The sequence below is a fragment of the Paenibacillus sp. EB106-06-01-XG199 genome (assembly GCF_058791575.1).
On sequence record NZ_JBYTDQ010000013.1, the window covers coordinates 1 to 57,671 of the forward strand.

Below are 57,671 nucleotides of genomic sequence, written 5' to 3' on the forward strand. Positions count from 1 at the left end.
AACCCGTCGACAAACCCATCATACCGAGGCGCTCCTTTTTTGACAAAGACCAAATCTTAAGCCTTACAGGAATGTTTAGCTTAATGAAGCGCCCGCCAGTCTAATACTTTATTTTCTCAGTCTACAACTTTATTTTCCGAGTCTAACAATTTATTTTTCATTAATTAGACTATTATAAATAGTGGATACTTTGTTCAATTTATGAGCATATATCCACTATATTTATATATGATAGATTCATTATTTAGACATCGAAGTATGCAACATATGATTCTATTTGTGGAGGGCGTAGCCCATAGCGGGAGGCGTAGAGTGGTTAAAAACCGAGCGTAATCAATTAATGTTGGAAGGTGAAAGTCGATGCGAGTACAAGAAGTTATTCTAATGGATAACAACAAACGTTACATGTTGATAGATGGAAATGGTTTACCTGTGATCCCTGTTTTGAAATACCTAAAATACTTAGACAATACGGGAAAAAGTAGAAATACGCAGAAAACGTATTGTTATGCGTTAAAGCAGTATTTTGCGTACTAAAAAGAGACGAATAAAGATCAAAATAATATTCGATTAGAAGACTTGGTGGAATTTGTTGGTTGGTTGCGTAGCCCTTTTGAAAGCAACAAGATAACTCCACTTAAACCGATTCAAACAAAGAGGACAGAAAAGACCATTAATCTAACAGTAACAGCTGTTACAAACTTTTATGATTACTTGTATCGAAATGAAGAGCTTCCCGATGATATGTCCGAGAAGTTTATGCGGGTATTTACTGGAGGAAGATCACGATATAAAAGCTTTCTGCATCACGTCCATAAGGACAAGCCGTCTATAAGAAATATATTAAAAATTAAAGAGCCACGCAAAAATGTTGAGACACTTTCAAAAGAACAAGTGCAGCAAGTGCTAAACGCAACAACAAACATCAGAGATCAGTTTCTCATCCAAGTGTTATTTGAAACAGGTTTGCGAATTGGTGAAGTCCTCTCACTCTATTTGGAAGATTTTAAGTTTGATTATAGAGGCCATCGGATTTTTCTAAAAGATCGAGGGGAATTACAAAACGGAGCCATGCTCAAAACAGGTGAGCGCGGAATATATGTGTCCCAAGCGTTAATGGACTTGTTTGATGACTACTTATATGAAGTCCTTGATGAGTTGGACTTTCGCTCCAATTTCGTTTTTGTAATTCTTCGAGGTGAAAATAAAGGTAAGCCCCTGACACTTACCGCTGTAGAAGCTCTTTTTAAGCGTTTAAGGGAGAAAACGGGAATTCGCAAACTTCACCCCCACCTTTTTAGACACACACACGCTACGATGTATTACCAAGAAACCAAAGACATAAAGCAAGTGCAGGAACGTTTAGGACATTCGCAGATTCAGACCACGATGAATCTATACGTACATCTTTCAGAAGATGACATTCGTAAGGATTGGGAGAAAGCACAGACAGCATTTCAGATCAATATAAAGGATTCAAGGTGATTGAATATGAAAAAAACTATTCTACGTACATACCGTGAGGAATTGAGCTTTCATGAGAGATTAGAGCAAGAGCTTTCTGCTTATCCTGAGAAGACCATTCATACTGATGGATCTATAAACGTGAAGCATGTAAATAATCCTTATTTCCTGGTCAATGATAATGGAATGTTGATTTTATCGGAGATATCAAACAGTTTAAAAAGCTGGCGGAGAATTATAATCACTCAACTCAAAATATCCATTTTAAAATCAAAAGCTCTACGGTTAATTTGGAAGTAAAATAGTATCACGAGCTATTTTATGCTGAGAAAGCTCTCGTCACTATTTTTGTGGGACAATGCTGGAGCGTATTTTCAAAATTCCTAAATGAATAGTACCCTACTCTGTTTTCCCTGCTTGACTTAGGTATTGATAAAGTAGAGCGTGAATGGCTATTTTGGTTGCATGAACAGAAATATAAGACACAAGAGATTCAAAACATGCATTTCGTGCCGAAGTTACACGAAAAACACATTTGGCGGGCTATTTGTGATTGTTTCTTTCAAAGTTCTTACAATTAACAGACACCCGTGAAGAATGGGAAAAAGATCGCTGGGATGTAAGGATACTGCATGATAAATATGGGATCCACTATAACAAGAGTAATTCTGCTCACTATCTTGATTTCACGAAGATCGAAAGTCGGTGATGTGCAAGAAATTAAAGTGGGAGAAGACATTCCTGCAGAGATCTTAAATGCGTTATGGCAAGACCATAAGTTGAATGCAATGGATAACCCTTATGGGACATGCCACGCTCGTTTAAAAGGTGAATGCCCTCACATGGAAGCACCACCTTGCTTAACGTGTAATGGAGGAAGCCCATGTAAAGATTTAGCCATAGGCTTCTCTGAATTGGATGTACTGAAATATGAACTGCATATTAAAACCACATCAAAGGCTATTGTGGCAGCAAAACAACATGGTCGTGAAGATATGGCTGAGAAGAACGAGAAAAATCTACTACGTTATCAGGGGATTCTAACTAACCTTCAAGAAGGCAATATCATTTTCGGTAGACAAGACCGTATAAAAAGAAAGGTGAGTGCTGGAAATGGCTAATTACGACCGTACAGCTTATCTGAAGAGAATCCATGCCCAACGGGAAGGCGAGTACCTTAGAGAAGGTAGATCAGGCGATTAAACGCCTCTTACGAGCCAACAAGAGTATTAATTTCAATAGCGTATCAGAAGAATCGGGTGTATCGAAAGCGAGTTTATATAACCATTCAGATATCCGCGAGAGAATCGAATCCTTACGCCGTCAACAATCACAAGCACCTACTCCAAAGCAAATCAAGCGTGAGATGAATGATGCGAATAAGGATATACTCATCGAAACGTTAAAACGCAAAATCAAAGCACTGGAGAACGAGAACAAAGAATTACGAGAAGAAATGAAAAAGGCTTATGCTCAGATTTACGAAAAATATTCCGCAAAAAATATCAAAACCGAGCGTTTCATCTATCGTACAGTGATAATATCTCTATGGAGGCATTAATGTGAACTATAAGGATTCGGTAATCAAGGCCATTTCCTATATTGAAAATCATCTGACCGATGAGAGTTTAAGCGCCAAGGTTTCGGAAGCTGCCGGCTATTCGCCTTACCATTTTCACAGGATCTTCCTATCAGTTACTCGATGCTCCGTCTCAGAGTACATACGCAAGCGGAGATTGACGCACGCGGCATACGATTTATTTCATACCAATCAAAGGATCATAGATATTGCCATCCAGTACCGATTCGAGTCCCAGGAATCCTTCGCCCGAGCCTTTCGGAAATTGTTCTCCATCTCGCCAGGACAATTTCGCAAGCAAAGGGACATGAAGGACACGTTGTTCCGGGCCATGGAGAAGCTTCCTTTGGATGAAGTGGGGCTGCAACATTTGCATAAGGGCTTTTCCCTCGTGCCAGCTTTTGTCTGCCTGGACAATCTGCATTTGGTCGGCATGTCGATACCGGGTGTCAATTCGGACGAGGTCGGAATGCTATGGCGGAGCTTTAGGCAGCGTGTGTTTGAAATTAAGCGAAAGCCGGATACGGAAGACATATTTTATGCGGTCATTGAACTTACGGGCGAGCAATGGGAAGTCACTTATACCGCTTGTGTCGAGGCGACCAGCGAGGAGAGTACGGTTCTCTTGGGAATGGTCGCTAAGCTGCTACCAGCGGCAACTTATGCGGTTTTTACTCATAAGGGGACATTAGCGAGACTCAACGATACGTTCCAATACATTTACGAAACGTGGTTACCCCAGTCAGGCAGCGTTCGTACGAATGCCCCGGAGTTCGCGCGTTACGACCAACGATATCTAGGACCGACGAACGAGGATTCGGTATTGGACATATATATTCCCGTTAGCTCGCCATCTTAGGAGCGTATCGCTTAAGGAGAGGAAGAAATCAAGATGAACAAAAAAGCAGACATTAATGAAGGATACGCAGGATGCTGCGAGGTACAAATTACAGAAAACTCATTGAGGGTGACCTTTCCTATGATCGTGATGTATCCGACAGACTCACCGGAACAGGCTGATCGTCTAGGGCCGTACTCGTTGGAAGTGGCCAGAGACGCTACGCCGAGGGAGGGAAAGTTTAGGTTGGTCCTCATTTCACACGGTACAGGTGGTTCGCCGCTTGTGTACTGGTCGCTTGCTCGGCATTTGGCACGCAGCGGCTTTATCGTTGGCCTGCCCGAACATCCGCACAATAACCGCAACGATAATAGTTTGGAAGGTACGGTCCAAAACCTCACCTATCGACCCCAGCACCTTCGCATGGCAGCCGACTGGTTTTTTGAAGATGAGAGGTTTAAGGGGCTTATCCAGCCGGGAAGCCTCTCGGTCATCGGGCATTCCATGGGCGGCTACACCGCGCTGGCAGCAGCTGGCGGCGTCCCGACCTCCTTCCCTAATGAGAGCCCAAATGGGAAGCCGCAGCAAATCGATGTCCTTCGCGATTCGCGAATCCAGTCCCTGATTTTGCTGGCCCCGGCGTCCGTTTGGTTCCAGAATGAGGGGGCATTAAGCGACGTTCGTCTCCCCATTCTCATGCTGGACGCGGAGCGAGACCCGTACACACCTCCATTTCACGCACAGATCATCTTGAATGGTGTTGCTGAACCACGGATGATTCGCTATCGGACTGTGGAGAATGCCGGACACTTTTCCTTCCTGAGTCCTTTCCCAGCTGCGATGATTTCACCCGCCTTTCCCCCCTCACAGGACCCACCTGGCTTTGATCGCGTGCAATTTCACGAAACGCTGAAGACTGAGGTAGTAAAGTTTCTGTTGACTTATGATTAGGAAACGAAATGTATCGCAGGCGTATAAGTGTGCGCTACCCATCGGGAGGGAAATATGATTTTTAATAAAAACGGGGGTTTTTTTGACAGTACTGGCAAGTGGGGCTACATATTTCATTGAAAGCCGTTCGACAAATGAACATGACCATTCTGTCTACGGGAGTCAATTACGGATTCAAGCGCTCTATCCCGTTGGTGTCCGGCGCAACCGTCCACAAAATAATGGTATTCCGTCCACAGATCGAATTCAAGGAGGAGCGGCAAATAGCATGGCTTCAACTTTTAACACTTCAGCCCTCATATAGAGCTCTTTAGCTTGTTAAGAGAATTATACTGCGAGTAGTCAAATCCAGTAATTGACATGAATTTTACATAATAAGGTTGTCTTTCTCTTAAATCCTTCTCCCAATCTAGTTGATTTTGAGCGCTTCCATGTAATAGAATGGACTAATTAAAAGGAAAAGGATGCGCATAACCGATGCGGTTGAAGAAACCACGTACACTCAGTAAAAGATCCATATTATTTTTCTCACTGATCATGCTTGCCAAAAGCTATTTTGCTTGGTATTACTTGTTCGAAGACGGGCCAACCTGGACTACATGGTTCAAAGAAATTCCTTTTGTGCTATTGATCTTCTGCTTGATCGAATGGTTCGCTACAAAACGTAAAATAGCCATCTACATGTTTGTGAATTTGCTCATTACTGTTTTGTTCTTCTCTTTGATTGTATATCATAATCATTTTGGTATTATTGCTACTTCTCAGGTCATCGGTCAGGCGAAACAGGTCGGAGCTGTGAAGAAAAGTATTTTTTCGGTCATGCACCCTCAATATATGCTTATTTTTCTGGATATCATTATCATTAGTTTGGTTATGTTTAGCCGAAAGAAAGCAGTCGCCTGGAAAAAAGCCATGTCACGCCGAAGTAACCGCAAAGTGGTGGCTGCCTTGTTCTGTGTTTCTTTTGCGATCTGTGTAATGAATATTTTTCCGAACCAGGCCAGTATGAATGAAACCATCCAGGCTGAGCAAATGGGAATTCTCAACTATGAAGCCTACGCCCTGCTTGCAGAGCGTGAAGAAGAGCTTATTGAGCTTTCCAAAATTAATCAATCCGTCATTGATCAAACTAAAGGCATTGAGGCTCAATCTAATCCGCTCTTGTTCGGAGCCGCCAAAGGAAAGAACCTGATTATTATTCAAATGGAGTCTTTTCAGAACTTCCTGATTAACTTGTCGATTGACGGGGAGGAAATCACTCCGAATCTGAACAAGCTTGCCGCCGGGAATTTCTATTTCCCCCGTTTCTACCAGCAGGTTGGACAAGGCAACACTTCCGATGCTGAATTTATCGTGAACACTTCCTTTTATGTGCCACCGAATGGTCCAGCTACTGATATCTATGCTCCCAAAGAGCTTCCAAGCTTACCTAAGCTGCTGCAGGCGCAGGGTTATGATACGGCAACCTTCCATACGAATGAAGTTGACTTTTGGAACCGCGGGGAGCTTTATGAGGCATTAGGATTCGACCGCTTTTATGACAAATCTTACTTCGGTGAAGATGACACCGTCTTCTACGGGGCGTCCGATGAAGTTCTTTACAAGAAGACATCGCAAGAGCTGGCCCGAATGGACCAAAGTGCCCAACCTTTCTATTCACATGTAATCTCCATGTCCTCTCATAATCCGTTCTCGATTCCGGAAAGCAAATACAAAATGACATTACCGGAGCGATTTGAAGGAACGCTCGTTGGCGATTATATTCGTGCTCAGAATTACGCGGATTACGCGCTTGGACAGTTTATCGACGAACTAAAGCAGAACGGCGTATGGGATAACAGCTTAATCGCATTATATGGTGATCATCGGGGGCTTCCTATTTTCTCACTTAAGGATGAGGATAAAGTCTTACTTGAGGAAATTCTGAATCATGAATATACGGAACGCGATTTGATCAATATTCCGTTAATCATAGCTTCTAAGGGGATTACGACTCCAACTGTAAAGGATCAATTAGGCGGACAGGTTGACATTTTACCTACGGTATCCAATTTATTAGGGGTAACGCTAGATAACCATATTCATTTTGGACAGGATCTGTTAAATGAATCCGCCTATAACCTGCTGCCTCAACGCTATTATTTACCTACCGGATCTTTCGTGAATAACGAAGAGCTTTTCTTGTCCGGCAGCGGTTTTGAAGATGGCCAACATTATACTTTATCCGGAGATGGCGCTAAACCGCTTCAATCCACAGAAGATGAGTTCAATCGTGCCCTGGCGCTCCTTCAGCTGTCAGACAGTTATGTGACACAATTACCTGATAGAGAGGTTGCCGAAGTAGAATAGTAGGCACAGCCCTCGCGGCAAGGACAGCCCTACATAGCCCATTCAACCCCACCGTTATTAAACGGTGGGGTTTTTTGTAGGCACTTAACCCAATCAGCTGAATAATATGGTTTGAAAAGACAAATTAACGGATGAATGAGGGAAGCCTAATGGAACATTGGATTAGAGTAGAACCGCAGGTGAATGTATATGTAAATGATATCAACCCGCTAGGCAGGAAAACGATATTGTTCATCCATGGCTGGCCTGCGAACCACAAGATGTTCGAATATCAGTACAATCGTCTGGTGCCCATGGGATATCGTTGTATCGGAATGGATATGCGGGGATTCGGCAATTCGGATAAACCTTTGAGCGGATACGACTACAATCGGTTAGCGGACGATATCCGGTGTGTTATCGGGGCTTTAGGGCTTCGGGACATTACACTCGCGGGACACTCCACCGGAGGAGCTGTAACTATACGTTATATGGCCCGCCACAACGGGTATGGGGTGTCCAAACTTGCGCTTTTCGCCTCGGCTGCTCCCAGCCTGATTCAGCGGCCCGGTTTTCCTTATGGCACCACAAAAGAAGCTATAGATCAGATCATTCAAGCGACCTATCAGGATCGGCCCAAGATGCTGCGTGACTTCGGAGAACAATTCTTCTATCAAAAAGTATCGGAGCCGTTCTCGGACTGGTTCTTCCAACTAGGACTGCAGGCAGCAAGCTGGTCCACTATAGCCGTCTCCAACGCCTGGCTCGCCGAAGTATTATTTCAGGATCTCCCAAAAATACAGGTCCCTACTTTGATTCTTCATGGTATCCATGATCAAGTTTGTTACTACCCTTTGGCTGTGGTGCAGCATCAAGGGATAAAGAATTCTGTGCTTGTGCCATTCGAGAATAGCGGCCACGGATTGTTCTATGACGAATGCGAAAAATTCAACCGGGAACTATCCAGGTTTGTCGGGTAGCCTAAATAAGAAAGAAGGGCGGGATGCAGATGGGCAGCAATAAGGGTTATGAGCAATGGGCGATTTTTCTGGCTGCTGTCTGCGGACAGACCTATGCGCAATTTTCGAATACGGATGGTTCGTTCGCCGTGCCGGCGAATTATTCGGTCAATCATGTAATTAAGGCGAAATCCTTGGGCCATGTATGGGAAAACTTCGGGTTTATTATGGAATCTCCACAGGAGATAATTATTGCTTTTCGGGGGACCAGCTCGACAACCAATTGGATCTCGGACATCATCGCCTCACAGAGAAAATTCAAATATATTAAGGAAGATTGCCTTACCCATCGCGGCTTCACAGACATCTATTCTTCGGCCCGTGAAGGAATTCTCTCAGCACTGTCCAAGATCGAATCCGGCAAGACCTTATACATTACAGGCCACAGCCTCGGTGCAGCACTTGCAACCATGTGTGCAGTCGATCTGAGTGCCAATACGGATTACCGCTCACCTTATCTATTCACTTATGGGTCCCCCCGTGTAGGCGATCCGGCCTTTGCAAAAGTAAGTACAAGGTATGTTCCGAACAGCTACCGCATTGCCAATCCTTTTGACGTTGTGACCTACACTCCACCCTCTATCTACAAGCTGCCTAAGCGGGAGAAAAGGTACTATTACAGTCATGTCCAGACCCTCAACCCGCAGTCTTTCCAGAATGGTGCTGTTGGTCTTAATCATATTATCGGAAGTTATTTCACAGCGCTCTCCAAGCTTCAGCCGGAGTTTACCGAACAATTATGCCAGGCGAATCCCGGTTTCTGCCCGCTCATTGAAGTGAAAGTGCCAAACTAATTCAGGCCGCTATCCAGGAATTAGCGCCTTATTGTATCCATTCCATCAAGTACAACCGTTGCTTATCCACGTTAAGGATGACGATGCAGTAACTGCCGTCCTCTTTCTTTTTGTAATAATAATAATCACCTGCGTCATACTCCGTCGGGTAGTTCTTATAAAGCTTACCGTATTTAGCAATCTCTTTCTGGGACACCAGTATAATAGATTGTGTGAACCGCGATACTTCTCCTTCCAGGGAATGCCTTGATTCTTCAGTTATTGGCTGCCAGAGTGCCTGGTCTTGAACCTTTGCCAGTTGTTCTTCGTTATAATTCAGAACATAGTATCCTTCTCCATCCCCATGAAAACTCGGTTCACTTTCAAAAACAACTACTAGCTCTGCTGGTTTGGGGATCGTTATTCCCCACCTGCTGCTCCACATATCATAGGTTGCGGTATCGTTGTCATATATTTTATAACCCACACCTATACCGATAACGATTAAAAAAATGACGCCACTCCATATGGCTACTGTTTTCCTTCGCATTGTTGCTTCCTCCTGACCACTCTTTAGTATTGGCCGTTCCTTTCTCTCTTCACCCTTCCACTAATCCATAAAATCTCAAATCTCCGTCTTCAGTTTCCGCGATGTATATATCGCTCCGTTCCTTGACGCTGTAGATCTTTGTCCCAATGGATAATTGATTGGCCGTGCCATTCTTAAATTCCTTGCCATCTCCAGACTGTTCAATAATTTCCGTTACATACTGATCTTTATGAAGTTCTAATTCATCCACCCATGGAATTCCAGAGTTATAAATGATATCCGAGAACATAAAGATGTTCGCATTGGAATTGTCAGACAGAACATCTTCCGCAGTTGGATTGGATGTGCTCCATTCCCGGCTGACTGAACTTTTGTTGGAATTACAACCAGCTATAACAAACATGAGAATGATAGTGACCCATAGGATTGCAATCCGTTTGTTCATTTTGTCCTCCCCTGAGCTGCCAAAGTAGTCTATATATAAGTTTATTATACAATGAAATGGAAGAATATGACGATTGGCGTTCCCTATTTAAAATCAAGCAAAACACTCTAACCTGACATTATGTTGTAAGGTAAAAAACGGCAAAATCACTGAACTGTTGGTCACGCTTATCTAACAGAATTATAGTTTAGTTTATGACAGAAAGGGAGCCGCACTGGGTGCGGCTCCCTTTCTGTCATTCTCCAAACGTAAGAACCAATTGAAACTCCCCATCCGCAAGTGCGGCGCCAAGGCTCCCCCCCTGCTTCTCTACCAGTTGTTTCACGATGGATAAGCCGAGGCCCAGTTGGCCGCTTGCTCTGGAGTGATCACTGGTATAGGTTCGCTCGAACAGCTTGGGAAGATCCCATTCGTGGATATGATCGGTGTCATTCGCGAAAATAATCATTACTTTGTGATCCTCTGTAAATAAAGAAATTGTAAGCCGGTTTTTGGCATACCTAAGCACGTTCTGCAGCACATTGGAGAAAATTCGGATCATGGCTTTCTCATCCAGCCAGATACTCCGCACCGCTTCATCCAAGTTCAGCTGAACTTCAATGTTCTTCTGTACTAGGTCCGTGTGGAACGCGAGAATAACTTCGCTCAACATGCTGTACAGATAGAGGGGCTGCATATCCATAGGATAGTCCCCGGACTCCAGACTGGACAATTCATAGAACGACTCCACAATGTTGTTCATCACCGTCATTTTATGCAGAATAATGTCCAGGTACTCCTGACGCTCCGCTATGGGGATTGCCGGGTCCTTCAGCAGATTGGCGTAGCCTTGCATTGAAGTAAGAGGTGTCCGCAAATCGTGAGAAATGTTGGCGATTTCCCGCTTAATTGCAAGCTCTCTCGATTGATGGGTCACTTGTTCTTTCCTGCGCTGATCGAGCTGCCGGTTAATGGCAACCACCAGCTGCTCCATTTCACGCCCCGGCAAAGGCAGCTTAACGTTCAGGTGCTGCGTGGGAGGATGGTCTACTTCTGCCAGTTGTTTTCGTACTTGCATAATGCTCCGCCGCTGCAGCATATAGGGAATAAGAAACAAAGCAGCCGTTAAGGCCGCAGTTATGACGAGAGCTAGATGCATGTTCCTTATCCCCTCCTGGACTTATAGTCAGAACTCTTCTTTCTTGAACAGATATAGCCCTAGCGTATAAAAGACCAGCGTATAGACCGCCCCCACTGCCCACGGTTCCCAGGCTGCATAGCCCATATCTTCATAGGCATTAAGCAAATAATAAGCTGGTCCATGACTATGCAGCCACTCTGCCCATGTAAATCTGCCTTGGAGGTAACCCAGAATATAATGTGGCAGGAAATAGATGAGCAGGTAGGCGATGAGCAGCTGTGCATTTTTCTTCATGCTGGCAGCAAGACAGTAGTAGGTTGTGATTCCTGCAATCATGAGGGGCAGCATGTTAACCAGCATCCTCGTATATTCCGTGAGTGCATGATCCACATTGCGAACCATCAGGGTAGTTCCCAAAAGCAAGGACACTCCCACCAGTACAAGAGCGAATAAGAAGAATCCGGCCATTGTAATCAGCAGTTTGGCTGTATAGATGGCTTGCCTGCTGTAGCCATAGGCTACCGTATTCTTAAGCACATTCTTATTGTCGCCCATAACGATCAGCGGAAAGATGAAGAGCAATACGAACACAACCGGCATCATGCTTAGGACATTGCGGTAGAAGAAACGTTCATTCCCGTAAGGAAAATTAAGCTCTGACTGATTAAAAGCATAAAGGGCCACAGCAGCGCCAACCATTAGCAGAATATAGAGCAAGCCAGATAAATAATAGTTTCGGGTCCGGACGAAACGATACTGCTCGCTTTTCATCAGATTAAGCATCACGTTCACCTCCCAGCAGACTCAGGTAGTATTCTTCCAGGTCTCCTCCCGTGACATTTATCGAAAATACACCGATACCCTGACTATAGAGTACCCCGTTAATATGATCGGTCTTGTCCATACCGCCGAACAGCTGAATGTGATGATCCGGCAGGATTCGATAAGGGATGCCCGGGAAGTGCTTTTCCAGAATCGTGGCGGCTTTGCCGCTGTCATTCACAACCAGCTCAACGGTTTTTCTGGTTTTGTTCAGCAGTTCCTCTGCCGTCAGCTGCTCAACAATCCGTCCCTGATCCATGAAAACATACCGGGTAGCCACGCTTTGTAATTCAGATAACACATGACTTGAGATTAAGATCGTCACTTTTTTTTCCTCATTCAAGGTCTGAATAAGCTGACGGATCTCCACCTTCCCTTCCAGATCCAAACCGTTAGTCGGTTCATCCAGAAGCAGGAATGTCGGATGAGTCATCAGGGCAAGCGCCAGTCCCAGCCGCTGCTTCATCCCGAGGGAAAACGCCCTGAATTTCTTCTTCCCGGTAGTAAGAAGCCTCACTTCCTTAAGGGCTTGATCGATAGAGGTTTTGCCTGCGATGCCCCGTTGCTGGCGGTAATATTCCAGGTTCTGCCTAGCCGTAAAGTCCGGAAAAAATGCGGGTTCTTCAATGAGTGCACCTATTTTCCTGCGTTCCTGCCTAACCTCGGCAGCTTCACTTTTTCCATACAAAGTGATTTTGCCTGCCGTCGGAAAGACCTGTTCGGTAATACATTTGAATAATGTAGTTTTACCTGCGCCATTTTTACCAATTACTGCACAAATATCACCTGCAGCAATGTTCAGGTGGATATTCTGGAGTGCGTGTGATTCCCGGTAGGTTTTACTTAGTCCCTCAATCTCCAGTATACAATGCATCATCGTAATGACTCCCTTGCAATTTGATAATTCAATTGTATCCAGGTCACCCTTAATAAGCTTTAAGCAAAACCTTAAGAAACCTTAAAGAAGTTAAAGCTACACCACTTTGAACCCGATACCCCAAACCGTACGGATATATTCCTCTTCGGTAACCGCGGCGATTTTGGCCCGCAAGTTGCTGATATGTACATTAATGGTGTTGTCGTCTCCAAGATACGTCCCCTGCCAGATATTCCGGTAGATCTCACTTTTCGAGAAAATCTTATCAGGCTTGGACAGGAGCAGCGCCAGAATTTCGAATTCATATTTGGTTAAAGTCAGCAATTCGCTGTTCAAGGTGACTTCACGCCGCTGCTTGTCCATGATCAGTTCACGTACACGGATAATTTCTTCGTCAGGATTCACCGCATGCAGATACTGTAGACGCCGAAGCTGTGCCTCCACTCTAGCCATAACTTCTTCCTGATCAAAGGGCTTGGTAATATAATCATCCGCACCTAAACGCAGCAGCCCCACCTTGTCCTCCAGCGTACTTTTTGCAGAAATGACAATGATCGGAACCGTGGATTGTTCCCGGATTTGCGGAATCAACGTTTCTCCAGGCATTCCCGGAAGCATTAGGTCCATCAGCACCAGCTGGTAAGCTTCAAGCGACAGCCGAAGCGATGCTTCACTTCCTGAAAATGCAGAGACGGCAGTAAGTCCTTCGCCCGTAAGCATACGGCACAGCAGGCGATTGATATCGGCATCATCTTCTATTACGAGTACTTTGATGTTTGAGTCATCCACTTAGGTTACCTCCAGCTACAATTATGTCCAATTCCCGCTCCTTCTCTGGAAACGTAATTTGCATTGGCTCTACTACTCTATTAATCTTAACGTATTGTGACATCATCCGGTAGACCGGACAAGGGGGAATCGTTCATGGAATGGGACAACGTATTCGGAATCAGTTATCAGAAGCAGCCTGGCCTAACGGAAACAGAGCTGGAGCAATTTATGCAGAGCTGGCACAAACCGCTAACGGCGCCGGAAATCGACGAAATCATCAGCCGGCAGCGCAATCCCTTCCCGGTTGCCCATCCGCTGCATGCGCAGTACGCTCCGTTTGACCCCGGCTTATGGTCCATCCCGCACAAAGCGCTGCCTGCAAGTTATCTGGACTTTCTGCGTTATTCTAATGGCGGGGAGTTTGTGAACGGGGAACGCTACTTTCAGTTTTTTAGCGCGGCTGAATTAAGACCCATGCTTCTGGCCTATGAGTTTCCGGAGTATATGCCGGGAGCGGTGCCCTTTGCGATGGACGGGAGCGGTAATCATTACATTTGGGATATGCGCATGGAAAGGGACGCCCTGGAATATCCGATTCTTGTATCCCATTCCGGCAACCTCGGCTACGAGGATTCCATTGTTATTGCGCGATCATTCCCGGAGTTATGCCACGGAACTACTTCAGTGGACGATGAACTGCACGGGTAGGACTGCTGGAGCAAGAAATAAAAAGCCTGAAATCGTCCCAGCGCTATGCTAAGACGACTTCAGGCTATACTTACAGCTGTTTAATTCCGACCACGGGCTTGAAATACCCTTTAATATACACAGCTTTGGTTTTCTCGGCTTCAATGGTCAAATCTTTTAAGATGATTGCACCAGGTTTCAGCTCGATATTCATAATCTGCCTGGCTGTGAAAACACGTTGCAGCAAAACCCCTATGATGGTAAGACTGAAGATGCTCCAAACATACGCGAAATAAAGTAAAAAGCTCCCTTCTTCCGATAAATAGAGCATTGAAAAGATCGCAATTCCTATCGACACACATAGCGATATAGTCATCATAAGCTCCGCAGGACGTCTGCCTTTGTATACCTCTACCGGGTCCATACCTTCACCTCATTCTTTTAATATCCTTGTTAAACCAATGAATATAACCACAACGGTGACAAGTTAAGGTGTTCGCGGAACGGTTGGCAAAATCAAGGTTCAAAAAACTTAAGAAAGCTGTATTCAGCTGCGCGTATCCATGCTCGAATTTATCATATTGGCAATGAACACAAGTGACATAAATTCCATTGGCCTGATAATAACCGGGACCTGTTGATTCCTTAATATTCTTGGCAAACAGCTTAAAGAACCTTTTCGCCTCATTTGGCATAGCAGTTATCCTCCATTTAAATATAGCTTTATATATACATACGCTTCCGTTATTTGGGAAGTTTCGATTACTTGCTTCATACAAAAAAACAGCCTGCCGGAAAGGCAGACTGCTGTAATTCCTATAACGATTCACGGATCACTCTCTTGTAAAAGAGTACCGACAGGAAGCCGAAGACCGAATACAGTACTGTATAGAACAGCATGACCAGGATCATCGGTGTAAGCATCTCAGTACCGAAGAAGAACCAGCCGGATTTGACAGCAAAGTAGCTATGACTCAGGCCGAAGACCAGCGGAATGCCGAAATTGAACAACTGCTTGAATTGGATGCCGCGTAGAAGGTCGCTCTGGGTAAAGCCCAGCTTGCGCAGGATCGTATAGCCGCCTTTTTCCTCCTCGCCTTCATCCATCTGCTTGAAGTAAAGAATACAGCCTGAGGTAATGAGGAAGGTCAGGCCCAGAAACCCGACGATGAACATAATCATCCCCATATTACTCCGCTGGTTCATTTCGTACTCATGCTGGGAAAAGCTTGGCTCCTGCGGAGCTTGGTTCTCGTAAATTTGATTCGCGGTGTCCAATTTCGACCGGTCGGTGATTTCAATCCCATAATAATTCGCTACCTCTTTCTTTTTTTGCAGTTTGGGATCGAGCACTTTAACCAGTTTCTGATAAACGGACTCATCCACCACGAATACTCCGGAGCCGGAGGCATAATAGACAGGCAGGGTAGGCTGACTGGATACACCGTTCAGCTGCAGTTTAATCGTCCCGCTTGAAGTCAGGAACCCAACCTCTCCGGTCTCTTTCAGTGTTATTAATTTTTCCAAAGCACTGCTGTAGCCCATGAGACGGGTCTCACCGGGTTCCAATTCTACACCTTCGATGCTGATGTCACTGACAACAGAGGTGGATAGGAGGCGGTCCCGGGAGGCTGTGAACGGTGAGAAGTCCATAATTTGAGTGGCATCTACATCCACCCCAACCGGATAGATATCAATTTCCTTGTACTTGATCTGCTCCTTATTGAGCGCTTGAATAAACTTCTCCTTCGCCTCGGTCCGGGCAAAGCCAAAATCATGCGGGGAACTTTCTTTGGCTGTCGCTTCCGCCGAATAATAGGAGATATAGCTTAAAGACAACAACCCGATGGCCAGTGCAGAAACCGTCGTGATGATCGTCAAGAGCAGCGCGTTCGATTTCATCCGGAACATGATCGATGAGAGCGACAGTACCTCGTTGATGGACAGGTAACCCTTTTTGCTCTTGCGGATCGCGTTGAATACAAAGCTGACCGAACCTTTATAGAAGAGGTAGGTGCCGACAATGACTAAGCCGAGAACCAAGATCATGATAATCATTAATTCGTTCATGGCATTGAACTTTCCGCCGAAAAGCTGGGTCGACAGATAATACCCCCCTGCAACAAATCCAATGCCTAGCAAACCCATGATAATCTCCCACAGCGACATTTTTTTAATCCGCTCCTGAGTCGTGGAAGTGACCCTGAACAGGGAAAGGATGCTCTGCCCTTTAATGAACACGTAGTTCATGATCATAATCAGCAGGTATATCGCGGCAAAAACGATTACGGTCTGCAGCAGCGCCTGCGTGGAGAAACGCAGCTTGGCCAATTCATCCACTTCAAGGATTTTGAACAAAATCATCAATATCAGCCGTGACATCACAAATCCCGCACCAATTCCGATGATCATGGAACCGAAATACAGAATCAGGTTCTCCGCACTGAGCAATTTGAAGATTTTACCCTTGGTGAGTCCTATCAACTGGAACAAGCCGATCTCCCGGCTGCGCCGTTTAATGAAAATCGTATTGGCATAGAGCAGGAAAATCGCAACAATGACCACTAGCAGCACAGAAGAGGTGCCGATAGCTGCCCCACCCTTTACCGAACCTTTGACTTCGTCCATGGCCGGATCATATTTAAGGGTCACAAAGGAAAAATACAACGCCACACCGAAGATCAAGGCAAAGACGTAAAGATAATAATTTTTAATATTTTTTTTCAGATTGCGCAGAACGATATAATTCAGGCTCATTGCTGAACACCGCCCAATACGCCCTGAGTCTTGATAATATCGTTGAAGAAGGACTGCCGGGACTCATCACCTTTGTTCAACTGCGTATAAATTTGCCCGTCACGGATAAACACCACCCGGCTGCAATAGCTGGCCGCCACAGGATCATGCGTAACCATGACGATGGTCGCCTGGCGTTTGCTGTTCATGTCAGAAAGCTTGTTCAGCAGATCGGAAGCCGACTTGGAATCCAGCGCCCCTGTAGGCTCATCTGCAAAAATGATGCTCGGGTCATGCACAAACGCCCTTGCCGCCGATGTCCGCTGCTTCTGCCCGCCGGATATTTCCGAGGGGTACTTATCCTTCAACTCGTAGATTCCCAGTTCGCCCGCTACCTGTTCAAACTTCTGATGGGCATCCTTCTTGGAAATACCTGTGATGGACAGCGGCAGCATCACATTTTCTTTGACCGTTAGCGTATCCAGCAGGTTATATTCCTGAAAAATAAATCCGAGATGATGCTTGCGGAATTCAGCCAGCTGTTTTTCCTTCATGCCCGTAAATTCCTTGCCTTCGATTTCGATCGTTCCCTGGCTTACGCGGTCAATGGAGGATAGCACGTTCAGCAGTGTCGTCTTCCCTGAACCGGACGCCCCCATAATGCCGACAAACTCGCCTTTATTTACTTGAAGGTCAATGCCTTTCAAGACCTCTTGTTTATTGAATTTCTTTCCGTAGGTTTTGTAAATTTTATTAGCCTGCATAATAATCATGTTTCACCCACTCCTTTTCTATAGTTCTATCATAAGCGGGATGTTGTTCTTTTTCCTGCGATTCGCCGAACAAAGTGAAGAGGCATGTGACATTGTTGTCACATGCCCGATATCTCCTGAAAAGGCCCAGCCATTCTCAGAATGTATAGGCTGGACTTGCCGTATCCGCCCAAGCCAGCGTTCCATCCGGCGACCAACGGATCTTCGAGATAGCATAATAGTCCTGCTGGCCTTCATGTGCAAAAACATCCTTATGCAGCGGCTCTCGCGAGAAATCGTTCAAATGTGTTCACAAGCCTTCAATCTTTACAAACTCATTCTCCCGTGGAAAAATCAACGTAAATACTGTTCCTTGCCCAAATACGGAATTCACCTGAATATTGATCCCCAGCGGCTCCGCTACTTGCCTAGTCAAATACAGTCCCATCCCGGTAGCGGCCCCTTCCTGACGCCCGCTCGTTGAGGTGAAGCCTTTATCAAATATCCGCGGCAGATCCTTAGGGTCAATTCCCCGTCCGAAATCCTCAACGGTAAGCACAACATGACCATCTCTTTCCGTGCTCAGGATGAGGATATCGGAAGCTTCATTGTATTTCACGGCATTCGTCAGCAGCTGCCTGAGCATAAAGCCTAGCCACTTGCCATCGGTCAGTACTTCTTCGGACGTAAGGAATACGTCGAAACCAATGCCTTTGGGAATACACCAGGATTTCAGCGCCCGGATCTCCTTGTTCAGAACCGGCTCCAGCTTGACCCTTTCGATAAATAGGTCATTGCGCATAAAGGGAATCCGTTTCTGGTGAAGCTGCTGGTCGAGCAGATGATGGACCCGCAGCCATTCGTACATTAACTGCTTCTGTAGCGTCTCGTCCGGAAGACGTTCGATCATCAGCTGCATTGCCGTTAGCGGAGTTTTGACCTCATGAATCCACGACAGCAGATCATCCTTCTCCGATTCCAGCAGTTGAAAATTCACCGAGGTCTCCTGCCGGTAACGTTCCGTTTGGGTGATCACCGCTTCCTGCACTACCTTTTCAAACGGGCTCTCGGCTTCACCCAGAACACCGAGATCATAAGTCTGATCCCAGGCTTCCATGTTTCTGTAGAACCGGGTCTCCTTGGGATATCGGAGAAACATAAATGCGGTACAGACCAGCAGATTCAGCAGTATTATGTACAGCATCGGCATTAACGGAATAGATGCATCGAGATAGACTACTAACAGAAGGAGCAGCTGCAGCAAGACGAGCAGGAGCAGCCAGCTCCGTTTCTCCTTAAGGTATTTCCAGATCATAACGCCGCCTCTTCAGTTGCCATATACCCTTGTCCCACCCGGGTTTCAATGTAAGTGTCCAGCCCCAGCGGTTCCAGCTTTTTGCGCAGCCGGTTCACATTCACGGTCAGCGTATTGTCGCTCACAAAATGCTCATTGTCCCACAGATCCTTGATCAGGTCTTCACGGTTTACAATCTGATCTTTGCGCTCTACCAGGATCTTCAGGATAAACGTCTCATTCTTAGTAAGCAAAGCAGCGCCAAGACTGTTGGTTACAGTGTTCTTCACATATTCAATCGTCGCTCCGCGCCATGTCTTCAGCTCCGTCCGCTCAGTGCTATAGTTGTACACCCGGCGTAATGTGGCTTGGATTTTGGCGATCAGCACCTCGAAATGAAACGGCTTCTGAATAAAATCATCGGCTCCCAGCTGCATAGACATCACCATATCGCTCGGATGATCGCGTGAGGACAGAAAGATAATCGGCACATTGGAATGTGCACGCAGCAGCCGGCACCAGTGGAACCCGTCAAACTGAGGCAGCTGGATGTCGATCACGACCAGCTCCGGTTTGATCACCGTGAATTCCTGCAGCACCTTGCCGAAATCCGAAATGCCATAGACCTCATAGGACCACTGGGACAACCGGTCCTTGATCTCATTGAATAACGTAACATCATCTTCGATAAGCATAATTTTAAACAAATAAAGCCACCCCGCTTTGAATCCTTGGACAGATTCATCTTTTTGTAGTGTCCATCTACATTATCATTAACTATTTCGTTATGCCAGGTCAATATTACTTAATCCCCTTTACAGGAAAAACCCGCTGCGAACAACGCAGAGGGTTCATTATGAGTATTATGCCATTTCATCCAATCGTACGAATCTAAGGTGTCTTGTCTTCAATTGCGGCAGCACCTCGTCTAAAGCCTCCAGCATAAAATGAGGTGCCTGTGAGTCTGCACCCACTGTCTCGCCGCTGTCATGCAGTAACACAACGGAGCCGCCAGTAATTTGGTCAAGCAGCTTTGACTGGAGGCGGGTCTGACAGACCCGGCTGCTCCAGTCACCTGCCGTAATTGACCATAGTGCAATCCGGTACTCCTTGTAACGGAAGTAATCAAACATATTCATTAAGCCCCAGGGCGGACGATAGTGGTCGGGTCTGGTGCCAACAATACCTTCTATAATATCTGCGGAACGATCCAGATGTTCACTGCGAATCGTTTTAGGCAGCATTAGCCAGTTGGAAGTATGACAATAATTATGTATGCCAATCTGATGGCCCTCACGGTCAATTCTGCGAACAAGCTCGGGATACCGTTCCGCTTGCGATCCCAGTACGAAAAAGGTTGCCTTAACCTGATGCCGTTTCAATAAATCGAGTAATTTCGGTGTATATTCCGGATGTGGCCCATCATCAAAAGTGAAGGCCACCTCTCCCTTTCCTTTACCTTTGCGGAAGACCCCCCATCCGGTCATCCGCGAAATTAAGCTTGGAATGAACATATAAAAAGCGGCAATACAGAGTATTCCTCCTATTAAATAGTTAAACATGGTTCGCCTCCCCCTTTATTGGCAGCTTATCCGGACAGACGCTGTTCGGGTGAGAAACGCTTCTTCAGCGATCCCCGCGAGTGAACCAGAAGCATGGGTACAAGCTGATCAGTGCGCCGGTCAATTCTTTTTCTTCCTTCCGGATGCATAGCTGACAGCAGCAGGCGGAGGTAGACTGTTGTAATTCTCGTAAAAAATCCCGATTTCATCTGCTGCTGCTCAAAGCCCAGACCATGTGTCAAACCGCGATGGAGCAGCGTGATCCCCATTAACGCTTTCACCTGCTGGTACTCCGACTGCGATTCAAAGGCTTCATTAATTTGCTTCATTGATTTACGCAGCAGCCGGGCCGTTTGCAGTGCCGCACGATCCGAGCCTTCGGACTTAATAAGCTTCAGAATTTTTTCATTGTCCAGGTGAAGCTCCCCTACCCACTCTCCTTTATGGATAACTGTTGAATCCTGGCATACAATGGCCTCGCCCCGATGTTTTTTTAGCATCACCGAGCATATGCCAAAACGCGATGTACTCGCTCCCCGAAAATATGTAAGCACCGAAAATGCCTTTTCCCACATCATCCAGAGGTTTTGAACCGTAGTTTTCCGTATTTTGATTTCCAAATGATACACCTTCCTTACTTAGCTGTTCTTTTCCCTAATTACTATAGTAGTGATCAGAAATTTCTTTTTTCTTATGTAATTCTTACGTTATTCTTAAGTTGTTATTGCCCCTAATACTCTACTCCTTTCAATGCAATCCGCTGTGCTGTCATACTTCCTTTATTTGACGCTATAGATAGGAATCCCCCTGCAACCGGACCAGCGGTCACAGAGAAATGAGAAGGGAATGCAAGGGGGTAACGGGAAATTAAAGTCATTTTTGATTTAACATTTTATCAATGCTATGCATTTCAATTCTGTCCTTTTCAGTCCTGTGGTCTATAAATTCATGTTCTTCCTCGATAATGATTTCGTTTCGTCCGAAAAAACCAAGCAGCCTGCTCGCTTCTCTCCTTACGCCAGTGATATAAGAATTATTCTTCTGTTTATCCTCAATGAGTATCTCCTTATATTCGTCAGACGTAGTAATATAGGTTAAAGCTATGTATCTCAAAAATGAGTAACCACTACAATACTCTTCATAAAGCACATGCATAATCTCCAGTTGTCTTGAAGCATCCTCAAGCGTCAGAAGCTCATTAAGCAACAGTTCAAGCCTTTCTTGTTCAAACCTGCCTAGCTGAATAATTCTGTAGACCTGCTTCTCTGTTTCAAGAAAAGCGTATTTATTCTTATAATTCCTCGAGATAAATTCGTAGTATTCCTGTTCACCCAAAATTTGCTCCAATTCATCATTGCTGTAAAGCCACTGTTCGAATTCTGCTATGGAGCCCTGATTTTTAATAAGAAAATATAAATAACGGTGTGCAGAGATTAAATCTAACATCTTGATCACCTTCACTTAATTATTGATATTCCATTCAATCTTCCAGACTCATAATCATTGAATGTAGACGGATGCCTTCCGGCAAATCTTCCTTGGCGACACTGATAAGAGATCTGGTAAACAATTTTCCTGACATTTCTTTGTCCGATGGATTCTGATCACTTGCAGGCACTGCCTCAATTTTTAAAATTGGTTTTTCAGCTGCGGCATGTTCAGCCGGAAATGTTAGCGATTTTACCTCAAATCCCTTTGTTACCGACTCTGTTTCCCCGATGCTCACGCAAATGAAATACTCTGTGGGGGTTTCCTTCACTAGATATCCGCCGGGTGCTGAATTTTCGTACTCTTTATACCGGTCCGTTACTTCCTTCGGTAAATTTTCGGTATTACTCCACTCCCAAGTAAAATCAGTCGAATGCTTGGAGTAGAGATGTTGTGTAAACGGAATACTTGCACTCTGTTTATTACTATCTATTTCTACAGTTTTGGTTTCAGTCTTAGTTTCCGTTACTCTATGATTCCAATTTCCCTCTATGTCCGCGCTGCACCCCAGCTGCAAGCCTAACATCAGCGTGATGATACAAGCTCCATATCTTGTTCTGGACAATGATTAATCCCCCTTATTGGCAAACTCCTTTTTCGCTTCTTCCCGGAAATCATACCACAATTAGCCTTTTCTGTAAGGCTGTTCTGCACCTCAGCTCCAGCAACATCATTCAAGAAATGTTCTTTTGTTCATATTATAATGGCTACATAGAACCTCAGCCTTTCCAATGTATCCAACCTTCTTTTCTTGGGTCTGGGAGCCTCGGCACTCTGTTTTGTCACCTGGAACCGGGTGGTCGGAATCCTTGGAGCGGTAAAAACAAGCGTGTACATCTATATTGTGCCTGTAGTTACGGTTGCCGCCTCTGCCCTGTTCCTGCATGAGAATATCACTTGGGTCACTGTAGCGGGAACCTTGCTCACCCTCGCCGGCTCCTACATTTCCGAGCGAAAAGCAATAACGGTCCACGGGAAGAGGATCGCTGCAAAAAGTGGGGATTGAGTTTTTCCGTATGCTCATTTGAACGTAAATCCACTGTGGATGGTGCCACCTGCCTGTTTCACCTGTTCGGTGATTTCTGCAATAATATACTATATGCATGCTAAGATCGCCTGTATTATTCATGGGAATACACTTTAGGAGGTCCTCATGAATATTACAGCTTTTATCATCTATTGCGTTGTTATCACCTTCACACCCGGGCCCACCAATATTGTGATCTTATCTTCAGTGCAGCATTTCGGTGCAAGAAAAACCATGAAATATGTATACGGAGCCACGATTGCCTTTGGCCTGCTGCTTGCCGCTTCTGCTGTGCTGAACCATGTGCTTGCCGGAGTGATCCCGAATATTGTGAGTATTATGCAGATCATCGGCAGTGTCTATATGCTCTATCTTGCCTATCAAATCTACAAGATGAATACAGGGAAGGCCACACCGTTCCACAATACCAATTTTTTGTCAGGCCTAGTGATGCAGTTTGTGAATCCAAAGGTGATCATATTTACTTTAACGGTGATTCCCAGCTATGTGATGCCTTACTATTCCTCCTCTTTAGCATCATTTCAGTTTGTAGCTATCATTACGGTTATCGGGTTTCTGGCGTTTATGACCTGGGTCATCTGTGGTACAGTCTTCAAGAAATTTCTCCAGCAGCATCAAAAAATAGTCAATGTTCTAATGGCGCTGTTTCTGGTATACTCTGCAATTATGGCATCGGGAATCATATAGAGAGTGTTGGGGGTGAGAGTATGGAGCAATTTACGTATAAAAAATCTGCAGATGTCCTTGCTCTGGCGGCAAGTTTTGCCGATTTCACCTATAAAAAACATTGCCACGAGGAGTATGCTGTCGGCGTAACCCTGCGCGGCATTCAGCAATATAATTTGAGCGACAGCTTCCAGTCCTCCCACAGGAATGGCGTCATGCTGTTTAACCGCGAGCAGTATCATGACGGCAGGTCCTACGATAAGGAAGGCATTGATTATGTCATGCTCTATATCAAACCTGAGCTGGTAGCCGAGATCCTGGGGAAGAAAGAGCTGCGTTTCCAGACCCCTATCGTATACGACGTCAGCCTGGCACGAAGCATCTGCGCCCTCAGCCGGGCCATTCTGGACGGTAACGACGAAACGCTGTGTACGGAGCGGTTGATCAATCTAATCGGCATGTTATCCAAAACAGCGATGGACGCAGAGCAGCGGAAGAATAACCGGCTAGTGAAACAGGCGAAGGAAATGATGTACGGCAGCATCGGCAATGTGCTCAAACTCGATGATCTTTGTACAGAGTTTGGGATGTCCAAATACCAGCTGATCCGCGAGTTCAAGGCCCATACAGGGATCTCGCCCTATCAGTTTTTTCTGAATTGCAAGGTGGAACATGCCAAACGGTCCATTGAGGCCAGCAAGGATATCTACACGGCCGTAGCGGAATACGGATTTGTGGATCTGACACATCTGAACAGGCATTTCAAAAGTATGTTCGGGATTACTGCATATGAGTACATGACACAATTACAATAATACAATTACGGATCACCCTAGATGCCTATGGCATCTTTTTTTTGCCGTTTTATGGCTTGGATCTCCATCATAAATTTACTCTTTACAAAATATTGACTATGGGTTATTTTAACATTAAGTAATTATTAAATATTAACCAACTATCCATAAGATTTAAAATATTCAATCCTGAAATTGGAGGACAGTATGCAAATTGCGATGAAGGATATGTTACTGAACAATATTAATTTTGCTTACAATGAGGCCATCGAATTGATAGTGTCCATGGGAATGATCGCTTGTAAGGGAGAGCTTACCTCCATGGCAGAGGATTACAAGATTAAGATGGACCCACTCGTAGCAGCCTACTTTGAGGACGCACGGGTCCGTTTGTCACCTCATTCCTACCGGGAGCTTCAGTTTTTTTTCAATTATAACTTTTTCCATAAGGCACTCGATTTTGCTTTCTACGAATCCATCTGCACATATCCTGATCCACAGACTGCAGAAGCATGGATTGAACGGCTGGAGCAGAGACCGGCAGAACAAGTGGTAGCCGAAATGGTGTATGGCGTGTATTCCGATAAATTGGAGGATCTGCTGGAAGGCAATGACTGGGAGGAAGTCAAGAAGGATGTTCATTTGATGTCTGAGCTTGTGGCAAGAACGAAACCCCAGCCTGAGGTTGCTAGGGCGCAAGGACCGCTGCTTGAATGTCTTGCTTTCCCGGAAGAAACGAAACTGCGGTATATGCAGCTGCTCCATCAATTCTACAAGGATGTCTTTACCTATTGGAAAGAGCGGTTACGAATGGAGTCTGAACAAGCCACTCTACATTACGAAGCACTTTTCCTGGCCGATCCCGTCCGCTTCATTAGGGATATTAACAAAAATGAGCCTGCGCTGTATGATGAACCGACGACTTTTCATATCAGCTTCTTTTCGCAGGTGGGCAATCATTTTCTTAATTTCTGGACGGAGGCTGGAAGGGTCGGATGGGTGATATTTGGGGTACTCAACGACCGTGTATACGGACCTGCTGCTGACCGGGAGAAAACAGAGCTTTTCTTAAAAGCATTCTCGGATAAAAGACGCCTCGACTTCCTGCTGCTGTTAAAAAAACGCCCGCATTACGGGCAGGAAATCGCCGCGGCCCTTGGCATTACACCGGCAGCTGTAAATTACCATTCCAACTTCTTATTCTTTCTGGATCTTCTGGAAATTAAAAGAGAGGATCACCGCTTATATTACCATCTGCGCATAGATAGATTAAGGGAATTGCTGGCTTTAACCACAAAAGTCATGCTGGATGAAGATTAGACTGGCTTAACAGGAGTACAGGAAAATTTGAGAATAAGGGGAGTGTCCCTCGTGAGTGAATCAAGCCATGCAGCAGCCGGCAACAAGGAATCCGCTGCTGTTTCCAGCACAACTTTCCGTTTATTTAAACTTGGCAGGCCTTATTTAGGCTGGTACATTCTATTATGCGCCCTGGCAGCAGTCATCTCTCTTACAACGGTTGGTGTAGCCGAAGCTTTACGGCGAATTATTAATTCGGCTACAAATCACAATATGCCGGGCCTGACCTCCGCCACCCTGTTTGCCGTTGTCATTATGTTCGTCGATGCCGCAGCCAACTTTCTAAAAAGCTATTTGTCAGGTGTACTTGAGGTCAAGTCGACCTCCCGGCTTCAGGTATCACTTCTGGGCAGACTGCTGAACGTGCAAATGAAAGAGCTGGATCGTTATCATTCTGCAGATCTGATCAGCCGGATTAATGATTCCGCCTCTGCGGCCCAGCATGGAATCAACCAGAAAACCATTGACCTGTTCAGCAATCTGCTGCAGATTGCTTTCCTTCTCACCTATCTGTTATCGCTTCAATTTGCGTTAACCTTGGGAACGATCATCATTTGTTCCCTGGTTCCACTCGTCATGCTTCCCTTCACTTCCCGGCTGCGCTCCATGCATGAGCAAAGACAGAAGATCGAAACCGCGCAGCAAATGTTTATTCAGGATACGGTCCAGGGTGCCGAAGTCGTGCGTGCCTTCTCTCTTGCCCCCAGGCTGCACCAACAATTTGCCGCCCGGGTAAAACAATATTTCACTATTCATATACCGCTCACCCGTTTAGAAGCTGTTGGCTATAATATGCCACTGGTCGTTATCCTTGGCGGACTGCTCTACGTCCTCTCTTTTGGCGGATATCTGGTCATCGGGGGGCGTTTGGATGTGGGGGCTGTGGCGGCCTTTCTGATCTGTTTTGAGCAGATTTCAAATCCGGTCTCGAAGCTGGCCAACCTGTGGACGGAGTTGCAGATGTCTTTAGCGCAAGGCAAAAGGATGTTTGAAGTGCTGGATTTACCGGAGGAAGCGGCAAATTACGAAGCTGCAGCTTTAAATTCCCGGATGGAGATAACTGAAGAGCCCGATCCGGAAATGATCAGCCGATCCGATATTTCTTTTAACAACGTAACTTTCCGCTATGATGCCGCTCCAGTATTAAACAATGTGCAGCTTACCATACGACCCGGGAAGGTGACTGCATTAGCAGGCCCCAGTGGAAGCGGAAAAAGCACCCTGCTTCATTTGCTGCTCGCAGCCTATGAACCGGACGAAGGGGTTATCTGCTGTGGCGCTCACCCCTTAACCAGAATCCCGCTCCGGCTCTGGCGTGAGCGAATTGCCTACGTGTCCCAGGAGCCTTATCTGTTCTCCGGCACTTTCCATGAGAATATAGCCTGGGGAAAATCCGGTGCCACAACGGAGGAGGTCATCCAAGCAGCCCAAAGAGCCGGCATCCATGAAGTCATTATGAGAACGCCCTTACAATATGAGACTACTATTGGGGAACGGGGGTTAACATTATCCGGCGGGGAACGGCAGCGTCTCTCCATTGCCCGGGCGTTTGTCCGCGAGCCCAAACTTCTGCTGCTCGATGAACCCACGGCCGCACTGGACAGCCACAATGAGGAGCTGATTCAGCAAGCCCTCAGGGAGCTCATGCATGACCGGACAACAGTCGTTATTGCCCATAGATTGTCCACTATCCGTGACGCCGATCAGATTTATTTCATGGAAGCAGGATCTGTAGCAGAAACAGGCACACATCAGGAGTTAATGGCACTAGAAGGCAAGTACTTCAAAATGGTTGAGACTTCGATGAAGCAGAATCACGATTTGCTTGAGGTCAGGGAGGGTCTGGAATGAATGCAAAAGCGTCCGCAAAACTCAAGCTTGGATATGTACTGCGCAGGTTGATGACCTTCTCAACCCCCTACCGTATCGGGTTAATGGCGGCTGTATTACTGCTCTCGGCAAGGCTAGTCTTGGACATCGGCTTTGCAGCCATCCAGCAGGTGTTTATTGATACCATCAACAGCTCTAATATGCATTCCCTTACCCGCATTACCGTTATTTGCGCCATCGTCTGTTTTATCATTATTATCTGCCTCATGCTGCAGCATTACTTCCGCTTTATTACAGAGAGCCAAATGGCTTGGGCGATTCGCGCCAAGCTGTTCGACAAGACCCACCGGCTTCCCTTCCGCGAAGTCCAGTCCATGCATTCAGGAGATTTGGTCTCGCGCAATAACCGGGATGCAGGTGCGGCCATTGGCATGATTAACGGCATCGTCTATGATTTGGGCTATAATCTGCTTTTATGTCTCGTTTCTTTTCTGTACCTGGCGAAAATGGATGTCTGGATCGCGCTGCTGGCGCTCGGTTCGGGACCGGTTGTGTTTCTTTCCGGACGCTTCTTTGACCGCAGACTCCGCAAACTGTTCACGGAGATCCATCAGAAGGAAGCTGAGCTGCGGGGTATTCTGCAGGAAACGCTGCAAGGAATGAAAGTGGTCCGGGCCTTTTCCCTGGAGGACAATCTCTTGAACCGGTATGCAGCCGGACGTGAGCAGTTGAACCGGCTGCAGCGCCAAAGAGCACTGCTGAACACGCTGCTCTGGCAGTCCTCTGCCTTTATCAACAATATCGTAATGGTGGCCTGCGCTGCGCTGATCGCAGTCTCTGCCGTAAGAGGCGGAACAACAGCCGGTGAAGTACTCGCCTTCATCATTCTGATGGGACGGGTACAGTGGCCTTTTGTCCACATGTCCCAGACCTGGGGTGGTGTTCAAGAAGCGTTAGGAGCAGCCGACCGCGTATTCGCTGTACTGGATGCAGATGAGGAAGGAGCACCACATTCTTCCCCGGCTTCGTCCCCTCCTCCCCCCGCTTCGGAGAAGTCGGCTGCATTAAGCCTACAAGAGGTCAGCTATAGCTATTCCGGCCGAATAGAAACGGAGCCGCCGCTGTTTGAAGGCTTCAGCCTGCAAATTCAGCATGGAGAAACGGTCGCTGTTGTAGGTCCAAGCGGTTCCGGCAAAACAACGCTTGCCCGCTTATGCTGTGGATTGTATGCACCCGATGCCGGCAGCATCTCAGTTTATGGAAGAGCGGTTCAGGAGCAGCTGGAAGAAGCCCGGGCACAGGTTACTTATGTACCGCAATCCCCTTATTTGTTCTCTGGTACGATTAGAGACAATATAGCCTTCAGCTCTAATTCAGCCAGTGAACAAGAAATTTACGAAGCCGCCCGGCTTGCGGGCGCAGCCGAGTTTATCGCGAAGCTTCCGGGCGGATACGATACGGTCATCGGTGAACACGGCTCGAGTCTTTCCGGCGGACAACGGCAGCGAATCGCTATTGCCCGGGCCTTTCTTCGTGATGCACCGCTGCTTTTGCTGGACGAAGCCACTTCTGCTCTGGATAACGAATCCGAGCGGCTGGTTCAGGAAGCGTTGGATCACTTGATGAACAACAGGACTACACTGGTAATTGCACACAGGCTTTCAACCGTACGGAACGCATCCAGAATTGTTGTACTGGATCAGGGGGTAATTGCCGAGGAAGGCACACATGATGTTTTGCTCGCCCAAAACGGGCTTTATGCACAGTTATATAACCTCCAGTTTAAAGCAGCAGAGGCAGAAGCATCCCTATTTGAAGAATCACATGCAGCTATACTACCTGCTTAGTTTATAGTTGAAGCACACAAAGGCTCGAATCCCCGGCGCAGCTGCGCTAGGGTTCGAGCCTTAAATCATTCCGGCGGGGGTTGATTAACTCAGCATATTTATTGGTGTTTCCCCCAGTGAAGGGATGAGGAATTTATGATCGATAGGAGATGACATCACGATTAGAATCGTGTAGGTCCCGTATTTATCACATTGATTTCCGAACTCTTCAAGCGCTCGCGTAGAATCGCTAATCACTTTCAACAAATAGTTGTGCTCCCCGCTTATCCGGTAACATTCGACCACATCGGGAGCGGCCCGGCAGAAATCAAGGAATGCGTTACAATCTCTAGAATGAAACAATATATAGGCGGCAGCCTGCTTGCCAATCTTTTCAGGGGATATGATGGTGCGATACTCACTGATGATCCCCTTCTCCTCCATGCGTTTAACCCTCTCTGTAACTGCAGGCTGTGATAAGCCGACGTTTTTCCCCAGTTCTGTCATAGAAATTCTCGCTTGGCTCTGCAGGTGGAACAGGATTTGCTTATCCACATGATCCATTATAGTCAGCTCCTTTAAAATTCAGGTCAATTGGTTAAAACAAATATAATTTAATCGTTATACAGCCGAGTTACCTTTGTTACGTTATGTAACCAAGGTAACTTATTTTATATAATAAGCCTACAATAGTAAAGTGTCCAAGACTTTAACTATTCCGAGAGGATGGAGACCATGTATACATTATATTCAAACCCAAGTGATCCGCAATGTTTGTCGGGCCGCATCGATGAAGTATTGGATCGGACGCTTGCCGACAAGAGGTTGGTAGGAGCCGTCATTAAAGTGGCGATAGACGGAACAATAGTTTACAGCCGCGCTGCCGGTTATGCTGACCGCGGGCTGAACCGGCTCATGAGTGAAGATGCTTTATTCCGGCTCGCCTCGGTCACCAAACCTATTGTTTCCACGGCTGCCTTAGTGCTGGTTGCGCAAGGGCGCCTGCAGTTGGACGACCGTGTTGACCGTTGGCTTCCGGAGTTCCGCCCACGCTTGCAGAACGGCGAACTCGCGCAATTGACGGTCCGCCATCTAATGACGCATACGGCGGGTCTGTCTTACCGGTTCTTCCAGGAAGAGAATAGTTCCTATCAGCGGGCAGGGATTTCGGACGGCATGGATCAGTCCGGAATCACACTGGAAGAGAATATGCGCCGCCTCGCCTCTGTGCCGCTTCTCTACACGCCAGGCACCGAGTGGAGATATTCCATAGCAACGGATGTGCTGGGTGCAATCATCGCCCAGGTCACAGAAACAACGCTTAGCGAAGCCATAGATTCACTGGTAACCAAACCGCTCGGCATGAGTGACACCGGATTCATTGCAGCTGATCCAGAACGGCTGGCCACCCCCTATGCCAACGACTACCCGGAGCCGCGGCCATTACTTGATCCCGACAAGATTGCCTTTGTGGACGGTACAGCAGGCTTCCTGCTTGCTCCAGGCCGGGCACTTGATGCCGCCGCCTATCCCTCCGGTGGAGCCGGTATGGTTGGCAGTGCCGGGGACTTTTTGCATCTGCTGGAAACATTGCGCCAGGGCGGGGCCCCTTTGCTGCCGGAATCTCTGATTCATGAAATGACTACCAATCAGATCGGTGATCTGCCTATGCCCTTTTGGCCAGGACGGGGATTCGGTCTTGGCATTACAGTACTGAAAGACCCTGCCGCCGCAAACACTCCTGAATCACCGGGAACATGGCGGATGGGCGGCACTTATGGCCATTCATGGTTCGTCGATCCTACGCAGCGGCTCAGCGTTGTGGCATTTACCAATACCTTACTGGAAGGCATGTCCGGCCAGTTTACGGTTGACCTTTGTGACGCAATTTATGCCGGCATCAGATCATAGAGAATGAGTACAGGAGAGGGTGCTACTCAAATGAGCCAAAATACAACTTCTTCCGCACAGCATGACTCCGGCACTTCTGAGCGGCTCCCATGGGCTGGCTTGCTCGCCCTCGCGATGACGGGGTTTATCTGTATTCTCACCGAAACGGTTCCAGCCGGCTTGCTGCTGCAAATTGGTGATGGGCTTGGAGTCTCTGAAGCTCTAGCCGGTCAGCTTGTCACTTTGTACGCCCTCGGTTCATTGTTGGCCGCCATTCCTTTAACCGCCGCAACACGCGGATGGCGGCGGAGGCCCCTGCTGCTGCTATGCATTATTGGTTTTCTCGTATTCAACACCGTCACTGCCTTTTCTTCTAATTATATATTGACGCTGGCTGCCCGTTTTTTTGCAGGTATATCTGCCGGTGTCCTGTGGGGAATGATCGCAGGTTATGCCCGCCGCATGGTACCGGAATCGCTTAAGGGGCGGGCCATGGCGGTGGCAATGGTCGGCACGCCACTGGCCCTGGCCATCGGTGTCCCTGCCGGAACATTTCTTGGCACCTTCGTCGGCTGGCGTGCTGTGTTTGGAATCATGTCACTGCTTGCGCTGCTGCTGGTCTTCTGGGTGCTTTGGAAGCTGCCGGACTACCCGGGCACAAGTGCCGATAAGCAGCTGCCGCTCTATAAGGTTTTTGTTATTCCCGGAGTGCGGCCGGTTCTGGCAGTCGTTCTCGCTTGGGTACTGGCCCATAACATCCTTTATACCTATATTGCGCCATTTCTTGCGCAGGCCGGACTTACCCGGCGTATTGACCTGGTGCTGCTTATTTTCGGTATTACTTCACTGGCAGGCATCGGGATTACCGGTATTCTGATCGACCGTAAATTGCGTCCATTGGTTCTGATCAGCCTCGCAGCATTTACTTTGGCCGCCATTGCACTTGGCATAAGCAACCATCCCGTCGTAATCTATCCTGTGGTTGCTGCATGGGGATTGACGTTCGGAGGCGCTGCAACAATGCTGCAGACAGCAATTGCTGAAGCTGCCGGGGAGAGTGCCGATGTCGCCCAGTCTATGCTGGTGACGGCATGGAATCTGGCGATCGGCAGCGGTGGTGTGCTGGGCGGGGTTCTAATCGAAACGCTGGGTGTCGCCTCATTCCCCTGGGCATTGTTTATTCTATTGCTGCTTGCGCTGTTCACCGCTTGGCGAGCGAAGGTATATGGATTTCCGGCGAAGCGGCCTTGAGGGGATTGACATGTGAGAGAACCGGCCAGCTTTGTTGCCGGTTGAGCCAGACAAAGCAAATACACCGTCAGCAATCTGACGGTGTATTTGTATTGTACTAATCCTTCTTGAACAAGTGTGCTCCCTTAAGCTGCACCCGCTTCTACACTCTTTTTGCAACCGGAATCCAGATTTCGCTTTTGTAAGTCGGGGACGTTACATCTTTGCTCTCATTCCATAAGATTTCCGGCCCTTCGGTCTGCTCATAGTTGGAAGAAGGGAACCACTCGGAATAGATCCGTCCCCAAATATTTTGCAGGGTAGCCGGAAAAGGTCCGATGGACTCGAATACCGCCCAAGACATTGCCGGAACCTCCAGCACCGAGAAGGTCTCGGGACATCCCAGAGTGGTAGCCACTCCGATGTAATGATCCAGTTCCCCCTTTTCTTCCATCCGCCCCTCGGAAAAGTTTGTGGACGCGCTTATCAGTCCCAGGGGTGCGACATTCGAAAGCTCCTTGAGCTTGGAGAGGGTTGGCAGATCCAGGCTTTGCCACATTGCTGAAATCTCCGGATTCACCCCCTCAAAAATAATAGGGACTCTCTTCTTGATCCCGACGATATGGAATGCTTCCTTCTCCTCAATCCGGTAGTTCATTTCATTTCCTCCTCTGATCATGAGCTGAAAAGTCATTCGAGGAAAGGACTTCAGTGAAGGTCCTGCGGTTCTTGCTTCTGAGGGCAGAACACCGTGAAACTGCTGGAATGCCTTGGTGAAGGCGTCCGGTGAACTGTATCCATAATTCAGCGCAATGTCGATAATTTTGAGCTGGCTGCTCTGCAGATCGAAGGCCGCGAGCGTCAACCGTCTACGCCGTACATATTCCGAAAGCGAAAGGCCGGCGAGAAAAGAGAACATCCGCTTGAAATGATATTCCGAGCATAATGCGCGTTTTGCCGCTTCCCGGTAATCAATCTCCCCAGTCAGTTGTTCTTCGATATAAGCCAATGCATGATTCATGTTCTCCAGCAGGTTCATCTTCGCTCCTCCTCTCCTCACATCCAGAATAGCAATAATGGAGCACAGTCACCCGACAATTCGTGCACTATTAATGACGGGTCCTTAGAAATTTAGATCATTGGTTATTCCACACCACGCACGTACTGCTCTATGTAAGTAACTGCATCAGCAAAATCTCCGGCAATATAATCCGGCACGGTATCCAGCCATTTATTTCTATACTCATTTAATGCCGCGTTTCCTGCACCAGTCATGACTAACACTTTCATACATCCGGCACGGTCTGCCGCCACCATATCCGTCCAACGGTCACCAATCACTGCACATTTGCTTAGATCCAGATTGTTTTCTTCTGCTGCTCTAATCAGCATTCCAGGATTAGGCTTACGGCAATGACAGCCTTCATTATGCTGATGCGGACAAATATATACACCGTCAAATCCAAACTCCAGCATTTCTATTCTAAAAGCTTCCTCCGTTGCCTCCCCTCTAGAGATTCCGGGTTGATTCGTAAAACCATACAGTTTAAGCCCCATGAATTTCAGCGTGTTTAAAGCTCCTGGGGTAAACGGGAACAATTCAAAAAAACCCGGATACTCCACTTCGTCACTTCCGCCCAAGGTTCCATCCCGGTCAATAAATACAGCCTGCAATTTAGGTTCTCTCATGTTTGTTCGTTCCGCCTTCATACTATAATCTTTTCTCTAAAACAGCTTCATCATGCTTAATATACCCGCAGCGTGCATATGTGGCAATCGCCGGATGATTCGTTTTTCCTGTCAAAATCTTCACTGTGCCTACACCGCGCAAGTGGAGCTTAGCTTCCAGAAAGGCAAGCAGTGCCACCGCCACGCCTTTCCTCCGGGCTGATTCCTGAACATACATTTCCGTAATTTCACCATGACTTGCTGCGTAGCAGAAGGATTGTGAGCTCTGCGCGCAGGCAAAGCCGACGACTTGGTCCCTTAATTCGGCAACGGCAACTAACTCGTTCCCAGTGTTCAAACTTTCGATAATTTCCGCCTCCGGACGCTTATCCCCGCCATTAAACTCATAATTTAACCTGGACAAAACATCCGCATCTTTTATTGTAGCCAGCCTGACTAATGGAAGCATTTATATTCACACCCTCAGCAAAAATATAATGAAACTTACATTCCCGCAGCCGCCTTAATTTGCTGCCTTTGGGTTGTGATTAACTCCTGTAAACGGTCTGTTCCGAACGCGCCTGCCGTGAAGGCATTCCCCTTGGGATAATATACCATCCGGAAAGAAGTGCCGTCTTGCAGATGCACCCGCAGGAACACTCCGTATTCATGTTTTGTTTGCTTATAGACTGCATCAAAACCAACATTCTTCAGAGGCAGCAGTTCACGAATAAATTCTTCGGAGGCCTCTTTAGTGAAATCACCAATCTGACTGCTATCCATACCGCTTTCCAGACTAACTTTGTCCACTTTCCCTGCAATATCCAGCAGGTCTCCGATAGTGGCTGCCTTTGGATTCTCTTCTACTTCATAAATCTTGTTATCCGCTACCACCCGATATTCGGATCTGTAGCCTTCCAGCGCATAGATCACTGTACCCACAGGAAGAAATGCGGCATCCCCGTTTTTGACGACATGATCGGTACAGGCATTATCACTCACCTTAAAAGACACTTCCCCAACCTTATCTCCCCGTTGATCCGCAGGTACCGGCTTGGTTGCATCATAATTATGAGAATACCTGATATCATTGATCATCAAGAAATCCACCCATTCAATCTCGGCATAGCAGGGTTCTGACGTCTGCTCCGGCGCTGCTTCAGGTGCAGCAGTCCCGGCTATTGGCTTCACACTCGCCTTATTTGTCGTCCCACAACCGGCTGCGAGCAGCAGCAATATAAGCAGTATTGAAATCGGCCCGCCACTTTTTATCCATTTCATCATCGTAATTCACCTCTGTTACTATTGACGGGCTAGTATACCTTGATGTTACAGCATTTACCAAAACTTTTTCATATTCTTATTAGTTATTCGTTATGAATAACTTTTTATATAAAAGTTCTCCATATGTGCTAAAATATAAACAAATAAAGGAGGGATGCTGATGAATAACCATAAAGTTAAAGCTAATGGTCATTATGTTGAATTAGATTCGCTCAGAGGCATCGCTTCTGTTCTGGTGCTTATTACACACCTGATGATTGTCTTCCCCATGATTTACTCGCCCAGTTCGCCGCAGGATAACCTGACTCTCTTCGTGCTCAAATATTTGCCGTTCACAAGGGCTCTGTTTATCGGCGGTCCGGAAGCTGTCAAACTATTCTTCGTGCTGAGCGGATTTGTTCTGGCTTTACCCTTTCTTAAAGGAACTACAATCCGGTACTTGCCCTACTTGCTCAAGAGATTTCTCAGAATCTGCATCCCTTTCTATGTTGCCATATGTTTAGCGGTACTTCTCAGCATAGTGATCCAAAGGAGCTCCATTCCTGAACTGAGTGAGTGGTATAATTCCATGAGCTGGACTACGCCGATCTCAGCCAGACTACTCTTGGGACATTTTTTCCTGATCGGCAGCTTCAATGTGAATGCATTTAACAATGTAATTTGGTCGCTGGTTCATGAAATGCGCATATCCATTCTGTTCCCCTTGATGATGTATGGAGTGATCAGATATTCATGGCAAAAAAACGTCGCAGCCTACCTATTGGCTGGTATTATCGGTTTTTATTTAGGCGGATACGGAGATACGGTTGGTTATATGCTGCTGTTTGTGGTCGGCGCATTGCTGGCGAAACACAGAGCTTTTTTCATCAAACATTATAAAAGAACCGGATCTCTCCCGAAAATCATTCTTTTTACCTTTGCCTATGCGTTGTATTCGCTGCATGCACCAGGAAGCAACCCCTTAATCACAGGTTTGGTTTCCTATATCAACATGCTCGGGTGCGGCTCGTTAATAATCATTGCCTTATCCAGCGGGAGATTCTCAACAATCCTGAGAAATAAAATCGTCAGCTATCTGGGGCGGATCTCGTACAGCCTGTATTTATATCATTTCATTATCCTGGTAGCTTCCATTAAATTATTGTACGGAATCATCCCTCTTGGCTTCATCCTCTTGCTAACAGCCGCGGCTAGTATTTTCATTGCTGCATTGTCCTATCATTTTATAGAAATCCCGTCTATTAAATGGGGTAAAACACTTACACGCAGCAGGGATACCGCCATTCAGCAGCAATACGCACTTCCCCCATCACAATAAGGTTAGCTATTCTAAAAGGTGCAAAGTGATTGAGTCACTATGCCCTTTTTGGGCTTGACAAAAAAAACACCTTGCTCGTTTGGTATCATGGGAGCGCGAGCAACCATGCCAATAAGAAAGTGTCTGAACATTGATTAGTTGAATTTATTTAAGGAATCAATTAAGCGTCTTAAGTCGTTCAATAAACGCTGCTTTTCGTCTACGGTCCAGTCCGTCAAGGCTTCTTGTAAGATGCCATTTCGAGTGGAGTTAATTTGAGAAAAAATCTCCTTTCCGTGATTTGTTAATTCAGAAACACGAATTCTAGAATCATTCTTTGCCGGATAAGTATGGACCAATCCGGCTATTTCCAATTTATCAATTTGACGGCTAACACTGGAGTAATTTTTGCCCATCATGGCAGCCAAATCGCCGACACTAGTTGACTGAAGACGCCCAATGCCGATGAAAACACGAAAAGCAGCTGCTTCCATGTTAACGCCAGCATGGGCAATCATTTTCTTATGGCGATCTGACTGATTAAGCATTGTAGTCAATTCAATCAGTGTACTAAAAAGTTTATCTTCCATGTTCCTTATTTTATCATTATAACGGGACGAGGTGTCAATGGCGCATTCCAGGCTATTTCGATATCTTCTAAAGAAAATGTTGTTGTAGCGATGTGGATCTTTCCTTTTGAAGCAAGATCCAAAACACTTTGTGCAGATGACAGCATATTCAATTGTGAAACACTTCTGCCGCCACTGCCGACCAGCTCGATCGTAGATGCACGAAGTAATGAAGAGGGCATATTGATGGATTCTTGCCCGGACGCAGTTCCTATACTAACAAATCGCGTTGGGCGGCTCCTACCAGCTTTTGCAGCAGCAGAGAGAATGGCGAAGGCACTGTCACCCCAGAGATAATCAAGTACAACATCTACTCCATCCGCAAAAGCTGGCTCTAAGGCTTTCTCAAAAGCATTTTTGCCGTTGTCAGTATTCATGTCAAATGCAACGAATTCATCTGCTCCGATGGACTGTAGCTTTGTGTGGTTTCGTCCTGTTGCAATAATTTTTTTTGCGCCTAAATGTTTTGCAATTTGAATGGCCAAACTACCGGATTCACTAGTTGCACCGTTAATCAGAACCGTTTGACCAGATTGGAAATGCGCCCGATAGACCAAAGCAGCCCACGAGGACATAGCCGGGTTTGTGATTGCAGCGGCGGTTATTTCATCAATCTCTTTGGGTAAATGTATAATCATATTTTTTTCTACAATCGTTTGTTCAGCTAAACTCCCATAGGGTGCGGCAGGGAGCGCAAAGTAAACACGAGATCCATCTGCCAATGTGCCGACACCATCTGCTCCAGCTACAAGTGGGAAGTTTGTTTCTGATGAATAATGCATGCCTAATGAACGAAACTTACTAAGTTTACTTAAAGCAGCGGCCGAAACGTTAACAATAACTTTGTCAGCGGATTCAATGGGGGCAGGAAATTGACCTAATACGGGAGGGATTCCCGCTTGCTTAACAATTGCGGCTTTAATCATTTGCATTCTTCCCTTCAATTCATTTATGTGCGTTTTGCACATATATACCATAACATAAATGTGTGCAAAACGCACATATTTTGCGGCCTAGTTTATGTATTGTATTTTGCTGCTGATGTTCACTCAAAAACCCGAACAATTTCTCGCCGATTTCGCGATAATTGCTCGGGTTTTCTGTATTCCCTCTATTCCTGCCATGAGGGATTCACCTGATATCTCTAGTGCGAAAGCTAAGTAACTAATAAATCAGTGCCCTTAACTCATTATGAATTCTCTCTGGGATCTCATAACCCTGTCCACTGTCTTCAGTATCTACCAGCAGACCCGTTATCCCCTCTTGTTCGCTATCCGAAATGTTTAGTACATACTTTTTTTGCGTGCCGTCAAGGTAAGAAATATGCATTAGAAAACATGTAACATAATTCAGTTCACCATTTATTTTCACTGCCTTGTTCAAGGCATTTGCAAAGACTTCAAGTTCATGTTCATCGGTGAAGGTTTTTTCAGTAAATGGTCCAGACTTGTCTGCCCCTTCTTTGCATAAATCAGCACATTCCAGCCTGATGCTCTTGATCCTGGTGTCCTTTATTCGGAGGCTTGTCAAGATCCCGATAAATTCCTGTTTGGTTTCCGCAGCTTTATCATTGTTGGAAAAATTCAAAATATATAAAATTTCTTCTTTATGCGGAATCACCGCATAATAGGTATCATGAGTCCCTGTAAGACCGGACGCTGCAGAGCCGTTGTCGGCATCCAAAGTAAATAATCTGCTTGTTCCCATGGGAATATCAAGCTCCTCCTCAGAAGTCAGCGAGCTGTGATTGGGCATTGCCATTTTCTTGAAATCAAAGTTCTCCACAAATTCACTGGCCGATACTTCGCCCCTGGCCTCACCTTGCTCATCTTTAATTACATAAACCTTCGGATCAGAAGTATCCAATCCCCAGTTTGCCGGCAAGTCCATATGGAGTGTAGACAAATCATAGGACTGTTGAACCGCAGGAACGGCTGCGGAGGTATCCTGCTGTTCTAACGCTGTAGGGGGTGAGCTGGAGCATCCGCCAAGCGTGACTGCTGACAAGATCCATACGATCATTATTTTTTTGGACACAAGCATTACTTATTCCTCCCCATTCATGTAAATTAATGTCCCCGAATATCAAACGAGGCATCATATCCTCCATCATACAAAATGATAAAGTAATAACCGGAGTAATCTGCGATGTCTTTTAATGTATCAAAAGTCAAAGAGCCGTGTTCTAAATGTACCGAATCCACAGAAGCTCCTGTAACAGGCAGGACTTCAGTGATGACCGGGTATTCTCTGCTCCGCTTGGCATTTTTGAAAGTTTCCTTACTGTAAAAGCTTGTCAGCTCGTCAACAGATAATGAAGAATCCACTAGAATTGCAGCCAAAAAGTCCAACCCGTTGCCGTTTCCATTCAGTTTGCCAAGTATAGACTCCCTTTCTACAATCGTGGTTTCAGGCGGGAGCTGATGTTTGCTAAATTGTTTCTCGAACTTGGATAAGTTCACATTGTTAACCAATGGCATGATCAGGAACAGGGAAACGAATAACACTATAATAACCAAAGGAATGACCAGAAGGGTTAATCCTATCTTCTTCAACATAACGGGTCTACTCCTTCACGTCTTGATAGCAGGTTTCATATTGGTCCTTTAGCAGGAGGCTTCGGCAAGCAGAACCTGACTCCTCATAGATCTCGGTTTTCACTTTCAGTTCAATATTCCGGTATTCATTATATTCTGGACTTTCATTGGTGATCGAGAGAATATCCGAAGCTTGCCAGTCCATGAAAAATTCGTCTTTGTGCTCGCTGGAATATATGATTTTCTTCACGCCTGTCTTGCTTTGCTCGACTTCGACAAGATACATTACACCGCCTGCAGCGCCACCATATGGGATATAATACGCGCGTGCATTATACTCACCTTCGGGTGACTCAATGGGACCACTAAATAGGGTAGCTTTCCCAAGATCCTTAAATTGATAGAAATATCTTCTATAGCCCACTAAACCTAAAATGATGATTAGTAGCAGAATTAATACAATCGTTCTTTTTTTCACACTAAACCTCCTATGTGTAAGGATCGCAGTCCATCCATATTGTACCATATAGGGTTTATCAGAATGGACTGGATTGTCATAAGTGGAAACGGCTTCGCCGTCCTCAAAAGGACGGTATCCGTTTCAGCGAGAAATAGAAGGATAATTTATATAAAAAAACCTGCAGACGCTGTGCCATCGTGGCACTGTCTGCAGGTTTCTCGAAAAAAAGTATGATTGCACTAAATGAACTTATTTAACTTCTGTTGCTCCAGTTACTTTACCATCCACTGCTGCGGATGCTTTCACATCTTCGCTGGCAAAGTAGAGGTTACCATCAATTGTAGCGGATTCATGCAGGTTAAAACCTTTTGCTTCAACATATACATCACCTTTGATCGTCCCGCCTTGCACTCTGAAGTTTTCACTTTGTACGGTAACCTTAGGTGCGGTAAGTGTGTAATTTGCAGTGATTTTGTGATCCGCATCCTGTGCATAAAGAGCAAGCTTACGGTAAACTGCGTTCTCAGCAACACCTTTATCATGGAACTCACCGGCTACAACAACGTCCTGATCAACAGTAACATCATTCAGAATAGCAACAATCCAAGTTCCTTCTGCACTTACAGCCTTAGTAAATGCAGCCGCTTCATTAACGATGGAAGCCGCCGATGTAGCATCTGTCTGAGCTGCCGCCGGAGAAGCCGTAGCAGCCTCATTTGCCGCTGGAGAAGCAGTTGCTGCCTCATTCGCCGCCTTATCATTGTTCGCACCACAACCCGACAATAATGCTACCGATACCCCTGCGACTAGCAAACTTTTAAATAGTTTCATCTCAAATCCCCCTAATTTTTTTTATAAATTTATTATATATTAAAATTTTATAATAGTCACGTGAATTATTTCACACTACTGTGTTTTTTCATATTTCGACAAGACATGATAGACCTCCCCGGTTTGCCGTAGGAACGCATAAATCCCCGCTTACCTTCAGCCTAAGGTAAACGGGGATTTATGTGTTCAATCCGTTCTTCAATTCAATCATTTCCTCCAGCAACAATCCATATCCCTGACATGGTGATTGTTATTCATATTTCGGTAGTCCCCGTGCGCTCCCTTTCGGAGTGTTGCTCCATGTCCTGCATATGGGATGAGTTCCCGCGTACTCGATGTCACGAAAAACGTTTTCACGGACGTTTTCCCTACTGTGAGCCATCGTGTTTAGTACGCTTCGCTAACCTTTTTCAATGGAATCACGCTCCTTCTTCCGCAAGATGAATCCTGCTTGAATAGCTGTTCCTTGGTCCTGGTTACCTCTGGATTCCCGCATACCCACGGTCTGCGAAAAGATGTTGTCACTTACACCTTCTCCAGCAGCAGCCGATTCCGGCATGCATCGCTAACGGTAGTACATCGGGGCCTCTCCTTTCCTACATTCATTTCTAAATTTAGGAATGAGTCCATCACCTGTAACCGCTTGCTGCTGTTCTTTTTGGTTACCATCTGGTGATGTCTATATCTTAACGCATTACACCTAAAACTTAAACCTTCATAATATTATGTATTCTGTCGCAATTCCTGGAAAATCCTGATCTCTTGCAATGAACCGCCCAGACCTAAGTATTTCTTTGAATTTTGGACTATTGTGCGTAAATACGCAAAAACCGCCTTGAGATTCCAAGACGGCTGGTGATCTGAAGCCAAAAATATTAATCCCTAATCAGAAATATGTATTCAAACAGCAAAATAAAAAAGGCGGTGAACATTCCTACCGAGTTAATCACCGTAAGTTCTGCCACATAATTCTCGCTTTGAAAATGAGAAAAGAAGGCGACAGTCCAAAGCACCGCAAAAAAAAGCGGGATCATTCCGGAAACAGCTCCAACGGCTGCCCGTCTGCCCCGGTAGATAAACAATGTAATCTCCGAAACGGTATAAACGATAAAAACAATGATCTCAGATAACTTAATCGAATCCGGAATGTGGAGCTTGAAAAGATGCATGAGAGCATACTGCAGAGCCAAAACAGTAAATAACCAGTTGTTAAACGAAATCTTCTTAAAGATCAGCATTAAATCGACTCCCTTAAACAGAGTAATCGGACTGCTGTCATATGGCACGGATGATCCTGAAGATGCAGGCCGATTCCATAATGATATCGCTTACATTATACTGGAAAATTTTATAAAATTCTGTGGATATCCTATGACATTTGATCTAAGCACGTTGCATCACCCTTTCGCAAGGCCCAATGAATCCCGGCTGATTGATCAGCGCCCTGCAGATCGCCACTCTGTTATCTGCTACCCGAAGAGTAGCGATTTGTATTCTTCTTTATGCAATTCTATTTTTTGGAGTTTGTGAAAAATAGTTCTTATTACTTATTTTACCATATATATTTGAAGTCACGAACAAGAAAGAGTAAACTTCAAATATTCCAATATATTCCTTTAAGCCGTCTTTGAAAAACATATTCACCTTAATAAGTATATATTGGAAAAGAACACTGTTATATATCAAATATATGACAAATCCGTTCCATGAGGGAAGCGATAATTCCAAGATAATAATTATGAAATATTAAACTACAAACTAAGGAGACGAACCATGAAAAATACTAAACAGATTTTGCTATCATCATGCCTAACTTGTGCACTAGCGATCTCATTCTCTCCGTCTGTATTTGCTTCCGAAGGTATAACTCAAGAAACTGTAACTTTAGACCAGCAAGTTTTAAAAGAACCCCACACAGTAGAAAATGAGCTAACAGAAGAAGATTTACAACATAAACTGATTTTTGACCAAATACAAAAAGAAGACGAAGAAGCTGCCTTAAACTTTGAATCTGAGGATGTAGCACAAGACAAAGCTTCCTTCTCCTCAACCCTGACGGAGATAGAGCCAAATTCCGAGATGAGCACCCAATCAGTTACTAAATCCTTTCTTAGGAGTCAATGGAATTTTGGCTCCAACCTTTTAATAGCGAGCGGATATTATTTATCAGGGACTTTTCTACAGCATTCCTTGCAGGACTATCCCAGTACATTGAAATACTATCATGGATCAAATCAAGCAAGTTCGATTCAGTATTCATCAGAATTTCAAAAAGAGTTAACAATCTTTAGAGCTCAATTACCGAAGAATGGTGCTACATATTACTCAAAAAACACATCAATTGAGTTCTCTGCAAACAGAGATCATTTTCTTGCACTGCATAGAGCAAATGCAACCTTTGCTGCACAAAAACTTTCAAGTGGCTGGTTTATCATCGCGACCGTTCATGATTTATATAATTTTGAATACTGGAATTATGGAAGCGGAATGGGCATACCAGCAAACTTTGTATCACTGGTAAATAACTATGCAGCCGATAACCAGAGACTAGGAGTAATCGTTCCTTATGACATTTTCTTCTACATTAACACCCGTTAAAAACTAGGGAAGTGGGAGCCAGGTACATTCTTGGTTCCCACTCTGTATGCTGAATAATTTCTTTTCAAAACTGGTATAGTATAGTAAGTTAATTATTATTTCACTTGTTTGGAGGCTAATTATGTTCAAGAAGTTGAGTCTATATATTTTTTTAATTTGTATGCTGACTTTAATAACTTCTTGCTCTACTGCCGTAGAGGACAATAGAGATTATAGAGAACCGAATATTCTTATATTGCCCGGGAAGTATCGGTTGTTTCAAAGTAGTGAAGAAGTCAACTTCATAAAGGGGAAGATGGATAAAGACCCGGTAGTGGTTGAACCCATAATTTCTGAAATTGGATGGAATAAGAAATACATTGTATTTATACGTTCTGAACCTGGAAAAGACACTTCAGAGACTCAAACTGGTGTGTTGAGTGTTGATAACGGCAAAATTATTATCTTAGATGGCAACAAGAACATCCAAAAATACCTAGAGGAAAAAGGTATGGATGACATAGAAATGTTCACTGTACAACAGTTGATAAGTGAGAAGAAGAAACGACTAGAAAGTGAAAATTAAGATTCTTAAGATATGTTGGGCAAGGAAGAACAAAGGACTGTCTCACTCGTAGAATAATCCACTTATTGGACAGCCCCTAGTGACTTGAAGCCAAACTCCCGGCTAGTTTTGTAATGCAAATTTCATTCCTTAACCTATCGCTCAGAATTCCAGGGTCCGCAGCCAGGAGGACAACTTCTCTTCCCTCTGCTTAAGATCGCCTTTTTCTTTGTGATATTTGCCTAGCCAGTGTTCGGAAGCCATTCGGCCATCCAGCATGTAGAGCACCCGCTCTGCCCCGGCAGCGACCTTGGCATCATGGGTAACCAGAAGAATTGTGGTTCCCGAACGGTTAATCTCCCCCAGGATTTCCATGATCTCACCGGCAGCCTTGGAGTTCAGTGCTCCCGTAGGCTCATCGCCAAACAGAATATCCGGCTGATTGATCAGCGCTCTGCAGATCGCCACTCTCTGTGATTGTCCGCCGGACACCTCTGTTATTCCCCGGTCTGCCAATGCGGAGATACCTGTCCTTTTCATAAGATCGGCAGCTCTTGCATTGATGGTTCTGCGGCTGGTCTTTTTGGCCCGGTAAGCGGACAGGATGATATTGTCGCGGATGTTCAGATTTTTTAACAGATGCATCTGCTGAAAAATGAAGCCCATACTATGCAGGCGCAGCGCCGCCAGTTCGGTTTCGGAAAGGGCGCTGAGCTCCTGCCCCTTAAAAAGAACACTGCCCGCTGTCATTGTATCCATACCGCTTAATGTATACAACAATGTTGATTTGCCGGAGCCTGAAGGTCCCATAACTGCTGTGAACTCCCCCTGTGGAATCTGCAGGTTGATCTCTTTTAATACAGGCTGCTGCGTTCCTTGCCCGTTTGAAAAAGTTTTGTTTAATCCCTTAGTTTCTAATATATGCATCCAGTTGTCGCCCCCTCAATCGGCTATCTTATTCGTGAACCCGGACTTGTGAATGGGTCCTATACTTCCTATAGTAGTAACCGCCACGGCCAGCATGAGGCTAACCGGAAGAATCAGATAGGCCAGCACCGGATCAACCTCAAGCTGAATTCGGGAAGCACCCAGGAATGATCCGAGAACATGCACCAGACTTTGACCGATCGTTCCGGCCGTCAAGATCCCAAGCAGGCTGCCAAGACCGGCGATCAGCAGCGTTCTGGCCAGATATTGCCGGCGGATATCAGCGACCGTGAACCCGATGCTTCGCAAGATTGTAATTTGTGTGGAATCCTTCGCCAGCAGCATTTTTAGAAACAAGGACGTAATCAGTACCGCTATCGAGATGGAAATGGCGATCGCAAGTATAGTGACCATCCGCAGCTGCTTAACTGTATTCCCCAGGGTCTGAGCTAAATAGCTGTCCAGATAAGTGATTTTAGCCGGATAGAATGCCTCGGCCAGCTCTTCTATTTTCCCGGCGACCGGAATTTCAGGCTGTACATCCACCGCTACCACATACCACATTACAGTCTTTGGATCATAGGGCAGCTGCGCTTTAGCCGTCCGCCCTCCATTGGTGATATCCTGATAGATTCCGCTTACCGTCAACTTCCGTTCTTTCCCTCCAGCCTTGAGAAGAAGACTATCCCCGACCCGTTTTTTCAGCTCCTTGGCGTTCAGATCAGACAGGGCGATTGCACTTCCGCCTTCCGGGGCGCCGCCTTCTATGTATGACAAAGGAAAGATGGAGAAATCTCCTGTTTCCACATTGATATTCTCCCAGACGTCATCACTTCCCAATACCTTAAAGCGGGAGGTAATGAGCGGCGATAATTTTTTGATGTCCGGATCCTTCTTAAGTGTTGTGAGCATTTGTTCAAACCGCCGGGCGGTATCGCCTGACTGCTGAAGATCAATCCGGATGGTGCTCTGTCCTACGCCCATATAGGATATAAAGTGCGGGGAGCGCAGCGTATTCAACAAATTCACCGGCATGATGATCATAAACAGACAGATCACCACAACCAGCAGTAACACTCCGAACATGCTGAAGCGGCTGTACACATCTTTTAACCCTAGAAAACCATTCACAGGCAGCCATTTACGGTTGCTGAGTGTAAACGATGACGTATGTGTTCTCCCCACCCCGGCAGTACTTGACCGCAAGGCTTCAATGGCCGTGATCCGGTTGAACCTTCTAAGAATCAGCCTGCAAAAGAGCACAACAATCCCGAAGCTCAGACTGACAGCGAGTAAAGGAACGATATGCTGAAGCAGCCCCTTCGGAGCCGCGCCTAGGTACAGGCTAATGTTGGCTGTAAACAACCGTGCAGTAAAAAGTGACAATCCATAGCCGCAGCATGAAGCCAATGCGGCCAGTATGATGTATTTGGCCATATAGATTCTTCTGATATCCTGCCGCGGCAGCCCGATTGCTTTCATGACTCCGATCTCCCTGTAATCCTCCTCCATGGAGGCGATCATCGTAAATCTGAGGCACAGGATAGCAATCACCATAAGCAGGAGGCTCACCAGTATAATGACAAGGGCTATAATTCCGTCGGTTAGAGCATTCAGCGTCTTAAATAAAGGGTAATCAATGGTCGGTCCTTTATCCGGCAGGCCGGCAGATTGATAGCTATTACGGAACTCAGTAAGCTTGCTGCTATCCTTGAGCTGAAATTCAATCAGATATTCCACTTCGCCAAGCTTCCCCCGCAGCGCTGTGTAATCCGCCTCATTTACGACAAAACGTTTGGAGCTGACAATCGCCGGATTCATTTGAACATCCCGGACAAAATCAACGATCACGAACTCTCTGGTAAAGGACCCGGAGGTAACATTGACCTTATCCCCGATATTCAGCTGCTTCTGTCCCTTATAGTAGATAGGAACGGCAATTTCGCCGCGTGAAACCGTGATCACCTGATTATCCAGATTCAGCAGCAGATCGAATTTCTGATTCTGCTTCACAAAACCGATATCCATGACGCTGGCGGCTTCCGACTTTTGCAGATTGCCCAAGTACACATTTGAGCCGTCGACCGTAAGCATCTCAACCGTCTGCTGATCCTGTACAAGCGGATTTTCCGAAACAAACCGTTTAAGGGCGGAATCATCTAAGGTTCCGGAATGCATTTGCACAAAATGGGGAGTCTTGGATGCGGCCAGCAGCTGATTCAGCGAGCCGGTCAGTTCCATAATGATGTGCGAAGCAGAAGCAACCAGCAGCGAAGACAGCATAATAAAAATGAACAATCCGCCGGTGATGATTTTATTGCGTAAAACATCTCTTTTTACGATTTGCAGCAGCATCTGGCTGTCTTGCCTCCTTCTCTGATATAGAAACTCATGAATGTTGTTGTTCAAGAGCCCTAATAGATTTGATTCTTGGAACAATCACCGCCACAATTACTATCAGCAAACCGCAGACGATGAACAGGAGTCCGATACCCCGGCCTTCTCCTGTACCCAGCACCTTGCCCACTGAGGAAGCAAGACTTCCCCCGCTGCGCAGCAGCGGATTAAAGACATGATCTGCCAGCACTCCGGCAACAGCATAAGCGGCCACATACCCGAGTTGTGAAAGAATGCCAATGATCCCCCAAGCACGGCCTTGTGCTTCGGCGGCGATATTTTTTCGGATCAGCACGTCAGCACAGGTGTTAATGAAGGGGAGTGCCGCGAAGAACAACAATCCGGCTGCAGCGATAAAATATAGATTTGTAGTCAGACCGACCAGTGCAAAGAAACCTCCGGCGAATCCCAGACTTACAGCCAGCACCTTGGCATATTGGCCCTTAATGCTGAACATCCCGATGAACAGACTGCCGATCAGCATGCCAATTGCACTAACGGATTCCACTGTGCCCAGGGTTTGCGTATCTGTAAACGGCAGTAAGAGCGGGGTAAACAAGGTCTGGAGAAAACCCACATAGAATGTAACCACCGATAAAATAACCGTAAGCTGTAGAACACCTTTCACGGAAATGAGCGTATCCCAACCCTCCTTCAGGTCTCTTGCAAAGGACTGCCGTGTTTTCGCTGGAAACTCAGCCTGCAGGTTCTTTTTCACAGCCAGCACCGCAAGCACGGTCACCACAAAAGTAGAGATATCTATAATCAGCACAGCCTTTATATCCATGTAGCCAAGCAACACCCCGGCAATCAGCGGAGAGAGAAGATATTTGGAGGAGGCTGCAAGCTGGACCAGCCCGCTGGCCTTGGCAAACTGCTCTTCGGTCAATAATTCGGTAATGGTCGCCTTGTAAGCCGGTTCGAGCAAGGATACGAATATGGAGCTGAAGGCCACTCCGAGACAGATTTGCCAAACGGGCGGATCGCCCAGCAGCATGATAAACAGTAGGAAGACAAGTCCAAATGCGGAGCATAGATCACCCGTGATCATCATAAGCCGCCGGTCAAAGCGGTCAGCCAGCACGCCGCCGATTGGACTGAGCATAATGGAAGGCAAAAAAGCGCAAAGCGTTACTAGCGCTACACTGGCTGCAGTCCCTGTCATCTGGTAGACATAAACACCCAGCGCAAAAGCGGTCAGCCCACTGCCCATACTGGATATCCATTCTCCTGTCCATAACACCAGAAACTTGCTGAAGGATTTATTGTTCTGTTTCCCCATCCTTTATCCCCGCCTTTCCATCCTTTCCATCAGCTGCAGGCGGCTGCCCGAACATTTGTGTGACATAGGCGAAGCTGCCCTGTTTGGCACCCAGAGAGGTTTCCATAATATGAATGAAAGCCTCGATCTTGCGGAGAATTTCCTCCGGCTGCCACTGGAAGATACCTTCATCCAGCAGAAACTGCGAGGCCACCAGCAGAAACTCAACCGTTTCCCGGGGATAAGCGGTATGGAACAACTGCTCCTCGATGCCCTGCTCAATAACTTCTGTTAATACAGGTGTCAGGCGGAGAATGGTTTCCGTCAGGCTCTTTTGATGAAGCTGGGCATTCTCCGCCTGATGGAACTGCTCAATCAGTTGCTCCTTCCCTTCCGAGTCCGGCTTCTGTGCCATTATGATCCTCAGCAGCTTCTCGTGAACAGATAGCCTGTGATCGGAAGCAATCTCTTTCGCAGCTTCTACCCCGGCATCAATGAACCGCATAACCACCGCATCCATTACCTCCTCCTTCGATTTGAAGTAATAATAGAAGGTTCCCTTGGCGATTCCGATCCTCTGCAAAATATCGTTGATTGTAGTTCTGCTATACCCCTGGGTGAAAAAAAGCAGCTCTGCCGTATCTAAAATTTCGTTTCTGCGTTCTTCAGGTTCCTTGGAAATCCGCATAATTGTAATCCTCCATTTCATCGACCGACCGTCGGTCTATAATGATTATAGTGAGTCCCCCCTCTATTGTCAATCACTGGATTAAGAAAACAATCGCACGCAAAGAAGCTCCCGCAAACTTAGCTGCAGGAGTTTTTGTATTCATGTGATATTTACATCCTTTGATTAGACACTCAGCGTTTCCATTGCAATCTCCCATTCTCCGGCATCATATTTGATGTGATGGAGACTGGTATATGTACTAGGGTAAGCTTTGCCTTTATTCGACCACTCTACCCCATTTAAAATATGATAAATAATATTAATAACTCCGCCATGGGTTACAATTAAAATATTCTCCTCCCCCTTGTTGAGGAGCTGCTCCTCGCATAACTTCTTAAAGGTTGCCTGTATACGGTTAAAAAAATCAATCGGACTCTCCCCGCCCGGGAATTCCTCATCCATCCGCAAAGTCGAGAAATAGAGACCCGGATACTGCTCCTCTACAAGTTCATGAGCCATCCCGGCGATGAGGCCATTGTTCATTTCTCTCCAGTTGTTGCTGCTTTCGAGTGGTAAGCGGAGTTCACTGGCAATCTCGGTTGCGGTTTCAACCGCACGGGTTAAATCACTGCTAACCACCCGGTGAATGTTGTAAAGATTGTGGTGCGCTTTAAGGTACTGCCCCAGCTTCTGCGACTGTTCAATTCCTTCTGCAATTAACCCACGCTGGCTCCATCCACCGCGGAATCCCTCATCATCTTTACCGTGTCTGACCAAATAGATTGACATTGTTCTCCCCCCGCAACCATTCTGTTATATTGTGAGCTGTTCCTGATTTCACTTGAATACTGGATGGGACAGCCATTCCTCCCTCAGCAGTCCCATTTGAATTGAATCATAAAATTCTTTATTTGTATGTTAATATTATTGGTTGAAAGGCAAACTATCGCGAAAAAGCCGGGTTTCACCCAAGTGCTCTCCCGATATGATAATGAAAGGATCAACCCAATGAACCTATCCTCAATTTCTGCAGCGCTAACAACGCTCGATTTGCGCAGCTGTCTGATCAGCCGGGACAACAGGCTTGTGCTTGAACACTATAGAGCACCAAATATAGCCACTGAACTGGCCAAAATCAATTCCTGTACCAAAAGTGTGCTCTCCGCACTGATCTGCATCGCGATGGACAAGGGGCTGCTGCCGCAGCCGGATGCTCCGCTGACGTTATTTTATCCGCAGCTTAGCCTTGACCCGGATCATCGTAAAACAGAAATCACACTGGAGCATCTGCTCACGATGTCTGCCGGTTTCAACTGGACTGAATTTGGCGGGCAGAACTCATTCCCCAGGATGACCCGTTCTCCGGATTGGGTCCGGTTTGTGCTGGAACAGCCGATGTCGGACACACCCGGAACCCGAATGGAATACAACTCCGGCGTTTCCCAGCTGTTGTCAGCCATTCTGAGGCAAGCGGCTGGCATGTCCACCGCCAAGTTTGCCGAGCACTATTTGTTTGGCCCTTTGGGCATTAAAGATTATGAGTGGGAGGTTGATCTTCAAGGCGTTCATACGGGCGGGTTCGGGCTGAAGCTGCGGCCTTCCGACCTGCTGAAGCTGGGACTGCTCTATCTACAGGAGGGCATGTGGGAGAACTCAAGGCTCATTTCCCCTGAACGGGTCAACCGATCTACGGAAACCGCACTTCCTGTAGAAGCCCCCTACCGCGGCGGATATGGCTGGCACTGGTGGACTGATGTCTACACCTCAGCTGCTCAGGAGTCACCTGCAGCTTCCCAGGCATACTTTTATGCCCGCGGGTATGGGGGACAGTTTGTTTATATTTTGCCGGAGCTTTCGACGGTTGTGGTTCTGACCGAAGATCCGCGGCGGAAAAAGAAACCTCCTGTTGATGTGTTCCGTGAAATCATCGCACCTGCACTGCTTGTCCCGTGATCAAGCTTTCACTTTTAGTTTCGGAATTTGGTTATGAAGACCATTCTAATTCATGCTGAACATTCTCCCCTTACAAAAAAGCACCAAAAAAATACTTAAGCGCCTCCTGGGAATAGCCATCTTCACCCCGCCAATTGGCAACCGAGATAAAATCGCCGTTGCCGCCCCGTCCCGGGCGCGGCTCGTTCGATGGCGGCAGGATACCGGCGTATCCCCAAACCTCCATCACGACATCGCGTTCCTGTTTGCTGGAAGGGAAAACATCTTTCCAGCGTTTCTCCAGCTGCCGGGCAGCATCCTTCGCGCCGCAGTCCATAACTGCATCCGTCATTGCGGTGAGTATGTCCAGATCCTCCCTGCTGACATGCAGGTTCTCCTCCCGGGCAAGCATCTCCAGATCAAGCCAGCAATAGAGAAGCCAGTTCAGGCGGACTCCTCCCCATTTGATCCGTTCAAAATTCAGCACATTCCAGTCCTGATTCACGTAGGCCTTGTCTGAGATCAGCTGTGCGTTATTGCAGTGGCCGCATGAACTGAACATGGACGGTTGTGCAAGAAGCTCCCCATAGGTGTGCACAGTCAGCTCCGAGGTTAACGCCCAGCTCGACAACGCGCTCCGCAGATGGACCTTTCGGGTTGACAAGCTGTGCAAGAATGCTGTGGCCGCCCACTCTTTGCTGATAATCTTCTGGTGCAGCTCACATAACCTCTTAATCACCGCATCATGTGTGATGTTCACCGGATCGAACATAAGGCCCTTCTCTTTGGCATATTCAAAATCCGCTCCGCTGTAAGGAGACGGACTGCTCTTCCAGCCGCCGGATGTCCAGAAGGTACTTAACAATATTTTTTTGGCTTCTTTGTCCATGAAGTCTCCCCCAGTCCTTTAAAGGTTAATAGAAGGCTTCTGTTTCTAACAATATCAGTTCTGGAAGCGTCGCCTTCTGTTGATTATGTAACTGTATGTATTACCCAAATAAAGACAAAAAGACTCCGGCGTTTGCCAGAGTCTTCCTGAAACTATTATGTCTGCCTGTTTAGTGCTGCTGGACGCTATGATTCACGACCACATCATCCGAATGTCTGCCCCCGGCGAATTCAATTCCGTCCAGCGCGGACTTGCCTGGCAGAAGCTCCTGGGAAACAATATTCCCGGTGTGGTCCAGATACGATTCCACGTCTACAGAGCTGTGATACAGGCAAATCTCATCACTCCAATTGTCCCCGGATATCCGCAGCGCCGTAGCTTCCAGCGCAGACAACTCCCGGCCCTCCAGCGTGACCGGCATTCTGCTGATCCGGATCTGCGGCTGGACCGTCCCATAGGGAACAACAAGCGTTTCATAAACTGCTCTTCCCGCAGTGGACATGGACCGCTTCGCAACCGGATTCACGTAATATTGACCCTGCCTGAAATCAAGACCGCTCTCCAGTGTAAGCTGATCCTCAGCCTGCTCCTGTTCCGGGAATAGAAGCAGCACATTGCTGTCATTATGGTTCGTATGCACCTGCCGGCGGTCCCACTGGACTACCGCATCGCCTATTGGCAGGTGGAAATATTGCTCGTAGGTATGCTGCTCTTGCGCCTCAAACAGATCCACAATCAGCCAGTAACGGTTCTTCACAAAAACTACCTTACGGGAGTGGATAACAGGATCATCATAGCGGGTATAGCCATAATGGCTCGCGAACCAATAATCATAATCTTTGCCATGACGCGCATCCCATATTTTACAGGTTGCGGTTTGCGGCGTATTCCAATGCAGGCTGCGCACATGCTGATCCTGCCCGTCAACGACAACCGTGTTATGCGCTCTTGTCGATACGGCATATTTGCGTTCCTTATTCCATTCGAACAGTCCCATGCCGGAATCGGCCAGCAGTTCCCGTCCTCCGGCATAAAGAATCAGGCTAAGCGCATCGGAATGGGCATGTCCCCCAATGCCCACCCCTGCCCGCATCGCCAGATACATAGCCTCCTTCTCCCAGCTCTGCCGGGAGAAGAGGTATCCGCCAACGGGGAAGCAGGCGAAGGGTTCGGGTGCCGGTCCGGCTGGGATGGCCTCATAACGCCCGGCCGCTTCCGGTCCCAGCCGCCAGAGCAAGGCAAACGGCAGCTGGGGATGCCCCAGGAATTTAAAATCCCCTCTTCCAAACAAATAGGCGCCCAGGCTCATCGTGTTGCGCAGCTCGTTTTCCGCCTGTGCATCGGTATCTCCAAATCTGGCAAGCTGCATGTCAGGCGTCATCAGATGACTCTGCACTTCCAGCATTTTCTCCAAGATTTCACTATACTCCAAAGCCTCAATATTCAGTTTTTGAAACAGCGGCACCAGTTCATACAAGTCGCGCATCACTACCTGGTGATAGTTCGGGCTGCCTTCGAATTGTACCCCGTCCTCATAGACGTTGTCCCGGATGTGGCCCGGAAGCTCACGCCGCGCGTATTCCAGCCATTGCTGCGCCGGCTTCAGCTCCGGCAATAGCAGAGAGACCTGGATTAGACCGCGCAGCTGCATGCACACATGGTTTCCGCTCCGGGCATGGTATTTACGGACATACTCCCCATGCTGATAGAAGGATTTGATCAGCTTCATTTTGATCTCCGGAGTGAAAGCCTTTGAACGGTAGAAAACAATGAACGCTTCCGGCAGCATGAACAGCCGTACCCCTACCGACAATGGGTCCCAGGTGCAGTGCTCGCCCCGAAAGACACCTCCGCGCGGCACAGGGTTGTCATCAATGAAATCCTCCATCATGTTGCTGAAGCATTCGGCAAATTTCTCGTTGCCGGTCAGGCAGTATCCCCGGGACAGCCGCTTCAGATAGGCGAAGCGCGTCAGGTGAAGCTGATATTGCGAGCTGTCATACAGCCAGCTGTTCCAGTCATATGCGCCGCCAGGAAAAACTGCCCGTTTCTCTTTGAACAGTGGAATATCGCCTTCCGCGATCCGTTCTGCTTCCGCGATATCCTGCAGCGCTTCCGGGAAATCTCCATACCGGCTCCTTGCCTCCTTCATCAGTTGCGGCACCTCGCCAACGGCGAAGTAATACCGGGTGAGCTCAGCCGCTTCAATCCGGTGCAGGAAGGCATCCCTTGCTCCGGCTATATCGCCCTGTTCCATGAAACAGCGGACAGCCTCCATGCCGGGCAGCTCCAGATTCAGCATAGTGCCGATAAACTCTACATCTGTCGGCAGCGGTTCCGTATATTCTGGATCCTTGCGTAATTCCTTGTACCCTTTTTGCTTCATAGCTCTCCCCTTCTTAACAAAGCGGCGAATAACGCCTTATTCTTTGACCGAGCCGAGCATGGCTCCCTTGGCAAAATATTTCTGCAGGAACGGATATACGATAACGATAGGCAGCATTGCCAGCAGGATCGCCGCATTCTGTACATTTGGCCCCAAATTTGCGGCAAGCTGTGCATCTAGTGCCGCTTCGGCGGATATATTCGAGGCGCTGATCGCCACCATCTGCCGCAGCAGCGGCTGGATCGGCCAGCGTGTCGTATCGTTCAGATAAATGACTGCCGAGAAGAACTCATTCCAGTACTGAACCATAAAGAACAGCGCAAACGTGGCAATGATCGGCTTCGAGAGCGGTATTACTACCGAGAACAGGATGCGGAATTCTCCCGCCCCGTCGATTCTTGCCGCTTCATCCAGACTTGGCGGCAGGCTCTGGAAGAACGAGCGGATCACCATCACGTTGTAGGCGCTGGATACCGCCGGAAGGATAACAGCCGCATAGCTGTCGATCAGACCGAGATTTTTGACCACCAGATAGTTCGGGATCATGCCGCCATGGAAAATCATTGTGAAGAAGATCAGCAGCAGAATCAGACGCCGCCCCGGTATTCCTTTTTTGGACAACGTATAGGCCAGCATGATCGAGACAACCAGGCTTAGGCAGGTGCCGATCACTGTGATAATGACCGAATTTTTGATTGAGGTCAGAAAGGTATCGGCATTCAGCAGGTATTTATAGGCATCAAGCGTCCAGTGCTTCGGCCAGAGAAAGAAATTGCCGGCCATCGAATCTGCTGGCGGACTGAAGGACACCGCAATGATGTATAGAAAAGGCAAAATGACTGTAAGACTGATCAGAATAATGATCGCTGCAATAATTCCGTCAAACCAGGTTATCCGTGCTTTCATCTTGTCTCCACTCCCGTCTAGAAAATGCCTTCTTCGCCCAGCAGCCTGGCCGCATAATTGGCCCCCACCACCAGAATCAGACTGACAATTGATTTGAACATGCCTACCGTGATCGCATAGCTGTAATTGAACTGCTCCAGTCCGACATGGTAGACAAACAGGTCGAATACATTGGAGACATCCAGGTTAAGACCGTTGGACATCAGGAATATCTGCATAAAGTTTGAATCCAGCGAGGAGCCGAGCCGCAGCAGCAGCAGCACGACAATCGTACTTTTGATCCCCGGGAGCGTAATGTTCCAGATGTTCTGAAAACGGTTCGCTCCGTCGACCTTGGCCGCCTCATATAATTCAGGATTAATTCCCGCTAAAGCCGCCAGGAAAATGATGGTACCCCAGCCTGCATCCTTCCAAATGGACTGGAAGATGACGAGCGGCCTGAACCATTCATTGCTGGTAAGGAACATCGCATCGGTATTGAACCACTGTTCCAGATAGTGATTGATCACTCCAGATGGCCCGAAAAATGAGATGGTAATTCCGTAAATGACCACCCAAGACAAAAAGTGGGGTAGATATACAATGGTTTGTGACACCCGTTTGAACAGCTGCATCCGCAGTTCATTCAGCATAATAGCGAGCAGTATCGTAAAAGGAAAATAAATTACAATATTCAGCAAGCTGATAACCAGTGTGTTTTTGAGCAGAATATAAAAATTCGGAGTTCCGAAAAATTGTCTGAAATTAGCCAGCCCTACCCAAGGACTGTCCATGATTCCTTTGAATGGACTGTAGTCCTTAAAGGCCAGTATTAGTCCCGACATAGGCACATAATGAAACGTCAGAAAATAAAGTATTCCCGGTGCAGCCAGCAAGTAAAAGGGCCACAGCTGCTTAAACCTTGAACCACGCAGCGATCTCTGCATTTTTTGCCCTCCCATCCATTATTCATGAACGGGACCCTGAGGCGCAGTCCCGTTCATGTCTATTTGTATTTTCAACTATTGATTATCGGCGTTATATTGATCCATCAGGTCCTTGGTGATTTGCGCACCTGTTCCCTTGGTCCAAGCGTCAATTTCCTTCTGCACATCATCCCAGGCGCCTTCACCCAGCACATATTTCGTCATGACAGCATTCATTTTCTTATAGCTGTCCGGATTTTTGCTTGCGGTTTCGGAATTGTAAGCCAGGAACGGATTTTCGATGCCAAACTTACTGATGGTATCCAGCGATGCCTTCTGTACGGCGAGAATGTCCGCTTCCTTGGATGTAGCATACACATATGGATCTATCCGGTTTTCCAATATAAAGCTATTGGGCTTGTCCAGATCCGCCTGCTTCAGCTGTTCTTCCGTCTGGGTAACAATCCCGTCCTTCAAACCGCTAGAATGAACACCGGTTACCCCACCTTTGTAGAAGGCTACGTTTTCTTCAGAAGCAGTAAAATCAAGGAAATCCACAATCTGCTGAATTTTGTCTTCCGGAACAGAGCTTGGAATCGTCCATAGTCCGTAATACCCGGTCATTACAGCAACGCCTTTATCTCCGGCAGGACCTTCAAGCACATCTATAATGGCAATTTCCGCGTTCGGGTCCACCTGTTTCAGCTTGGACAGATTGGCTTCCCCGAGATCACTTACGTTACCCGCAAATACACCGGCTACGCCAGCGAGAAATTTACCGCGTGCCTGCTGCTGATTTTTGAGCACCGGAGCATCTTTGTCGATTAGTCCCTGGCTCCAGGAGTCCTTCA

Annotated in this window: 56 protein-coding genes and 4 pseudogenes (1 of these 60 running past the window's edge); 21 read left to right on the forward strand and 39 right to left on the reverse strand. The window is 46.7% G+C overall.

Features of this window, described 5'->3' with window-relative positions:
• Nucleotides 1-360: 360 nt before the first annotated feature.
• The 8 genes and pseudogenes from AC3WT9_RS30305 (at nt 361) to AC3WT9_RS30340 (ending at nt 8,973) form a co-directional block, all read left to right on the forward strand.
• Nucleotides 361-1,485 (forward strand): annotated as a pseudogene (locus AC3WT9_RS30305) (tyrosine-type recombinase/integrase).
• 683 nt (nt 1,486-2,168) lie between these two features.
• A pseudogene (locus AC3WT9_RS30310) lies at nt 2,169-2,585 on the forward strand (tyrosine-type recombinase/integrase); the annotation flags it as partial.
• Nucleotides 2,578-2,953 (forward strand): annotated as a pseudogene (locus tag AC3WT9_RS30315) (DUF6262 family protein); the annotation flags it as partial. The pseudogenes AC3WT9_RS30310 and AC3WT9_RS30315, both read left to right, overlap by 8 nt.
• Nucleotides 2,954-3,026: 73 nt before the next feature.
• Nucleotides 3,027-3,902, forward strand: a complete 876-nt coding sequence (locus AC3WT9_RS30320; protein ID WP_341379047.1) for an AraC family transcriptional regulator — start codon at nt 3,027-3,029, stop codon at nt 3,900-3,902.
• A 33-nt stretch (nt 3,903-3,935) separates the two neighbouring features.
• On the forward strand, nt 3,936-4,832 hold the full coding sequence (locus AC3WT9_RS30325; protein WP_341094220.1) for an alpha/beta hydrolase family protein: 897 nt from the start codon (nt 3,936-3,938) through the stop codon (nt 4,830-4,832).
• A 477-nt stretch (nt 4,833-5,309) separates the two neighbouring features.
• Complete coding sequence (locus AC3WT9_RS30330; RefSeq protein WP_341094221.1) at nt 5,310-7,181, forward strand: LTA synthase family protein; 1,872 nt, start codon at nt 5,310-5,312, stop codon at nt 7,179-7,181.
• 149 nt (nt 7,182-7,330) lie between these two features.
• Nucleotides 7,331-8,140, forward strand: a complete 810-nt coding sequence (locus AC3WT9_RS30335) for an alpha/beta fold hydrolase (protein ID WP_341094222.1) — start codon at nt 7,331-7,333, stop codon at nt 8,138-8,140.
• A gap of 29 nt (nt 8,141-8,169) precedes the next feature.
• A complete protein-coding gene (locus tag AC3WT9_RS30340) occupies nt 8,170-8,973 on the forward strand; it encodes a lipase family protein (RefSeq protein WP_341094223.1) in 804 nt (267 codons plus the stop codon).
• A gap of 28 nt (nt 8,974-9,001) precedes the next feature.
• On the opposite strand, the gene AC3WT9_RS30345 is transcribed toward AC3WT9_RS30340, so the two are convergent.
• The 6 genes from AC3WT9_RS30345 to AC3WT9_RS30370 all read right to left on the reverse strand — a co-directional run bounded on the left by AC3WT9_RS30345 (nt 9,002) and on the right by AC3WT9_RS30370 (nt 13,555).
• A complete protein-coding gene (locus AC3WT9_RS30345; protein ID WP_341094224.1) occupies nt 9,002-9,502 on the reverse strand; it encodes a hypothetical protein in 501 nt (166 codons plus the stop codon).
• Between the two features lie 49 nt (nt 9,503-9,551).
• A complete protein-coding gene (locus tag AC3WT9_RS30350) occupies nt 9,552-9,947 on the reverse strand; it encodes a hypothetical protein (RefSeq protein WP_341094225.1) in 396 nt (131 codons plus the stop codon).
• A 235-nt stretch (nt 9,948-10,182) separates the two neighbouring features.
• Nucleotides 10,183-11,085 (reverse strand): sensor histidine kinase, encoded by a 903-nt coding sequence (locus AC3WT9_RS30355; RefSeq protein WP_341094226.1) that lies wholly within the window; start codon nt 11,083-11,085, stop codon nt 10,183-10,185.
• 27 nt (nt 11,086-11,112) lie between these two features.
• Nucleotides 11,113-11,850: a hypothetical protein gene (locus AC3WT9_RS30360; protein WP_341094227.1), complete on the reverse strand. Its 738-nt coding sequence runs from the start codon at nt 11,848-11,850 to the stop codon at nt 11,113-11,115.
• Nucleotides 11,843-12,766 carry an ABC transporter ATP-binding protein gene (locus tag AC3WT9_RS30365; protein WP_341094228.1) on the reverse strand — a complete coding sequence of 308 codons (924 nt, stop codon included), beginning with the start codon at nt 12,764-12,766 and terminating at the stop codon, nt 11,843-11,845. The genes AC3WT9_RS30360 and AC3WT9_RS30365 overlap by 8 nt, the downstream gene beginning before the upstream one ends.
• A gap of 96 nt (nt 12,767-12,862) precedes the next feature.
• On the reverse strand, nt 12,863-13,555 hold the full coding sequence (locus tag AC3WT9_RS30370) for a response regulator transcription factor (RefSeq protein ID WP_341379049.1): 693 nt from the start codon (nt 13,553-13,555) through the stop codon (nt 12,863-12,865).
• Between the two features lie 135 nt (nt 13,556-13,690).
• Here AC3WT9_RS30370 and AC3WT9_RS30375 point away from each other — a divergent pair, with 135 nt between their 5' ends.
• Entirely contained in the window at nt 13,691-14,245 is a 555-nt protein-coding gene (locus AC3WT9_RS30375) for an SMI1/KNR4 family protein (protein WP_341094230.1), read from the forward strand.
• Between the two features lie 70 nt (nt 14,246-14,315).
• Here AC3WT9_RS30375 and AC3WT9_RS30380 read toward each other — a convergent pair whose 3' ends face one another.
• The 11 genes from AC3WT9_RS30380 to AC3WT9_RS30430 form a co-directional block, all read right to left on the reverse strand.
• Complete coding sequence (locus tag AC3WT9_RS30380; protein ID WP_341379050.1) at nt 14,316-14,648, reverse strand: hypothetical protein; 333 nt, start codon at nt 14,646-14,648, stop codon at nt 14,316-14,318.
• A 4-nt stretch (nt 14,649-14,652) separates the two neighbouring features.
• Nucleotides 14,653-14,919, reverse strand: a complete 267-nt coding sequence (locus AC3WT9_RS30385) for a zinc ribbon domain-containing protein (protein WP_052092171.1) — start codon at nt 14,917-14,919, stop codon at nt 14,653-14,655.
• 121 nt (nt 14,920-15,040) lie between these two features.
• Nucleotides 15,041-16,981: an FtsX-like permease family protein gene (locus tag AC3WT9_RS30390; protein WP_341094232.1), complete on the reverse strand. Its 1,941-nt coding sequence runs from the start codon at nt 16,979-16,981 to the stop codon at nt 15,041-15,043.
• Nucleotides 16,978-17,733, reverse strand: coding sequence for an ABC transporter ATP-binding protein (locus AC3WT9_RS30395; protein WP_341094234.1), 756 nt, complete (start codon nt 17,731-17,733; stop codon nt 16,978-16,980). Before AC3WT9_RS30395 ends, AC3WT9_RS30390 begins: the two co-directional genes overlap by 4 nt.
• A gap of 136 nt (nt 17,734-17,869) precedes the next feature.
• Nucleotides 17,870-18,016, reverse strand: a complete 147-nt coding sequence (locus tag AC3WT9_RS30400) for a hypothetical protein (RefSeq protein ID WP_342480150.1) — start codon at nt 18,014-18,016, stop codon at nt 17,870-17,872.
• Between the two features lie 6 nt (nt 18,017-18,022).
• On the reverse strand, nt 18,023-19,027 hold the full coding sequence (locus AC3WT9_RS30405) for a sensor histidine kinase (protein WP_492408560.1): 1,005 nt from the start codon (nt 19,025-19,027) through the stop codon (nt 18,023-18,025).
• Nucleotides 19,024-19,713 carry a response regulator transcription factor gene (locus tag AC3WT9_RS30410; protein ID WP_341094237.1) on the reverse strand — a complete coding sequence of 230 codons (690 nt, stop codon included), beginning with the start codon at nt 19,711-19,713 and terminating at the stop codon, nt 19,024-19,026. The genes AC3WT9_RS30405 and AC3WT9_RS30410 overlap by 4 nt, the downstream gene beginning before the upstream one ends.
• A gap of 156 nt (nt 19,714-19,869) precedes the next feature.
• Nucleotides 19,870-20,568, reverse strand: coding sequence for a polysaccharide deacetylase family protein (locus tag AC3WT9_RS30415; RefSeq protein WP_341094238.1), 699 nt, complete (start codon nt 20,566-20,568; stop codon nt 19,870-19,872).
• Nucleotides 20,569-20,594: 26 nt separating this feature from the next.
• Nucleotides 20,595-21,188 carry a YkoP family protein gene (locus AC3WT9_RS30420; protein ID WP_492408562.1) on the reverse strand — a complete coding sequence of 198 codons (594 nt, stop codon included), beginning with the start codon at nt 21,186-21,188 and terminating at the stop codon, nt 20,595-20,597.
• A gap of 253 nt (nt 21,189-21,441) precedes the next feature.
• Entirely contained in the window at nt 21,442-22,014 is a 573-nt protein-coding gene (locus AC3WT9_RS30425) for a hypothetical protein (RefSeq protein ID WP_341094239.1), read from the reverse strand.
• 34 nt (nt 22,015-22,048) lie between these two features.
• A complete protein-coding gene (locus AC3WT9_RS30430; RefSeq protein WP_492408565.1) occupies nt 22,049-22,621 on the reverse strand; it encodes a hypothetical protein in 573 nt (190 codons plus the stop codon).
• 156 nt (nt 22,622-22,777) lie between these two features.
• On the opposite strand from AC3WT9_RS30430, the pseudogene AC3WT9_RS30435 reads away from it, so the two are divergent.
• From AC3WT9_RS30435 to AC3WT9_RS30460, 6 genes and pseudogenes are all read left to right on the forward strand, one after another.
• A pseudogene (locus AC3WT9_RS30435) lies at nt 22,778-23,062 on the forward strand (EamA family transporter); the annotation flags it as partial.
• Between the two features lie 147 nt (nt 23,063-23,209).
• Nucleotides 23,210-23,791, forward strand: a complete 582-nt coding sequence (locus AC3WT9_RS30440) for a LysE family translocator (protein ID WP_341094241.1) — start codon at nt 23,210-23,212, stop codon at nt 23,789-23,791.
• A 20-nt stretch (nt 23,792-23,811) separates the two neighbouring features.
• On the forward strand, nt 23,812-24,585 hold the full coding sequence (locus tag AC3WT9_RS30445; RefSeq protein ID WP_341094242.1) for an AraC family transcriptional regulator: 774 nt from the start codon (nt 23,812-23,814) through the stop codon (nt 24,583-24,585).
• Between the two features lie 186 nt (nt 24,586-24,771).
• Entirely contained in the window at nt 24,772-25,884 is a 1,113-nt protein-coding gene (locus tag AC3WT9_RS30450) for an ArsR/SmtB family transcription factor (RefSeq protein ID WP_492408567.1), read from the forward strand.
• A 51-nt stretch (nt 25,885-25,935) separates the two neighbouring features.
• The gene (locus AC3WT9_RS30455) at nt 25,936-27,774 is read left to right on the forward strand and encodes an ABC transporter ATP-binding protein (protein ID WP_342480153.1); all 1,839 of its coding nucleotides are present in this window, start codon (nt 25,936-25,938) and stop codon (nt 27,772-27,774) included.
• Nucleotides 27,771-29,600 (forward strand): ABC transporter ATP-binding protein, encoded by a 1,830-nt coding sequence (locus AC3WT9_RS30460; protein WP_342480154.1) that lies wholly within the window; start codon nt 27,771-27,773, stop codon nt 29,598-29,600. Before AC3WT9_RS30455 ends, AC3WT9_RS30460 begins: the two co-directional genes overlap by 4 nt.
• 84 nt (nt 29,601-29,684) lie before the next feature.
• Here the strand turns inward: AC3WT9_RS30460 and AC3WT9_RS30465 are convergent, their stop codons facing one another.
• A complete protein-coding gene (locus AC3WT9_RS30465; RefSeq protein ID WP_341094246.1) occupies nt 29,685-30,143 on the reverse strand; it encodes an Lrp/AsnC family transcriptional regulator in 459 nt (152 codons plus the stop codon).
• A 171-nt stretch (nt 30,144-30,314) separates the two neighbouring features.
• Between AC3WT9_RS30465 and AC3WT9_RS30470 the strand changes: the two genes are divergently transcribed.
• Together AC3WT9_RS30470 and AC3WT9_RS30475 are read left to right on the forward strand one after the other, a co-directional pair.
• Entirely contained in the window at nt 30,315-31,490 is a 1,176-nt protein-coding gene (locus tag AC3WT9_RS30470; protein WP_342480155.1) for a serine hydrolase domain-containing protein, read from the forward strand.
• 30 nt (nt 31,491-31,520) lie between these two features.
• Nucleotides 31,521-32,720 (forward strand): MFS transporter, encoded by a 1,200-nt coding sequence (locus tag AC3WT9_RS30475; RefSeq protein ID WP_492408571.1) that lies wholly within the window; start codon nt 31,521-31,523, stop codon nt 32,718-32,720.
• A gap of 142 nt (nt 32,721-32,862) precedes the next feature.
• Here AC3WT9_RS30475 and AC3WT9_RS30480 read toward each other — a convergent pair whose 3' ends face one another.
• From AC3WT9_RS30480 to AC3WT9_RS30495, 4 genes are all read right to left on the reverse strand, one after another.
• Nucleotides 32,863-33,738 carry an AraC family transcriptional regulator gene (locus tag AC3WT9_RS30480; protein WP_342480157.1) on the reverse strand — a complete coding sequence of 292 codons (876 nt, stop codon included), beginning with the start codon at nt 33,736-33,738 and terminating at the stop codon, nt 32,863-32,865.
• Nucleotides 33,739-33,842: 104 nt separating this feature from the next.
• On the reverse strand, nt 33,843-34,388 hold the full coding sequence (locus AC3WT9_RS30485) for an HAD-IIIA family hydrolase (protein ID WP_492408573.1): 546 nt from the start codon (nt 34,386-34,388) through the stop codon (nt 33,843-33,845).
• A gap of 22 nt (nt 34,389-34,410) precedes the next feature.
• Nucleotides 34,411-34,836, reverse strand: coding sequence for a GNAT family N-acetyltransferase (locus AC3WT9_RS30490; RefSeq protein WP_341379060.1), 426 nt, complete (start codon nt 34,834-34,836; stop codon nt 34,411-34,413).
• Between the two features lie 35 nt (nt 34,837-34,871).
• Nucleotides 34,872-35,651 carry a hypothetical protein gene (locus AC3WT9_RS30495; protein ID WP_342480158.1) on the reverse strand — a complete coding sequence of 260 codons (780 nt, stop codon included), beginning with the start codon at nt 35,649-35,651 and terminating at the stop codon, nt 34,872-34,874.
• 160 nt (nt 35,652-35,811) lie between these two features.
• Between AC3WT9_RS30495 and AC3WT9_RS30500 the strand changes: the two genes are divergently transcribed.
• A complete protein-coding gene (locus AC3WT9_RS30500) occupies nt 35,812-36,969 on the forward strand; it encodes an acyltransferase family protein (RefSeq protein ID WP_492408576.1) in 1,158 nt (385 codons plus the stop codon).
• Nucleotides 36,970-37,103: 134 nt separating this feature from the next.
• On the opposite strand, the gene AC3WT9_RS30505 is transcribed toward AC3WT9_RS30500, so the two are convergent.
• The 7 genes from AC3WT9_RS30505 to AC3WT9_RS30535 form a co-directional block, all read right to left on the reverse strand.
• On the reverse strand, nt 37,104-37,538 hold the full coding sequence (locus tag AC3WT9_RS30505; RefSeq protein ID WP_341094253.1) for a MarR family winged helix-turn-helix transcriptional regulator: 435 nt from the start codon (nt 37,536-37,538) through the stop codon (nt 37,104-37,106).
• 5 nt (nt 37,539-37,543) lie between these two features.
• A complete protein-coding gene (locus AC3WT9_RS30510; RefSeq protein WP_492408578.1) occupies nt 37,544-38,503 on the reverse strand; it encodes a zinc-binding dehydrogenase in 960 nt (319 codons plus the stop codon).
• Nucleotides 38,504-38,741: 238 nt separating this feature from the next.
• Nucleotides 38,742-39,443 (reverse strand): YhfM domain-containing protein, encoded by a 702-nt coding sequence (locus AC3WT9_RS30515; protein WP_492408580.1) that lies wholly within the window; start codon nt 39,441-39,443, stop codon nt 38,742-38,744.
• Nucleotides 39,444-39,646: 203 nt separating this feature from the next.
• Nucleotides 39,647-40,135 carry a hypothetical protein gene (locus tag AC3WT9_RS30520; RefSeq protein WP_341094256.1) on the reverse strand — a complete coding sequence of 163 codons (489 nt, stop codon included), beginning with the start codon at nt 40,133-40,135 and terminating at the stop codon, nt 39,647-39,649.
• A 7-nt stretch (nt 40,136-40,142) separates the two neighbouring features.
• Nucleotides 40,143-40,592 (reverse strand): DUF5412 family protein, encoded by a 450-nt coding sequence (locus AC3WT9_RS30525; RefSeq protein WP_341094257.1) that lies wholly within the window; start codon nt 40,590-40,592, stop codon nt 40,143-40,145.
• Between the two features lie 231 nt (nt 40,593-40,823).
• Nucleotides 40,824-41,405, reverse strand: coding sequence for a hypothetical protein (locus tag AC3WT9_RS30530; protein ID WP_341094258.1), 582 nt, complete (start codon nt 41,403-41,405; stop codon nt 40,824-40,826).
• An 875-nt stretch (nt 41,406-42,280) separates the two neighbouring features.
• A complete protein-coding gene (locus AC3WT9_RS30535; protein ID WP_341379067.1) occupies nt 42,281-42,643 on the reverse strand; it encodes a hypothetical protein in 363 nt (120 codons plus the stop codon).
• 535 nt (nt 42,644-43,178) lie between these two features.
• Between AC3WT9_RS30535 and AC3WT9_RS30540 the strand changes: the two genes are divergently transcribed.
• The gene (locus AC3WT9_RS30540; protein ID WP_341094261.1) at nt 43,179-44,003 is read left to right on the forward strand and encodes a hypothetical protein; all 825 of its coding nucleotides are present in this window, start codon (nt 43,179-43,181) and stop codon (nt 44,001-44,003) included.
• 121 nt (nt 44,004-44,124) lie between these two features.
• On the forward strand, nt 44,125-44,568 hold the full coding sequence (locus tag AC3WT9_RS30545) for a hypothetical protein (RefSeq protein ID WP_341094263.1): 444 nt from the start codon (nt 44,125-44,127) through the stop codon (nt 44,566-44,568).
• Between the two features lie 141 nt (nt 44,569-44,709).
• Here the strand turns inward: AC3WT9_RS30545 and AC3WT9_RS30550 are convergent, their stop codons facing one another.
• The 5 genes from AC3WT9_RS30550 to AC3WT9_RS30570 form a co-directional block, all read right to left on the reverse strand.
• Nucleotides 44,710-45,474: an ABC transporter ATP-binding protein gene (locus tag AC3WT9_RS30550; protein ID WP_341094264.1), complete on the reverse strand. Its 765-nt coding sequence runs from the start codon at nt 45,472-45,474 to the stop codon at nt 44,710-44,712.
• A 15-nt stretch (nt 45,475-45,489) separates the two neighbouring features.
• On the reverse strand, nt 45,490-47,829 hold the full coding sequence (locus tag AC3WT9_RS30555) for an ABC transporter permease (protein ID WP_492408584.1): 2,340 nt from the start codon (nt 47,827-47,829) through the stop codon (nt 45,490-45,492).
• A gap of 34 nt (nt 47,830-47,863) precedes the next feature.
• Nucleotides 47,864-49,153 carry an MFS transporter gene (locus AC3WT9_RS30560; RefSeq protein WP_341094266.1) on the reverse strand — a complete coding sequence of 430 codons (1,290 nt, stop codon included), beginning with the start codon at nt 49,151-49,153 and terminating at the stop codon, nt 47,864-47,866.
• Nucleotides 49,134-49,820, reverse strand: coding sequence for a TetR/AcrR family transcriptional regulator (locus AC3WT9_RS30565; RefSeq protein ID WP_341094267.1), 687 nt, complete (start codon nt 49,818-49,820; stop codon nt 49,134-49,136). The genes AC3WT9_RS30560 and AC3WT9_RS30565 overlap by 20 nt, the downstream gene beginning before the upstream one ends.
• A gap of 165 nt (nt 49,821-49,985) precedes the next feature.
• Nucleotides 49,986-50,591 carry a histidine phosphatase family protein gene (locus AC3WT9_RS30570; protein ID WP_341094268.1) on the reverse strand — a complete coding sequence of 202 codons (606 nt, stop codon included), beginning with the start codon at nt 50,589-50,591 and terminating at the stop codon, nt 49,986-49,988.
• 219 nt (nt 50,592-50,810) lie between these two features.
• Here AC3WT9_RS30570 and AC3WT9_RS30575 point away from each other — a divergent pair, with 219 nt between their 5' ends.
• The gene (locus tag AC3WT9_RS30575; RefSeq protein WP_341379070.1) at nt 50,811-51,755 is read left to right on the forward strand and encodes a serine hydrolase domain-containing protein; all 945 of its coding nucleotides are present in this window, start codon (nt 50,811-50,813) and stop codon (nt 51,753-51,755) included.
• 70 nt (nt 51,756-51,825) lie between these two features.
• On the opposite strand, the gene AC3WT9_RS30580 is transcribed toward AC3WT9_RS30575, so the two are convergent.
• The 5 genes from AC3WT9_RS30580 to AC3WT9_RS30600 form a co-directional block, all read right to left on the reverse strand.
• The gene (locus AC3WT9_RS30580) at nt 51,826-52,623 is read right to left on the reverse strand and encodes a hypothetical protein (RefSeq protein WP_341379071.1); all 798 of its coding nucleotides are present in this window, start codon (nt 52,621-52,623) and stop codon (nt 51,826-51,828) included.
• A gap of 169 nt (nt 52,624-52,792) precedes the next feature.
• Nucleotides 52,793-55,009, reverse strand: a complete 2,217-nt coding sequence (locus AC3WT9_RS30585; RefSeq protein WP_341379073.1) for an alginate lyase family protein — start codon at nt 55,007-55,009, stop codon at nt 52,793-52,795.
• Nucleotides 55,010-55,045: 36 nt separating this feature from the next.
• Nucleotides 55,046-55,915 (reverse strand): carbohydrate ABC transporter permease, encoded by an 870-nt coding sequence (locus AC3WT9_RS30590; protein ID WP_341094273.1) that lies wholly within the window; start codon nt 55,913-55,915, stop codon nt 55,046-55,048.
• 17 nt (nt 55,916-55,932) lie between these two features.
• Nucleotides 55,933-56,841, reverse strand: coding sequence for an ABC transporter permease (locus AC3WT9_RS30595; RefSeq protein WP_341379074.1), 909 nt, complete (start codon nt 56,839-56,841; stop codon nt 55,933-55,935).
• Nucleotides 56,842-56,916: 75 nt separating this feature from the next.
• Nucleotides 56,917-57,671, reverse strand: partial view of an extracellular solute-binding protein gene (locus tag AC3WT9_RS30600; RefSeq protein WP_341094275.1) — the 3' portion only. The gene runs 823 nt beyond the window's last position; 755 of the gene's 1,578 nt are visible here — the last part of the coding sequence; its start codon lies beyond the right edge, outside the window — the gene reads right to left on this strand; it ends in the stop codon at nt 56,917-56,919.

Excerpts from the sequence above, each read along its gene's own strand:
- AC3WT9_RS30585 (WP_341379073.1), bottom strand. The coding sequence starts at position 55,009 with ATGAAGCAAAAAGGGTACAAGGAATTACGCAAGGATCCAGAATATACG.
- AC3WT9_RS30560 (WP_341094266.1), bottom strand. The coding sequence starts at position 49,153 with ATGGGGAAACAGAACAATAAATCCTTCAGCAAGTTTCTGGTGTTATGG.
- AC3WT9_RS30580 (WP_341379071.1), bottom strand. The coding sequence starts at position 52,623 with ATGGACAAAGAAGCCAAAAAAATATTGTTAAGTACCTTCTGGACATCC.
- AC3WT9_RS30385 (WP_052092171.1), bottom strand. The coding sequence starts at position 14,919 with ATGCCAAATGAGGCGAAAAGGTTCTTTAAGCTGTTTGCCAAGAATATT.
- AC3WT9_RS30380 (WP_341379050.1), bottom strand. The coding sequence starts at position 14,648 with ATGGACCCGGTAGAGGTATACAAAGGCAGACGTCCTGCGGAGCTTATG.
- AC3WT9_RS30355 (WP_341094226.1), bottom strand. The coding sequence starts at position 11,085 with ATGCATCTAGCTCTCGTCATAACTGCGGCCTTAACGGCTGCTTTGTTT.
- AC3WT9_RS30500 (WP_492408576.1), top strand. The coding sequence starts at position 35,812 with ATGAATAACCATAAAGTTAAAGCTAATGGTCATTATGTTGAATTAGAT.
- AC3WT9_RS30520 (WP_341094256.1), bottom strand. The coding sequence starts at position 40,135 with ATGTTGAAGAAGATAGGATTAACCCTTCTGGTCATTCCTTTGGTTATT.
- AC3WT9_RS30575 (WP_341379070.1), top strand. The coding sequence starts at position 50,811 with ATGAACCTATCCTCAATTTCTGCAGCGCTAACAACGCTCGATTTGCGC.
- AC3WT9_RS30340 (WP_341094223.1), top strand. The coding sequence starts at position 8,170 with ATGGGCAGCAATAAGGGTTATGAGCAATGGGCGATTTTTCTGGCTGCT.
- AC3WT9_RS30390 (WP_341094232.1), bottom strand. The coding sequence starts at position 16,981 with ATGAGCCTGAATTATATCGTTCTGCGCAATCTGAAAAAAAATATTAAA.
- AC3WT9_RS30335 (WP_341094222.1), top strand. The coding sequence starts at position 7,331 with ATGGAACATTGGATTAGAGTAGAACCGCAGGTGAATGTATATGTAAAT.
- AC3WT9_RS30460 (WP_342480154.1), top strand. The coding sequence starts at position 27,771 with ATGAATGCAAAAGCGTCCGCAAAACTCAAGCTTGGATATGTACTGCGC.
- AC3WT9_RS30475 (WP_492408571.1), top strand. The coding sequence starts at position 31,521 with ATGAGCCAAAATACAACTTCTTCCGCACAGCATGACTCCGGCACTTCT.
- AC3WT9_RS30415 (WP_341094238.1), bottom strand. The coding sequence starts at position 20,568 with ATGTTTAACTATTTAATAGGAGGAATACTCTGTATTGCCGCTTTTTAT.
- AC3WT9_RS30330 (WP_341094221.1), top strand. The coding sequence starts at position 5,310 with ATGCGGTTGAAGAAACCACGTACACTCAGTAAAAGATCCATATTATTT.
- AC3WT9_RS30540 (WP_341094261.1), top strand. The coding sequence starts at position 43,179 with ATGAAAAATACTAAACAGATTTTGCTATCATCATGCCTAACTTGTGCA.
- AC3WT9_RS30405 (WP_492408560.1), bottom strand. The coding sequence starts at position 19,027 with ATGATCTGGAAATACCTTAAGGAGAAACGGAGCTGGCTGCTCCTGCTC.
- AC3WT9_RS30450 (WP_492408567.1), top strand. The coding sequence starts at position 24,772 with ATGCAAATTGCGATGAAGGATATGTTACTGAACAATATTAATTTTGCT.
- AC3WT9_RS30425 (WP_341094239.1), bottom strand. The coding sequence starts at position 22,014 with ATGTTAGATTTAATCTCTGCACACCGTTATTTATATTTTCTTATTAAA.
- AC3WT9_RS30545 (WP_341094263.1), top strand. The coding sequence starts at position 44,125 with ATGTTCAAGAAGTTGAGTCTATATATTTTTTTAATTTGTATGCTGACT.
- AC3WT9_RS30535 (WP_341379067.1), bottom strand. The coding sequence starts at position 42,643 with ATGCTGATCTTTAAGAAGATTTCGTTTAACAACTGGTTATTTACTGTT.
- AC3WT9_RS30565 (WP_341094267.1), bottom strand. The coding sequence starts at position 49,820 with ATGCGGATTTCCAAGGAACCTGAAGAACGCAGAAACGAAATTTTAGAT.
- AC3WT9_RS30365 (WP_341094228.1), bottom strand. The coding sequence starts at position 12,766 with ATGATGCATTGTATACTGGAGATTGAGGGACTAAGTAAAACCTACCGG.
- AC3WT9_RS30325 (WP_341094220.1), top strand. The coding sequence starts at position 3,936 with ATGAACAAAAAAGCAGACATTAATGAAGGATACGCAGGATGCTGCGAG.
- AC3WT9_RS30490 (WP_341379060.1), bottom strand. The coding sequence starts at position 34,836 with ATGCTTCCATTAGTCAGGCTGGCTACAATAAAAGATGCGGATGTTTTG.
- AC3WT9_RS30495 (WP_342480158.1), bottom strand. The coding sequence starts at position 35,651 with ATGATGAAATGGATAAAAAGTGGCGGGCCGATTTCAATACTGCTTATA.
- AC3WT9_RS30395 (WP_341094234.1), bottom strand. The coding sequence starts at position 17,733 with ATGATTATTATGCAGGCTAATAAAATTTACAAAACCTACGGAAAGAAA.
- AC3WT9_RS30550 (WP_341094264.1), bottom strand. The coding sequence starts at position 45,474 with ATGCATATATTAGAAACTAAGGGATTAAACAAAACTTTTTCAAACGGG.
- AC3WT9_RS30360 (WP_341094227.1), bottom strand. The coding sequence starts at position 11,850 with ATGCTTAATCTGATGAAAAGCGAGCAGTATCGTTTCGTCCGGACCCGA.
- AC3WT9_RS30465 (WP_341094246.1), bottom strand. The coding sequence starts at position 30,143 with ATGGATCATGTGGATAAGCAAATCCTGTTCCACCTGCAGAGCCAAGCG.
- AC3WT9_RS30590 (WP_341094273.1), bottom strand. The coding sequence starts at position 55,915 with ATGAAAGCACGGATAACCTGGTTTGACGGAATTATTGCAGCGATCATT.
- AC3WT9_RS30345 (WP_341094224.1), bottom strand. The coding sequence starts at position 9,502 with ATGCGAAGGAAAACAGTAGCCATATGGAGTGGCGTCATTTTTTTAATC.
- AC3WT9_RS30555 (WP_492408584.1), bottom strand. The coding sequence starts at position 47,829 with ATGCTGCTGCAAATCGTAAAAAGAGATGTTTTACGCAATAAAATCATC.
- AC3WT9_RS30510 (WP_492408578.1), bottom strand. The coding sequence starts at position 38,503 with ATGATTAAAGCCGCAATTGTTAAGCAAGCGGGAATCCCTCCCGTATTA.
- AC3WT9_RS30480 (WP_342480157.1), bottom strand. The coding sequence starts at position 33,738 with ATGAACCTGCTGGAGAACATGAATCATGCATTGGCTTATATCGAAGAA.
- AC3WT9_RS30440 (WP_341094241.1), top strand. The coding sequence starts at position 23,210 with ATGAATATTACAGCTTTTATCATCTATTGCGTTGTTATCACCTTCACA.
- AC3WT9_RS30570 (WP_341094268.1), bottom strand. The coding sequence starts at position 50,591 with ATGTCAATCTATTTGGTCAGACACGGTAAAGATGATGAGGGATTCCGC.
- AC3WT9_RS30530 (WP_341094258.1), bottom strand. The coding sequence starts at position 41,405 with ATGAAACTATTTAAAAGTTTGCTAGTCGCAGGGGTATCGGTAGCATTA.
- AC3WT9_RS30505 (WP_341094253.1), bottom strand. The coding sequence starts at position 37,538 with ATGGAAGATAAACTTTTTAGTACACTGATTGAATTGACTACAATGCTT.
- AC3WT9_RS30375 (WP_341094230.1), top strand. The coding sequence starts at position 13,691 with ATGGAATGGGACAACGTATTCGGAATCAGTTATCAGAAGCAGCCTGGC.
- AC3WT9_RS30485 (WP_492408573.1), bottom strand. The coding sequence starts at position 34,388 with ATGAGAGAACCTAAATTGCAGGCTGTATTTATTGACCGGGATGGAACC.
- AC3WT9_RS30350 (WP_341094225.1), bottom strand. The coding sequence starts at position 9,947 with ATGAACAAACGGATTGCAATCCTATGGGTCACTATCATTCTCATGTTT.
- AC3WT9_RS30595 (WP_341379074.1), bottom strand. The coding sequence starts at position 56,841 with ATGCAGAGATCGCTGCGTGGTTCAAGGTTTAAGCAGCTGTGGCCCTTT.
- AC3WT9_RS30470 (WP_342480155.1), top strand. The coding sequence starts at position 30,315 with ATGTATACATTATATTCAAACCCAAGTGATCCGCAATGTTTGTCGGGC.
- AC3WT9_RS30445 (WP_341094242.1), top strand. The coding sequence starts at position 23,812 with ATGGAGCAATTTACGTATAAAAAATCTGCAGATGTCCTTGCTCTGGCG.